This window comes from Erythrobacter longus (assembly GCF_000715015.1).
GTDB lineage: Bacteria > Pseudomonadota > Alphaproteobacteria > Sphingomonadales > Sphingomonadaceae > Erythrobacter > Erythrobacter longus.
The window spans coordinates 171,331-229,001 of sequence record NZ_JMIW01000004.1 but is presented as its reverse complement, the minus strand read 5'-3'; the positions used below and the strand labels follow the sequence as shown (position 1 = coordinate 229,001).

General features: G+C 57.0%; 46 protein-coding genes (2 of these 46 only partly in view). 22 read left to right on the top strand and 24 right to left on the bottom strand.

The window, feature by feature from the left end:
* Positions 1-2,690, top strand: partial view of an autotransporter outer membrane beta-barrel domain-containing protein gene (locus tag EH31_RS16975; protein WP_051699187.1) — the 3' portion only. It extends 772 nt beyond the left edge of the window; 2,690 of the gene's 3,462 nt are visible here — the last part of the coding sequence; its start codon lies off the left edge, out of view; the stop codon is at positions 2,688-2,690.
* Positions 2,691-2,956: 266 nt separating this feature from the next.
* Complete coding sequence (locus EH31_RS16970; protein ID WP_338390481.1) at positions 2,957-4,039, top strand: nuclease-related domain-containing protein; 1,083 nt, start codon at positions 2,957-2,959, stop codon at positions 4,037-4,039.
* A gap of 16 nt (positions 4,040-4,055) precedes the next feature.
* On the opposite strand, the gene rpoN is transcribed toward EH31_RS16970, so the two are convergent.
* Positions 4,056-5,567, bottom strand: a complete 1,512-nt coding sequence (gene rpoN / locus EH31_RS11060) for an RNA polymerase factor sigma-54 (protein WP_034960417.1) — start codon at positions 5,565-5,567, stop codon at positions 4,056-4,058.
* Between the two features lie 11 nt (positions 5,568-5,578).
* Positions 5,579-6,307, bottom strand: coding sequence for an LPS export ABC transporter ATP-binding protein (lptB, locus tag EH31_RS11055; protein ID WP_241765906.1), 729 nt, complete (start codon positions 6,305-6,307; stop codon positions 5,579-5,581).
* 343 nt (positions 6,308-6,650) lie between these two features.
* Between lptB and EH31_RS11050 the strand changes: the two genes are divergently transcribed.
* A complete protein-coding gene (locus EH31_RS11050) occupies positions 6,651-7,055 on the top strand; it encodes a hypothetical protein (protein WP_034960413.1) in 405 nt (134 codons plus the stop codon).
* Between the two features lie 24 nt (positions 7,056-7,079).
* Here EH31_RS11050 and ppa read toward each other — a convergent pair whose 3' ends face one another.
* Positions 7,080-7,607, bottom strand: coding sequence for an inorganic diphosphatase (gene ppa, locus EH31_RS11045; protein ID WP_034960412.1), 528 nt, complete (start codon positions 7,605-7,607; stop codon positions 7,080-7,082).
* Between the two features lie 139 nt (positions 7,608-7,746).
* Here ppa and hisS point away from each other — a divergent pair, with 139 nt between their 5' ends.
* The 8 genes from hisS (at position 7,747) to EH31_RS11005 (ending at position 17,463) form a co-directional block, all read left to right on the top strand.
* The gene (gene hisS, locus EH31_RS11040) at positions 7,747-8,982 is read left to right on the top strand and encodes a histidine--tRNA ligase (RefSeq protein WP_034960411.1); all 1,236 of its coding nucleotides are present in this window, start codon (positions 7,747-7,749) and stop codon (positions 8,980-8,982) included.
* 117 nt (positions 8,983-9,099) lie between these two features.
* On the top strand, positions 9,100-10,167 hold the full coding sequence (prfA, locus tag EH31_RS11035) for a peptide chain release factor 1 (RefSeq protein WP_034960409.1): 1,068 nt from the start codon (positions 9,100-9,102) through the stop codon (positions 10,165-10,167).
* On the top strand, positions 10,164-11,003 hold the full coding sequence (gene prmC / locus EH31_RS11030; RefSeq protein ID WP_034960408.1) for a peptide chain release factor N(5)-glutamine methyltransferase: 840 nt from the start codon (positions 10,164-10,166) through the stop codon (positions 11,001-11,003). Before prfA ends, prmC begins: the two co-directional genes overlap by 4 nt.
* Positions 11,004-11,280: 277 nt before the next feature.
* Positions 11,281-11,943 (top strand): DUF4167 domain-containing protein, encoded by a 663-nt coding sequence (locus EH31_RS11025; protein WP_034960407.1) that lies wholly within the window; start codon positions 11,281-11,283, stop codon positions 11,941-11,943.
* 53 nt (positions 11,944-11,996) lie between these two features.
* On the top strand, positions 11,997-13,658 hold the full coding sequence (gene lnt / locus EH31_RS11020) for an apolipoprotein N-acyltransferase (RefSeq protein ID WP_081853367.1): 1,662 nt from the start codon (positions 11,997-11,999) through the stop codon (positions 13,656-13,658).
* A 106-nt stretch (positions 13,659-13,764) separates the two neighbouring features.
* Positions 13,765-15,015: a methionine adenosyltransferase gene (metK, locus tag EH31_RS11015; protein WP_034960406.1), complete on the top strand. Its 1,251-nt coding sequence runs from the start codon at positions 13,765-13,767 to the stop codon at positions 15,013-15,015.
* 14 nt (positions 15,016-15,029) lie between these two features.
* Positions 15,030-16,271 (top strand): DUF418 domain-containing protein, encoded by a 1,242-nt coding sequence (locus tag EH31_RS11010; protein WP_051699185.1) that lies wholly within the window; start codon positions 15,030-15,032, stop codon positions 16,269-16,271.
* A gap of 97 nt (positions 16,272-16,368) precedes the next feature.
* Entirely contained in the window at positions 16,369-17,463 is a 1,095-nt protein-coding gene (locus tag EH31_RS11005) for a hypothetical protein (protein WP_034960404.1), read from the top strand.
* Between the two features lie 22 nt (positions 17,464-17,485).
* Here EH31_RS11005 and EH31_RS11000 read toward each other — a convergent pair whose 3' ends face one another.
* From EH31_RS11000 to EH31_RS10970, 8 genes are all read right to left on the bottom strand, one after another.
* Positions 17,486-17,878 carry a hypothetical protein gene (locus EH31_RS11000; protein WP_034960403.1) on the bottom strand — a complete coding sequence of 131 codons (393 nt, stop codon included), beginning with the start codon at positions 17,876-17,878 and terminating at the stop codon, positions 17,486-17,488.
* A 32-nt stretch (positions 17,879-17,910) separates the two neighbouring features.
* The gene (locus EH31_RS17560) at positions 17,911-18,099 is read right to left on the bottom strand and encodes a hypothetical protein (protein WP_152553547.1); all 189 of its coding nucleotides are present in this window, start codon (positions 18,097-18,099) and stop codon (positions 17,911-17,913) included.
* A 28-nt stretch (positions 18,100-18,127) separates the two neighbouring features.
* Positions 18,128-18,673 carry a GbsR/MarR family transcriptional regulator gene (locus tag EH31_RS10995; RefSeq protein WP_241765903.1) on the bottom strand — a complete coding sequence of 182 codons (546 nt, stop codon included), beginning with the start codon at positions 18,671-18,673 and terminating at the stop codon, positions 18,128-18,130.
* Between the two features lie 75 nt (positions 18,674-18,748).
* Positions 18,749-19,921 (bottom strand): CaiB/BaiF CoA transferase family protein, encoded by a 1,173-nt coding sequence (locus EH31_RS10990; RefSeq protein ID WP_034960402.1) that lies wholly within the window; start codon positions 19,919-19,921, stop codon positions 18,749-18,751.
* Positions 19,918-20,385 (bottom strand): hypothetical protein, encoded by a 468-nt coding sequence (locus EH31_RS10985; RefSeq protein ID WP_034960401.1) that lies wholly within the window; start codon positions 20,383-20,385, stop codon positions 19,918-19,920. Before EH31_RS10985 ends, EH31_RS10990 begins: the two co-directional genes overlap by 4 nt.
* Positions 20,386-20,399: 14 nt before the next feature.
* Positions 20,400-21,065, bottom strand: coding sequence for a CoA transferase subunit B (locus EH31_RS10980; RefSeq protein WP_034960400.1), 666 nt, complete (start codon positions 21,063-21,065; stop codon positions 20,400-20,402).
* A gap of 17 nt (positions 21,066-21,082) precedes the next feature.
* Entirely contained in the window at positions 21,083-22,255 is a 1,173-nt protein-coding gene (locus tag EH31_RS10975) for a hypothetical protein (RefSeq protein WP_034960398.1), read from the bottom strand.
* On the bottom strand, positions 22,256-22,978 hold the full coding sequence (locus tag EH31_RS10970) for a CoA transferase subunit A (protein ID WP_034960397.1): 723 nt from the start codon (positions 22,976-22,978) through the stop codon (positions 22,256-22,258).
* Positions 22,979-23,579: 601 nt separating this feature from the next.
* Here EH31_RS10970 and EH31_RS10965 point away from each other — a divergent pair.
* On the top strand, positions 23,580-25,889 hold the full coding sequence (locus tag EH31_RS10965) for a CDC48 family AAA ATPase (protein ID WP_034960396.1): 2,310 nt from the start codon (positions 23,580-23,582) through the stop codon (positions 25,887-25,889).
* A gap of 82 nt (positions 25,890-25,971) precedes the next feature.
* Here EH31_RS10965 and polA read toward each other — a convergent pair whose 3' ends face one another.
* A complete protein-coding gene (gene polA / locus EH31_RS10960) occupies positions 25,972-28,836 on the bottom strand; it encodes a DNA polymerase I (RefSeq protein WP_034960395.1) in 2,865 nt (954 codons plus the stop codon).
* Positions 28,837-29,112: 276 nt separating this feature from the next.
* Between polA and EH31_RS10955 the strand changes: the two genes are divergently transcribed.
* Positions 29,113-29,391, top strand: a complete 279-nt coding sequence (locus tag EH31_RS10955) for a hypothetical protein (RefSeq protein ID WP_034960394.1) — start codon at positions 29,113-29,115, stop codon at positions 29,389-29,391.
* A 105-nt stretch (positions 29,392-29,496) separates the two neighbouring features.
* Here the strand turns inward: EH31_RS10955 and EH31_RS10950 are convergent, their stop codons facing one another.
* The gene (locus EH31_RS10950) at positions 29,497-30,546 is read right to left on the bottom strand and encodes a serine hydrolase (protein WP_034960393.1); all 1,050 of its coding nucleotides are present in this window, start codon (positions 30,544-30,546) and stop codon (positions 29,497-29,499) included.
* A 283-nt stretch (positions 30,547-30,829) separates the two neighbouring features.
* Here EH31_RS10950 and EH31_RS10945 point away from each other — a divergent pair, with 283 nt between their 5' ends.
* On the top strand, positions 30,830-33,106 hold the full coding sequence (locus tag EH31_RS10945; RefSeq protein ID WP_034960391.1) for a DUF305 domain-containing protein: 2,277 nt from the start codon (positions 30,830-30,832) through the stop codon (positions 33,104-33,106).
* Positions 33,107-33,185: 79 nt separating this feature from the next.
* On the opposite strand, the gene EH31_RS10940 is transcribed toward EH31_RS10945, so the two are convergent.
* The 4 genes from EH31_RS10940 to groES all read right to left on the bottom strand — a co-directional run bounded on the left by EH31_RS10940 (position 33,186) and on the right by groES (position 38,622).
* On the bottom strand, positions 33,186-35,024 hold the full coding sequence (locus EH31_RS10940; RefSeq protein WP_034960390.1) for a DUF885 domain-containing protein: 1,839 nt from the start codon (positions 35,022-35,024) through the stop codon (positions 33,186-33,188).
* Positions 35,025-35,093: 69 nt separating this feature from the next.
* Positions 35,094-36,164 carry a BLUF domain-containing protein gene (locus EH31_RS16965; protein WP_051699184.1) on the bottom strand — a complete coding sequence of 357 codons (1,071 nt, stop codon included), beginning with the start codon at positions 36,162-36,164 and terminating at the stop codon, positions 35,094-35,096.
* A 447-nt stretch (positions 36,165-36,611) separates the two neighbouring features.
* Positions 36,612-38,264, bottom strand: coding sequence for a chaperonin GroEL (gene groL, locus EH31_RS10925; protein WP_034960387.1), 1,653 nt, complete (start codon positions 38,262-38,264; stop codon positions 36,612-36,614).
* A gap of 70 nt (positions 38,265-38,334) precedes the next feature.
* Complete coding sequence (gene groES, locus EH31_RS10920; protein ID WP_034960384.1) at positions 38,335-38,622, bottom strand: co-chaperone GroES; 288 nt, start codon at positions 38,620-38,622, stop codon at positions 38,335-38,337.
* Positions 38,623-38,862: 240 nt separating this feature from the next.
* Here groES and EH31_RS10915 point away from each other — a divergent pair, with 240 nt between their 5' ends.
* Positions 38,863-39,705 (top strand): mechanosensitive ion channel family protein, encoded by an 843-nt coding sequence (locus tag EH31_RS10915; protein ID WP_034960383.1) that lies wholly within the window; start codon positions 38,863-38,865, stop codon positions 39,703-39,705.
* Here the strand turns inward: EH31_RS10915 and EH31_RS10910 are convergent.
* The gene (locus EH31_RS10910; protein WP_034960381.1) at positions 39,680-41,068 is read right to left on the bottom strand and encodes an MATE family efflux transporter; all 1,389 of its coding nucleotides are present in this window, start codon (positions 41,066-41,068) and stop codon (positions 39,680-39,682) included. The genes EH31_RS10915 and EH31_RS10910 overlap by 26 nt on opposite strands.
* A gap of 297 nt (positions 41,069-41,365) precedes the next feature.
* Here EH31_RS10910 and EH31_RS10905 point away from each other — a divergent pair, with 297 nt between their 5' ends.
* Positions 41,366-42,682: a hypothetical protein gene (locus EH31_RS10905; protein ID WP_034960379.1), complete on the top strand. Its 1,317-nt coding sequence runs from the start codon at positions 41,366-41,368 to the stop codon at positions 42,680-42,682.
* Between the two features lie 130 nt (positions 42,683-42,812).
* Here EH31_RS10905 and rplL read toward each other — a convergent pair whose 3' ends face one another.
* The 5 genes from rplL to EH31_RS18075 form a co-directional block, all read right to left on the bottom strand.
* Positions 42,813-43,187, bottom strand: a complete 375-nt coding sequence (rplL, locus tag EH31_RS10900; RefSeq protein WP_034960378.1) for a 50S ribosomal protein L7/L12 — start codon at positions 43,185-43,187, stop codon at positions 42,813-42,815.
* 71 nt (positions 43,188-43,258) lie between these two features.
* Complete coding sequence (gene rplJ / locus EH31_RS10895; protein WP_034960377.1) at positions 43,259-43,774, bottom strand: 50S ribosomal protein L10; 516 nt, start codon at positions 43,772-43,774, stop codon at positions 43,259-43,261.
* 301 nt (positions 43,775-44,075) lie between these two features.
* Entirely contained in the window at positions 44,076-44,303 is a 228-nt protein-coding gene (locus tag EH31_RS10890; RefSeq protein WP_034960375.1) for a helix-turn-helix domain-containing protein, read from the bottom strand.
* Positions 44,303-44,842 carry a DUF2975 domain-containing protein gene (locus EH31_RS10885; protein ID WP_034960373.1) on the bottom strand — a complete coding sequence of 180 codons (540 nt, stop codon included), beginning with the start codon at positions 44,840-44,842 and terminating at the stop codon, positions 44,303-44,305. The genes EH31_RS10890 and EH31_RS10885 overlap by 1 nt, the downstream gene beginning before the upstream one ends.
* A gap of 23 nt (positions 44,843-44,865) precedes the next feature.
* Positions 44,866-44,997 carry a hypothetical protein gene (locus EH31_RS18075; protein WP_277813515.1) on the bottom strand — a complete coding sequence of 44 codons (132 nt, stop codon included), beginning with the start codon at positions 44,995-44,997 and terminating at the stop codon, positions 44,866-44,868.
* A 400-nt stretch (positions 44,998-45,397) separates the two neighbouring features.
* Between EH31_RS18075 and rpoB the strand changes: the two genes are divergently transcribed.
* The 6 genes from rpoB to EH31_RS10855 all read left to right on the top strand — a co-directional run bounded on the left by rpoB (position 45,398) and on the right by EH31_RS10855 (position 57,633).
* Positions 45,398-49,588, top strand: a complete 4,191-nt coding sequence (gene rpoB, locus EH31_RS10880; protein ID WP_034960372.1) for a DNA-directed RNA polymerase subunit beta — start codon at positions 45,398-45,400, stop codon at positions 49,586-49,588.
* Positions 49,589-49,656: 68 nt separating this feature from the next.
* Complete coding sequence (gene rpoC / locus EH31_RS10875; RefSeq protein WP_034960371.1) at positions 49,657-53,964, top strand: DNA-directed RNA polymerase subunit beta'; 4,308 nt, start codon at positions 49,657-49,659, stop codon at positions 53,962-53,964.
* Positions 53,965-54,100: 136 nt separating this feature from the next.
* Positions 54,101-54,829: a hypothetical protein gene (locus tag EH31_RS10870; protein ID WP_034960370.1), complete on the top strand. Its 729-nt coding sequence runs from the start codon at positions 54,101-54,103 to the stop codon at positions 54,827-54,829.
* A gap of 99 nt (positions 54,830-54,928) precedes the next feature.
* Complete coding sequence (locus EH31_RS10865; protein WP_051699202.1) at positions 54,929-55,381, top strand: hypothetical protein; 453 nt, start codon at positions 54,929-54,931, stop codon at positions 55,379-55,381.
* Between the two features lie 42 nt (positions 55,382-55,423).
* Positions 55,424-56,749 carry a glutamate--tRNA ligase gene (gene gltX, locus EH31_RS10860; RefSeq protein WP_034960369.1) on the top strand — a complete coding sequence of 442 codons (1,326 nt, stop codon included), beginning with the start codon at positions 55,424-55,426 and terminating at the stop codon, positions 56,747-56,749.
* Between the two features lie 122 nt (positions 56,750-56,871).
* Positions 56,872-57,633 (top strand): hypothetical protein, encoded by a 762-nt coding sequence (locus tag EH31_RS10855; protein ID WP_051699183.1) that lies wholly within the window; start codon positions 56,872-56,874, stop codon positions 57,631-57,633.
* Positions 57,634-57,669: 36 nt separating this feature from the next.
* Here EH31_RS10855 and EH31_RS10850 read toward each other — a convergent pair whose 3' ends face one another.
* Positions 57,670-57,671, bottom strand: partial view of a hypothetical protein gene (locus EH31_RS10850; RefSeq protein WP_034960368.1) — a 2-nt sliver only. Its footprint extends 322 nt past the window's final position; just 2 of its 324 coding nucleotides fall inside the window; the start codon falls outside the window, past its right edge — the gene reads right to left on this strand; only part of the stop codon is in view: it crosses the right edge, with 2 bases visible at positions 57,670-57,671.

Sequence of the window (57,671 nt, the reverse complement as noted above, 5' to 3'; positions counted from 1 at the left end):
CCGATAATACAGGCGGGGTAGTCAACAACCTCGGCACGATCAGCTCAGACAGCCGCGCGCTTAACATTGATGGTACCGGCCTTGTGGTAAACAACTCCGGCTCTATTGTCGGCACCGGCAATCAGCGCAACGGCACAGTATATGCTGACAGCACCGCTCAGAACTTCATTCTGAATAACGAAGCCACTGGTGTCTTCGACGCTGGCATCGGCAATGAAGGCGCTGGATTCTCGGTTGAGCTTTCATCGGCGGCAACCGGCGGCAACGCGTTCGACATCGTCAACGCTGGCACCATCCAAGGGCGCGGAAACGCTTCTGCTGGAGCAACGACAGCTGGCGACGGACTTCGCTTTGAGCGCACCCGTGTGGACGGCGTTCTTGAAGGCTCAACCGATGGTCTGTTCGTTGGCAATATCACCAACTCCGGCACTATCGGCTCGGAAAGCGCAAACGGCACGGCAGGCGGTATCCGCTTCGTCAATGGCGTAAGCTTCCAAGGCGTGCTTGAGAACTCCGGCACGATTACCGGCGTTCAAAATGGCCTTTACTTCGGCAACCCGACACCGGCTGGCGGAGGCGATTTCTCACAAGCGATCGTCAACAACTCCGGAGTGATTTCATCGGGCAGCCGCGCGCTGAACATCGATGGCGTCGGCCTCACGGTGAATAACCTTGCAGGTGGTCAAATCCTTGGTCTTGATAACCAACGCAACGGCACAGTTTATGCAGACGGTACCGCTGATGGTTTCACTTTCACCAATGCTGGCACAGTTGACGCTGGCATGGGCAATGAAGGTTCTGGTTTTGGCGCAGAGATTGGCGGCGCTGCCGATGGAGCCAACAGCTTCACTCTGACCAACACCGGTACCATCCAGGGCCGCGGTCAGGCGGCAGCTGGAACCAATGGCGCAGGCGACGGTGTTCGGATCGGTAACGTTGGCAATACCGGCGTCACAGACGCAGTGATCACCAACTCTGGCACGATCAATTCCGAAAGCACGCAAATGACCACAGCGGGCTTGCGCGTTGTAAACGGGATCGATTTCCAAGGTGAGATCAATAACTCCGGCACGATCTCTGGCGGCAACCACGGTATCTACCTTGGTGCTGGCGACCACACCGGGGCGACCTTCACCAACTCTGGCACATTGTCCGGCGGCGTGAATGCATTCTTCGCTGGAAACGCTTTGTCGGCGGTGAACTTCACCAATGATGGCGGTACGCTTGTCGGCAACTTCGTGGGCACAGCGCAGGAAGACACTCTGACGATCACCGGCACGGGCAACTCCATTCAGGGCAACATCCTGAACACTGTAGCCGTGACGACTTCGGCAGATAGCTCGACTGCGATTGTTGGCGCGCGTACTCTCAACGGCAGCCTCACCAACAACGGCACGCTCAATTTCAGCCTTGGCGCTGATAGCCTTGCGGTTGAGGGTGACATCGTGCTCGCAGAGGGAAGCGTTGTGAACATCGCCACCACTGGCGTGACCCAAGCGGACATCGGCAACTCGATCAACATTCTCACCGAAACCGGAACCTTCACCAACGGCGGCGCCACTATCAATGTGATCGAAGACGACTTCCTCATCGATTACGAAGTGGTTCTGGGTTCAGTTGCGGTCGCTGTTGCGGCAACCGACCTTGGCAACGTATCTGGCGATAGCAGCATCAACAGCTTTGGCTCAGCGATCACTTCGGCTGCGGCGGGTAACCGTTTGCCAGCGGATATATTCACTGCGCTCAACGGGCTTTCGTCAGCAACTGAGTTCGAAGCGACCGCTCTAGACCTCCTGCCTGCGATCAACCCAGCTGTCACTCGCGAGATCTTCGAAACCCAGCGTTTCGCAAGCGCACAGGTCCAAGACCGTTTGAGCGGTGAGGGTATCGGCCTTTGGGGCGAAGTCTTCTACCGCGATGCGGATGCCGACGCTGAAAGCCTCAGCACACGGGGCTATGACGCAGAGGCAACCGGGTTCACACTTGGTCTTGATGGGCGCCTTAGCGAGAACACCGTTGTTGGTGTCTTTGCGAACTACTCAGACATCGATATTGACGCAGAAGGTACGACGGCTTCAGGAAGCGAAGCAGATGCTTTCCAATTCGGTGCCTATGCCGGGTTCGATTTGGGCAAGGCCTTTGTCAATGCGGAAGTCGGTTACTCGACCAGCTCGGTTGATGAGACACGTGCCGCTCTTGGCTCGATCATCACTTCGGAAAGCGATGTGGACGGCGTCTTTGCAAGCCTCAATGCTGGCTACGACCTTGGTACTGACGGCATTGCTATCACGCCAACCGTTGGCCTTCGTTACGCCGACCTTTCCCGTGACACCTTCACTGAAGATGGTGGCCTTGGCCTCACACTTGACCAAGAGGGCGCCGAGTTCCTCGAGGGCCGCGTGGGTGTTCGGGTGGCATCGAAAGCAGAAACCGGTTTCGTCCCATTCGTGAGCGTCGATTATGCCTACGACTTCAGCAGCGACCCACTCGCCATCGCTGGAACGTTCAACGGCGGAGCGGACAGTTTCACCGTGGTGGCGGACGAAGCATCGGCATCACGTTTTGACCTTGCCGTTGGCGCTGATTTCATCAGCGAAGGCAACGTCTCGGTTGGTGCCCAATACCGCGGACGCTTTGCTTCTGGTTACCAGTCGCACTCGGGCGGTCTTCGGGTCCGGTTCGCGTTCTAAATTGCATCAACTTGGGCTGCCTTAGGCCAAGGGAAGCCAGCCGGGAGTTCGCTCCCGGCTGGCTTTTCCTCTTTGAGGTCTGCATCGCATATGTGGAGTGCCCTAGGTCACTCTTTGAGATGGCGATAGAAGCGGCGAAGAAAGCGCTACCATTGTGAGGCCGATATACCTTTGGCGGATAGCTGTAGAAAAGTTCTCCGCCGCAAAATACGTTCATATGCAGCTGTCAATGATAATCGAAAAGCAGGAATACTGCCCCTTAACTCTTGAGGTCTATCCTGGACGTCACGAGAGGAGAATTCGTCTTGATCTTGAAGCAGTCCGACGAACGTTCTGGCGACTTTATCGAGCTAACACGACTGGCGAGCAGGTGTAACGAAGTTCAAAAGCGTCGCCTCGACAAAGAATATGCAAAACTAAGCTCGGGCAGGAAAGGCGAGCGGGACGCGGCATTTTTCATGAATCGCGAATACGGTGAATCGAACCGCATCGGCCTCGTTCATGATCTCCGCATCGGAGTAGGCGATGAATTTGCGCAAATCGATCATCTTGTCATCCACCGTTTACAGGGCCGTGTATGGCTCTGCGAAACGAAGAATTATGGTGGCCGACTGCAATGCAATGCGCACGGAGAGTGGACGGTCTGGTATGGCAAGAAACCGCAGCCTGTCCCTTCACCAATAAGCCAAGCGCGCCTTCAATCGATTGTTTTTCGGCGTTGGCTCGAACTCAACGGATATGGCTATCTCGAAGTCTTGCCGCTCGTGCTCCTCGCGCCAACTGCAAGCATTGATCGCAGAAATATGCCGCAAGACGTGACGGTCGTGAAATCCGACCAGTTTGGCGAATGGTGGCAACGTCAATCCAACGGGTTGGGCGCGCTAACGGCTATGAAAATGGTTGCGGGGACCTTTTGGGAGAGACGGGACGAAGATTGGCTGCGCGACTTGGGCGATAAACTTTGCCGTGCGCATACACCGATTGTTTTTGACTGGGAGAAGCGGCTGGGGTTTGAGCAGACGACGCCGGAGACGCAAGAACAGCAGGGCAGCTCTAATGTGCGCGCGCTGCGCGAGCCGAAAGAGGCAACGAGCCAGTTTGAGCCCGATCTCTCAACTATCCCAACTCCGCTCGGCAAGATCACATTTATTGCACTAGGTGATAAGGAGGTGGCCATCCGCAACCCACCGGTAGAGCCCTTCATTGACGCAGTGCGTGGAACAGTGAAGGGCCGGGGCCGTTGGCAACCGCGCTATCGAAACTGGATCGTGAAGATCGAGGATTTCGCCGAAATACGAGATCAAATCCAGGAGCGTTTGGACAGCGCAAAGAGTGAACGTTCCGCATAATCTGATAGATATGCCCTCAAAGCCCAGCCAGCTTCTTTGCCCGCCGCCGTTCAGCGCTGGAGCCAATCCCGATGGCTTCACGGTATTTGGCGACCGTGCGCCGTGCGAGGCCGAAGCCCTCTTCGTTAAGAAGATCTGCGAGCTTTTGATCCGACAATACCTTTTTGGGGTCCTCGGCATCGGTAAGCGCCTTGATGCGCGCCTTGATGCTTTCCGATGATGCGCCTTCGCCATCAGAGGACGCCACCCCGGACGTGAAGAAATATTTGAGCTCAAACGTGCCCCGGTTGCAATGCAGGTATTTGTTGCTCGTCACCCGGCTGACCGTGCTTTCGTGCATGTCGATTTGTTCGGCCACTTCGCGCAAGGTGAGCGGGCGAAGTTCGGAAACGCCGCGCCTGAAAAAACCATCTTGCTGCTTCACGATCTCAGCCGCTGTCTTGAGGATCGTCTTTTGCCGCTGGTCCAATGCGCGGATCAGCCAATGTGCATCCGCCAGCTTTTCTTTGAGCCAACCTTGAGTTTCCGCGTCGGCGGTTTTGCTCTCACCTCCCAGCTCTACATAATAGTCGCGGTTAACGATCAGACGCGGCAAAGTGTCCTCGTTAAGGGTGATATCCCATCCCCCGTCGTCTTTTGATGACAAGAGAACATCAGGCACCACCGCCTCGCTCGTTGATGAAGCGAAGACAAGGCCAGGCTTGGGGTCGTATTGCCTCAGTTCGCGCAGCATATCGGCAAAATCTTCATCATCGACTTTGCACAAACGCTTTAATCGCGGCACCTCGCCTTTGCCCAACAACTCCAGATTGGCGAGCATCGTTGCCATCGCCGGGTCATAGCGGTCCGCCTCCTTGGCTTGCAGCGCCAGACACTCGCCCAAATCGCGCGCGCCGACACCTGTGGGATCGCACATCTGGATCACTTCGAGAGCATCCTCGGTGCAATCCATGTCAACGCCCAGATCATAGGCGATATCGCGCAACGAAGCAGAAAGGTAGCCTGCGTCATCGAGCAGCCCAGCGATATGGCGCGCGACGAATTCTTCGCGCGGGTTGCACGCAAGCCCACCGATCTGCGCGTCCAAATGCTCTGCAAGGGTAAGCTCTGCGGCCTTGGTCGCTTCAAGCCCGGGAAGATCGTCCATCCCCCCACCTGCACCGCCAGCCGCACCCCACTCCGCATCAGGAGAACCGCCTGCGCCAATGTCAGCCTCACCCGTATCCCGGTCGCGGTCGATTGCGCTTACGTCGATATCCAGCGGCGCTTCGCTTTCGCCCTGACCTTGATCCATCAACTGGTCGCTCGTTAATTCCTCGCGCGGGATATCGCCGGGCTCGCCGGGAGGGGTGTCATTGTCCGTGGAAAGCGAGCCTGCCTCAAGCAGAGGATTGCTTTCCAAAGCATCGCCGATGAAGGTTTCAATTTCGAGGTTAGAGGCTGCCAGCAGCTTGATCGCCTGCTGCAGCTGAGGCGTCATTACCAGCTGTTGCGATTGGCGTAAGTCGAGGCGGGGGCCTAAAGCCATACGCTGGGTCGTTAGAGCGTAAAGCTCTCTCCCAGGTAAAGCCGCTTAACATTTTCATCCGCGACGAGTGCCTGCGGGGTGCCAGCAAACAGCACCTGGCCGCCATAGATGATGCAGGCCCGGTCCACGATGTCGAGGGTCTCGCGCACGTTGTGATCGGTAATCAGAACGCCGATGCCGCGCCGTTTGAGGTCTTTAACAAGATCGCGAATATCGCTGATCGAAAGGGGGTCGATGCCAGCGAATGGTTCATCCAGAAGCATGATCGAAGGTTTAGCGGCGAGCGCGCGCGCGATCTCGCAGCGCCGACGCTCACCACCTGAAAGCGCCATCGCAGGGCTCGTCCGAAGCCGGGTGAGGCCAAATTCTTCGAGCAGCCGCTCCAATTCCTGCGCGCGGGTGGATGCGTCAGGTTCAACCATTTCAAGGACACAGTTGATGTTCTGTTCAACCGTCATCCCGCGAAAAATGCTGGTTTCCTGGGGTAGATATCCAAGGCCAAGGATTGCCCGCCGGTACATCGGCAGGTTCGTCACATCCTCACCATCCATCAAGATCCGGCCCGAATCAGGCTTCACCAAACCCATGATCGAATAAAAGCAGGTTGTCTTGCCCGCGCCATTGGGGCCAAGCAGGCCAAGCACTTCGCCTTTGGCAACGGTTAGCGAAATATCGGTCAGGACCGCGCGCTTGTCATAGCTCTTCGCGATGGAAATGACCTCAAGACCGCCATCGGGCATAGGCGCGGTGGCGTCTGCCTTTCCTGCATCAGGCCCCTCACCAGGCCCTTCACCGGGAGCGCTCGCAGCGTCATTAATGGTCGTGGTGTCGCTCATATGATTCCCATGTAGCACCCTTGTTTTATGAAGGAAGGGTCAGAGGGCACGTTTTGGCAAGATTTTTGCTTAACCGGCCGTGGCTGAACTCGGCTGCAAGAGTAACCTTACGTAATCTCGGGAGTTTTTGACCAAGCTTCCCGGCTACGCAGAGCGAATATTTCAATTTGGTTACCAAGCTTGCAACATCGCTCTGTGTTTGAGATAATCGCGTGCGAGAGAGTAGAGTTTGTTGGGGAACGCAATCATGAACGAGCTGATGAACAGCCACGGAGCCGGTAGCCACTCAGGTACCGAAAGCACCACAGACACATCGGGCGAAATGCTGCGCGATTGGCGTAAAGGCATGAGCGACCATGTGGCCTATGCGCTTCTGGTCTACACCGGCCTGCAAATCTTCATGACGGTTAAGGCTTTGGGCGAAGGCACATCATCACTCTTGCCTTATATTGCTCTCGTCGTTCTGGTTGCGGCCATTATCCCAGCTTGTCGTTGGTTCGAACGCCGATGGACCGGAATGTCCGACGAAGAGGCGACCGACCCATCTTTTGCCGGTGCCTTTCGCCGTGACACAGTAATGCTATGGCTTCTTGCCATTGGTTTGCCGCTTGTCCTGACCGGGCTTTGCAAAGCGATCTTTGCACTCAGCTAAACTGCTTTGCTAAATTGGTGGGCCTTACGCTTTGGCCCGCTCAATTGCTTCCAGAACAATCTGGCGCGCTTCTGCAGCATCGCCCCACTTGCCGATCCGCACCCATTTTTCAGCCTCAAGATCTTTGTAGTGGGTGAAGAAGTGCTCGATCTGTTGCAGGATGATCGACGGCAAATCCTTGGTTTCACCCACATCTGAATAATACGGGAACGTTGTGTTGACCGGCACGCAGATCAGCTTCTCGTCGCCGCCGTGCTCATCTTCGAGGTTCAGCACACCAATCGGGCGCGCTTTTACAACGCAGCCTGGAATAAACGGTGAGCGGGCAATCACGAGCGCATCAAGCGGGTCGCCATCGGGCGACAAGGTGTGCGGCACAAAGCCGTAGTTGGCAGGGTAACGCATAGGCGTGTGCAGGATACGGTCGATGAAAAGCGCGCCGCTTTCCTTGTCGAACTCATATTTGACCGGTTCGCCGCCAGTAGGCACTTCGATGATGACATTGAGGCTTTCGGGCGGATTGTCGCCGGTCGGGATCTTGTCGATACGCATTTGAGGTTCCTGACTTTCCTGTCTGGTCTAAAATTCGAAACCCTCTCCCAAAAGGTTTGCGCTGCGCCCCTAGCGGCCTTCTTGGGATTGCGAAAGCCCTTCCTTAGTCGTAATCGCAGCCCAAAGAAATCAGGACACCATGAGCAAGAACACGCCAAAAGCCATTCGCGGCACGCAGGACATTTTCGGACCCGACGCAGAAAGCTTCGCCTTTGTGGTCGAGACGTTTGAACGTGTGCGCAAATTATACCGGTTTCGCCGTGCAGAAATGCCGGTGTTCGAGAAGACCGAAGTTTTCAGCCGCGCGATCGGTGAGACGACCGATGTCGTCTCGAAAGAGATGTATTCGTTTGAGGACCGCAGCGAGACATCGCTGACCTTGCGTCCCGAATTTACCGCCGGGATCGCGCGCGCATACCTCACCAATGGCTGGCAACAACACGCGCCATTGAAGCTTGCGACCCACGGGCCCCTGTTCCGCTATGAGCGCCCGCAAAAGGGCCGTTATCGCCAGTTCCACCAGATCGACGCGGAGATTCTGGGCGCAGGTGAACCTCAAGCCGATGTCGAGCTTCTCGCCATGGCCGATCAGCTTCTGAAGGAGCTGGGGATCGAGGGCGTGACACTGCATCTCAACACGCTTGGTGATGCGGAAAGCCGCGATGCGTGGCGCGCCGGGTTGATCGAGTATTTTAGCGCGGTTGAGGGCGAGCTTTCCGAGGATAGTCAGGAACGCCTCCACAAAAACCCCTTACGCATCCTCGACAGCAAAGACCCGCGCGATCAAGCCTTCGTGGCTGATGCGCCCAAGATTGACGCGTATCTGTCCGACGAGGCGCTGGCGTTCTTCGAGAGCGTCACCCGCGGCCTTGATGCAGCGGGCGTCAAATGGAAGCGGGCGGAAAGCCTTGTGCGTGGCCTCGATTATTACCGTCACACTGCCTTTGAATTCATCCCGGATGAGGGCTCGGCAGCGGCTGATGCCTTGGGCTCGCAATCGACCGTCCTTGGCGGCGGGCGTTACGACGGCTTGATGGAAAGCCTTGGTGGTCCTTCGACCCCTGCGGTTGGCTGGGCAGCTGGAATTGAGCGGCTGGCGATGTTGGTGGGGGAGAGATCCCCCGAACCGCTAGAGGCGATGGTTTTGTTGGAGGACGATGCTGGCCTAACCAAGGCGACTCAGCTCTTGAGCGATTTGCGCAAAGCCGGATTTGTCAGCGATATGATTGCATCAGGCTCCAAGAAGAAGCGTTACGACAAGGCGGTCAAACAGGATCCTCGAGCGATCCTGCGCGTCAATGAGAGCGGCTATTATGGCTATGCCGGAGATGCAATCGATCCTGCTTTGAGCGAATTTCTCAAGGACAAGGTCTAGCCACTTTCGTCACCCTGAACTTGTTTCAGGGTCTATCTCACCTTCAAGCAGCGGCGGTGAGCACCTAGACATGGATGCTGAAACAAGTTCAGCATGACGAGTTAGAGAACACAGACAATGACTATCCCCGCCCAACGCCTTGACCAAATCGCCAACCGCTTTGCCGAGCTTGAAGCTCGAATGGCGTCTGGCACCCTTGAAGGCGATGAATTCGTTCAGGCCTCGCGCGATTACGCAGAGCTTGAACCGGTCGCCAAAATCGCTGCTGAAGTTACTGCCATGCGCGAGGAGATGGTGGGCCTTGAAGAGATGCTCGCCGATCCGGAAATGAAGGCGATGGCTGAGGAAGAGCTTGCCTCCATCCGTGAGGCATTGCCGGACAAAGAGCGTGCGCTCGCGATCGCGCTGCTCCCCCGCGACCGGGCTGACAGCAAGCCCGCCATGCTCGAAATTCGCGCCGGTACAGGCGGGGATGAGGCGGCGCTCTTCGCAGGAGACCTTTTCCGCATGTACGAAAAGTTTGCGAGCGAGCAGGGTTGGCGCGTCGAGCCCGTCAGCATGAGCGCATCCGAAGTTGGCGGCTTTAAGGAAATTGTCGCCAACATCACCGGGCAAGGCGTGTTCGCCAAATTGAAGTTTGAAAGCGGGGTCCACAGGGTGCAGCGCGTGCCTGTCACCGAAAGCGGCGGGCGCATTCACACCTCGGCGGCGACTGTCGCGGTGCTGCCCGAACCCGATGAAGTGGATGTGCAGATTGATCCCGGCGATCTCAAAATCGACACTTACCGGGCAAGCGGTGCAGGTGGCCAGCACGTCAACACCACTGATTCAGCGATCCGCATCACCCACGAGCCGACCGGCCTTGTTGTGACCTGTCAGGATGGGCGCAGCCAGCACAAGAACAAAGAAAAAGCGATGCAGGTGCTGCGCGCGCGCCTTTATGAAAAGACACGCGATGAAGCGCAGGGAGCCGAAGCCGAAGCGCGCAAGGCAATGGTTGGATCGGGCGACCGCTCGGAGCGCATCCGCACCTATAACTTCCCCCAAGGCCGCGTTACCGATCACCGCATCGGTTTGACGCTGCACAAACTCGAAGAGGTGCTTGCCGGAACCGGATTGGACGAGCTTGTCAGCGCCCTTATCGCAGAGGACGAGGCCAAGCGTTTGGCGACGCTTGCCGAATGAGGACTGCCGATGCCATTCGGGCAGCCAGCACGCAGCTCGAGGCCACCAGTGATACAGCGCGTCTAGATGCAGAATTGCTGATGGCCCATGCGCTGGGTGTGACGCGTTCGGACATGCTTTTGCGGCATATGCAGGACGCAGCGCCAGTCGCATTCGATTCCCTGATTGCACGGCGAGCGGCGCATGAACCGGTCGCCTACATTACCGGCAAACAGGAATTTTACGGGCGTGAATTCAGCGTCGAACCCGGCGCTCTTATCCCTCGTCCCGACAGCGAAGTCCTGATCGATACAGCCTTGGAGCTGTGCCCCGACCCTAAGCGGGTTCTCGATTTGGGGACAGGTTCGGGCGCGCTTTTGTTCACGATTTTGTTGGAGCGCCCAAAGGCCCAAGGTGTGGGCATTGATGCCTCGCAACAAGCGATTGAAATAGCTCTCGACAATGGGACAGGTTTCGATGCTGCCGAGCATCTGATGGATGATTGGGAATGGAAACTGCATTGCAGGGATTGGACAACGCCGGGCTGGGCCAAAGACCTGGGCCAATTCGACCTGATCGTGTGCAACCCGCCCTATGTGGAAACCTCAGCATCGCTTGAGCCCGACGTTCGAGATTTCGAGCCTGCCAGCGCCCTGTTTGCTGGGTCTGAGGGATTGGACGACTACCGGATATTGATCCCGCAATTGCGCGCATTGATGACAGATGATGCGGTGGCGATCTTTGAGATCGGTTACACACAAGCCCAGGCCGTGACGCAGATCGCGCAAGACCAAGGCTTTAGCGTGGAGCTGCACCATGATCTGGCGGGGCGACCTCGCTGCCTTGTGTTGACTTGATCAAAGAAGCGCCGGGGTTGACGAAAACATCATCAGGGCTTGGCAAAAGCAATAAGGCTCGCTAGCTATCGAGTCGGAACACCGTTTTGCGATATGCGCGAAACGCTGGACCAGCTCCTAATTCCATGTTGAACGGCCTTTTGCGGGGGCAAACCCACAGGTCAGGAAACGTAGAGTGCGAGCGCGCTGCATGTGCGGCGCAAAGACGAAAGGTCTATGGGCAAAAAGGCGCCACTCTATTGAAGGACGCTGAGGCTCGTTAACAGGAAGATTTTCCTTGAATAACAATCGCAATAACAATCGCCGTCGCGGTCGCGGTAACCGCAACACCCAAGCCGGCGGCAATAACCAGAACCGTATTGACAGCCGCGCGCGGGGCAATGCTCCCCAGTTGCTCGACAAGTACAAAAAGCTTGCTCAAGACGCGCAGCACAATGGCGACAGGGTTCAGGCCGAATACTATCTCCAGTTCGCAGACCACTACTTCCGGGTGATCGCCGATAACAAGGCGCGTCAGGACGAAGCACGGGCCAAGCGTGGCGATACGCGCAGCGATGATCGCGCAAGCAATAACGATGATGGCGACGAGGACGATGGCGATGGCCGTCGTCGGAACAATCGCCGTCCCCGCGGACGCCGCGATGCACAAGAAGGCGATAATCAGGACGAGGCCGCTCAGGCCAACGATGGCGATGAGCGTTCCGATGGCGAACCATCAGGCTCAGACGAAGAAAGCGCCAAGCCAAAGCGCCGGGCTCGTAAACCCCGTGATGAAAAGCGTGAGGAAAGCTCGGATGAGAAACCGCGCCGCCGTGCGCGCAAGCCGAGGGCAAGCGAAGACGCCAGCGACAGCTCAGAAATTGACGCGGCGGTTCTCCCGCCTGCCATCAGTGCGGGCGCAGGATCAGGTGATGCCGATGATCTTGAGGTCGCTGGTTGACCCTGAGGCCCTTCAGCTAACGGCGAAAAACAGCGGTAAGAGCGCAGGGCACTATGGCGGATCAAGCGCTGAACACATCTCAGAGTAGGCTTGGTTCCTATTGGAGCCGAGTGACGCAATTTGCGCAGCGCTGGCCTGGGCTTACCTCTGGCTTACTGGGGTTGATTGTTGCTCTTGGATATCCACCGGTTCATGGCTGGTGGGTGGCCTTGCCAGCGCTTGCGCTGTGGATTGCCCACTTGCGCACAAGTCCGAATTGGAAAAGCGCTTTGTGGCGCGGCTGGACCTTTGGCTGGGCGCATTTGACGCTTGCCAACAATTGGATCGCGACCGCCTTTACCTATCAATCAGATATGCCCGAGATACTGGGCTGGGTCGCAGTGCCGCTCTTGTGCGTTTATCTTGCGGTCTATCCCGCGCTGGCTGCGCTGGCGGCGCATTTGCTTGGGAGGCGAGGTGATGTGAGGACCTTTGGTTCAGTGCTTGCCGCTGCTTGGATTGTAACCGAATGGCTTAGGAGCTGGGTGTTCACGGGATACCCTTGGCCGCCTTTGGGGCTGATGCTCCTCGGAGGGTGGGAGACCCCTGGGCTTGCACGGTTGCTTCCTTGGATCGGTACTTACGCTTTATCAGGGTTGGTTATCTGGATAGCGCTTCTGTTGTTGTGGTCCGCAACTGCTCCGATGCCGTCGCGTGGACACCGAGCCTTTCTTGCTTTTGGCGTTGTTTTTGGTGGTGTGGTTTTGCCTATGACCACGTTTCGGCCAAGTGCAGAAGAAACCGACATCAACTACACCCTGGTGCAGCCTCTCATCCCGCAAGATGAGCTCAACGACGGCTCCAAATTCGAGGAACAGTTCCAGCGCATTGCTCGCCTCACCGCCAAAAATGCGGACCAATCGCGGCTCGTGCTTTGGCCTGAAAGCGCGGTGCCCGACTACCTCGAAGACGGCTATCCGCAGCGCTACTACACCCGCATGACAGCGGGCGCTGATCCTGATTTCGCAAGGCGCCGCATCGGCGTGGTGATCGGGCCGCAATCGACACTGCTTGCCGGTGTAGTCAATCTCAATATCGGAGAGGGCTCCGACGGCATTCCCCGCGCTCTTTCGGCCCGCAATTCCGTCATAGCAATGAATGGCGAAGGCGATATCACCAACCACTATGCCAAGGCGCATCTGGTGCCTTATGGTGAATATTTGCCAATGGAACAGGTCCTTGGCGCGATTGGCCTGTCGCGGCTTACGTCTGGCACTATCCCTTACATCCCCGGCCCCGGTCCCCAGACACTGGACCTTGGTGAGCACGGCAAAGCGGGCATCCAGATTTGCTATGAGATCGTGTTCTCGGGCCAGGTGGTCGACCGGGACAACCGGCCCGATTACCTGTTCAACCCGTCCAACGACGGCTGGTTTGGCAGCTGGGGCCCGCCCCAACATTTGGCGCAGGCGCGGATGCGAGCAATCGAAGAGGGGCTCCCGGTCCTTCGCTCCACCACCACCGGTATCAGCGCGGTAATCGATGCGAACGGCAATGTGGTTCAGCACGTCCCCTCTGGCGAGGCAGGCGCGCTCCACGGTTTAATTCCGGAAGCCGCTTCCCCGACCCTTTTTTCAAAGCTCGGCAATGCACTCCCTCTGATGTGGGCGGGATTGCTCGCTCTTTTGGGGCTGGGCCTACCAAGATTGCTTGCACTGCGAGAACCACGCAGCTAGGTCTTCACAAGGCAGACATAAAGGTTTCCTTATATCTGCTTGACGGGCGCGAATTCTCGCGTCGATTACTGGCTTGAAACAGCGGCTCGGGAGGCCCCTCAATACCATGCGAAGCGACTATCTTTTCACGTCTGAAAGCGTGTCTGAAGGCCATCCCGACAAAGTTTCTGACCAGATTTCAGATGCCATCGTGGATTTGATGCTGGCCAAAGATCCCGAAGCGCGCGTCGCTTGCGAGACGATGACCACGACCCAACGCGTGATCTTGTCCGGCGAAATCCGTTGTGCTCCCATGTATGACGAGAAAAATGACGATTGGGCGGTCAATGGCGGCTGGGCACCAGGCGCGAAGGAAGAGATTGAAAAAGCCGTCCGCCGCACGGTGCGCGATATTGGGTACGAGCAAGACGGCTTCCATTGGAAGACCTTGGCTTTTGAAAACCACCTCCACGGCCAATCGGCCCACATCGCGCAAGGCGTTGATGCAGGGGCGGAAGGGTCAAATAAGGACGAAGGCGCAGGCGATCAGGGCATCATGTTCGGTTTTGCTTGTGACGAAACGCCTGATTTCATGCCTGCAACGCTTGATTACAGCCACAAAATCCTCGAGCAACTGGCCAAGGACCGCCACTCTGGTGCCGCGCCTTTTCTGGAACCTGACGCAAAAAGCCAGGTGACGCTGCGCTATGAAAATGGCCGTCCTGTTGCCTGCACCGCCGTTGTGGTCAGCACTCAGCATGCAGAAGGCTATGACGAGGGCGCGAAAGAGGCAGAGCTTAAAGACTACGTCAAACGCGTGGTTGCCAATGTCATGCCCGATGGCTTCCTTTCTGATGAAACACAGTGGCACATTAACCCCACGGGCAGCTTTGTCATTGGCGGGCCAGATGGCGATGCGGGCCTTACTGGCCGCAAGATTATCGTCGACACATATGGCGGCGCGGCCCCGCATGGTGGCGGCGCGTTCAGCGGCAAAGACCCCACCAAAGTTGATCGCAGTGCAGCGTACATTACACGTTATCTTGCTAAGAACGTGGTAGCCGCCGGGCTTGCCACGCGCTGCACGATCCAGATCGCTTATGCGATTGGTGTGTCTGAACCATTGTCGCTTTACGTCGACACCCACGGCACGGCGGCTGATGGCGTGTCTGATGCAACGCTCGAGAAAGCGATCCTCTCAATCGGGAAGCTTGGCGGCCTGACCCCGCGCGCTATCCGCACGCATTTGGGGCTGAACAAGCCGATTTACCGGATCAGCGCTGCCTATGGTCATTTTGGCCGCAAGGCTGAAGGCGACCGCTTCCCATGGGAGCGTGATGATTTGGTCCAAGACTTGAAGGCAGCGCTAGGCCAATAGGCTAGGCGTCTCTGATGGAGACGTTCGCCCAGCCCAAATCGCAACAAAGGCCACCGCCTAATCAGCGCATAATAGAGTTCGACGCTTTGCGCGGCGTTGCGGTGATCGGCGTGGTGTGGATGAGCGTCTATGCCTTCGCACTTCCGGCGCAAGGGTACCATAACCCCTCAGTCTGGGGACCCGGACTTGGCGAGGCATCACGCCTTGATCGCATCATCTGGGCGGTCAACTTTGTCTTTATCGAAGACAAATTCCGCACTCTTTTCGCAATGCTTTTTGGGGCAGGGTGTCTCATCCTGTTGGAGCGTGACGGCGAGCGGAAGAAGGGGCATCCCGTGCGCGCGCACTACGCCCGAATGGCTGTCCTTTTCGCGATTGGCGCGGTCCATTCAATCCTGTTTGCGAGTAATGATGTGCTGCGGGTCTTTGCGCTGGCGGGCTGCGCTTTGCCTTTACTCACAGTGCTAAGCGCAAGGTCGCTGTTCGCTATTTGCGTGGGCTTTATTGCTGTGCACGTCGGAGGCGGGGTTGTCGCTTTGGGGGCCAGCGTGCTCGACTATTACCAGGGGCGACCGGGAAGCGATGCGTCGCTTTTGGCAGAACGCTTGTTCGGCTCAAACCCTGCATCGGTGCAATATATGTTGGATCAGGGCCGCGAGGGTTGGGAAGAGCGTATCGCGCGAAGCCTTACGGGTTTGCGCTCTCAGCTTTCGGTGATCGGCAGCGCGATACCCATCAATCTGGCTGCAATGGCGCTTGGCATGGGGCTTTGGAAAAGCGAGCTGCTTCAAGGTAAATGGCGGCTTTTTCTCTTGCAACGCTGCGCTGCGATATGCGCTCTGGCTGCTGTTCCCGCGCTCCTTGGCCTTGCATGGTGGGTGTCTGACAATGGTTTTCCGGCAAGCATTGCCGGGATGGTGGGCCTTGTCCTCTCTGCGCCCTTCGACACGGCGCTGGGGCTCGCATACGCGGCCCTAGCGATGGCGTTTTTCCGAAAGGAAGGCGCCTTGCGCGAACGTTTGGCAGCCGTGGGCCGGTTGTCGCTCACCAATTACCTGCTGACATCCGTCATTCTCGCCGCGATCTTTGCCAGTTGGGGCATGGGATTATTCGGAGAGGTCTCGCGCGCGCAAGGCTTTGCCATCAGCTTTGTACCCATTGCCGCGATGCTGATCTGGTCGACTTTGTGGGCACGCTTTGCAGGGCAAGGTCCGTTTGAACGTCTCTGGCGCAGCATGACCAAGCTGTTGAGTTAGCGCGGCCACACTAGGGCTTGCACCAAATCTTGCTCCATTATTTCCTTGAACTGTGTGCGCGCGCTGGCAAACTCCTGATCAAAGGGGGAGAATTGACATGCGTTCAAGTGTTTTTGCGATTGTTGCCTATGCAGGCCTATTGGTCGCACCATTGGCATCAGCAAATGCGCAGGCACCCATCGAGCTTGAGATCGGAGCGCCTTGGGAACATCCACACAGCGGCATCGTAGTGCCCGATACAATCGGGGGCCTACCGCGCGGAAGTGCGACCGAGTTTGCGCAAGATTTCCTCAATATCGGGTTTTCTTTTCCCAGCTCGGATGGGTCAGAAGAAATCTCGCTATATATTTATCGCCATACCAATGGCGCTGTTCCGGTCTGGTTTCGCCAGGCACAAACCGGAATAGAAATACGCGACATTTACGCCAAGCCCGAACTGGCTTTTGGCGTGGAGCAATATGGTTGGCCGGGAGCGGAAGAGTGGCAGGGTTTGCGCGCTATTTATGCCACGCCAAATAGCCGAACTGCGCTGAGCACTGCGGTTGTGCTGTTTTCGATCGATGGATGGCTGGTGAAGATGCGCGTGTCGTCTTCGACCAAAAGCCCGGAAGAATTGGGTCAGATGATCGACGCGGCCTTTGCGGAATTGACCCCGCCAGAGGCTAAGGTTGCTCAGGCCCCTGCGGTCCCTGTCGAAGATTGCGAGAAAAAGCTCAGGTTCAAGAAGGCACAAGACGCAGAACCGGACGCGGGTTCTGCAATTTTGGGGGCCTTGCTGGGGGGACTGGTCTCTCGCGGTGAGCCGGGCGAAAGTGAAGAGGGTGAGGCAATCGCTCCCGAACCAGCGAGCGTTTGGTGCCGGGATTCATCTTTAGGCCCCGTCCAAGTTGCTTACCGTGCGGATGGTGCGGCCGATGCCTATCTTTTGGCGATCAGCGACAGTGGCAAGGGAATTTGGGTGGGGCCCGATACGGCTGGACAAATCCTCCAGAGCGAGCGCCCAAATTCTAAACCGAATTATTCCATCACCCTCATCACAGACAACCGCAGGATCAATTATGTGCCGCAGAACCGGCTTCCATCCTTGCGCCGTGTGTTGGAAGTTGTGAATGCAAACCGCACCGTCAGCCGTGTGTCGACATGGGGCGATGATACGTCGATCAATATCCAATCGGGCGTCCTCGAAAACTGAGGACGCCCTGTTTGGAGCTCGATCAGGCTTCGGGCTCAGCAGCCTTTGCTGCCCATTGTTCCTCGCGGAACCAATGGCCCACTTTGCGCCCGAATTTGGCAATCGCATTCATATTGAAGAAGTGCATGACGCCAAGGGCGACGACCACAATCCCAACTTTGCTGGAGAGAAACTGGATTGCGTCAATCGCGCTTTCGGGCGGGGTCCCGAACCGCAGGGTCAATAAGATCCACCCAAGGTTCACGAGGTAAAAGCCGACGACCAGCAAATGGTTGGTGGATGCGGCAAGCATGCGGTCGTGGCCAAAACACTCGGTCAGGAAAACAAAGCCGTTCTTGGACAAGGTCCGCGCCACCCAGACGCTGAGGCCAATGCTGGCGCCGAGATAGATGATATAGGAAACAAGGGCGTACATAATTTTGCTCCTTTTGAAAGTGTAGGGCCGGTTTAGAAAATCAGATCGTGGACCGGGTTATCGCGTTTTGACGCGACTCTAGCCGTTACAGTGTTCTGCGAGGCGGAGGCGGATTGCGCTTTGCCGCTGGGGCAACGCAGCGCCGCTGAAAAACCGCTCAAAGAGCGTTCTTCACAAATTTCTGTAATTTGAGAAACGATTGGATGTGCGGCATGTGTCATGGTGCTATCCTTTCATACTACTGCGGGATTAGTCGCTCGATTTACCGGGGAGAAAGCGCGCAATGCCGCGCCCCAGTTTCATCAAGCGGACAAGGGTGGGTTTGGGAAGGTCGCGCACATCGGCGTACCATCCCGTCAGCGTGCCGATAAATTCGTGCATCCGCCCGATCCGCTCGCGCACATGGGCAGGCACGTCGTTGCGCCCCTCAAGGCTTTCGGCAAGTTCGCCCATCAGTTGGATCGTGGGGTCCATTTCGCGCCGCTTACGCTCGGCCGCGATCTTCATCAGCATATCCCACAGATCGGTTTCGGCCACAAAGTGATCGCGCCGGTCCGCTTCGACGTGGACACGGCGTACGATGGCGTAGGATTGCAGCTCTTTCAGCCCGTTGGACACGTTGGACCGGGCAAGACCAAGAGCTTCGCAAATCTCTTCTGCGTGAAGAGGACGATCGCTCAGATACAGCAAGGCGTGGACCTGCGCGACAGAGCGATTGACGCCCCATTCGGTGCCCATTTCACCCCAGTGCAGGATGAAGGACCTGGCTTCCGGAATATCGAGCAACTTGCTCACGACTCGCCTCGCTTTCGTTATTTCTGTAATTACAGAAATTCAGGAATAAGGCAAGAGGCTCCGGCGTCTTCCTCGCTAATCCTTGGAGGAGGGGGTGTCTTCGCCCAGCATCGGTGAAGGCCGGTCGAGCGCCAATTCTGCGTCTGAAAATGTGAATGGACTGCGCACGCCCGGCATCCCGCCAAGGTCCACCCGCATACCGCGTGCCAGCACTTGGGGATCGGCGAATACCTCATCAAGTTTGTTGATCGGGCCCGCTGGAACGCCGTGGGCATTGCAGGCTTCAATCAGGCCTTCCTTGGTCCAAGTGGATGTTGCCTTAGCGATCTCTGCGTCGAGTAGCCCTGCGTTCTCAACCCGTCCGCCATTACTGGCAAATCGCGGATCAGCGGCCAAGTCTGGCCGATTAAGCACTTTGGCCAATTTCGTAAACAACCGGTCATTGGCAGGGGCCAGGATCACGTGCCCATCTCTTACCGGGAACACTCCGTAAGGCGCGACTTGCGCATGAGCATTTCCCATGCGCGGCGGATTCTCGCCAGTGGTCAGATGATAGGTCGCTTGGTTTGCCAGCAAAGCGACCGAACAATCGAGCAAACTCATGTCCACCTGCTGTCCCTTGCCGGTTCGTCCGCGCTGGATCAGCGCTGCCTGGATAGCGTTGGCTGCATAAATGCCCGTTGTCAGATCGCTGATCGAAACGCCCATTTTGACAGGCACGCTGCCGGGTTCACCAGTTACCGACATAAACCCGCTCATCCCTTGGATAACAAAATCGTATCCTGCTTCATGCGCGCGTGGGCCGGTCTGCCCAAACCCGGTGATCGAGCAATAGACAAGGGCCGGATTGGCCTCTCTCAAAGACGCATAATCGAGGCTGAATTTTGCAAGGCCGCCTGTCTTGAAGTTCTCGATCAACACATCGGCTTCGCGCGCCAGGGTGCGCACGCGTTCAAGGTCAGTCGCATCGCCAAAATCGGCAACCACGCTGCGCTTGCCCCTGTTGCAGGCATGGTAATAAGCAGCTTCTTTGTGGACTGTGCCGTCGGCCCCGAAGCGCTCGACCCAGGGCGGGCCCCACTGCCGTGTGCCGTCGCCTTCGGGGCTTTCGATCTTGATGACATCTGCGCCAAGGTCGGCCAAAATCTGACCAGCCCAAGGCCCAGCCAACACCCGCGCAAGCTCGAGCACTTTGAGCCCGGCAAGCGGAGCGTTTGGGTTTCGCGGGGTGTGCAGCCAAAGGGTCATATGGCTGACTCAGTCCGGTCGCTCAGCGCTCGCCATGCAAACGCCAATCCAACAGCATGGACAATGCCATAGACAAGCACGATCGCAGACGACCAATAGTCGAACGCGCCTTCTGGGTATGGAACATAGAGGAATGCCGGGATCAACACAGCGCCCCGCAAGAGGTAGATCGCGGTGATGGCGATAAGTCCGACCCTTAGAAGTGGCAGCCGCGCGATATAGCCTGCGCCAGACAAAGCAAACGCGCTCCAGATAAAGAGAACTGCAGCAATGCCAGAAGTCACCATCGCTGGAAAAATGGCGCCACGAGTTGCAGCGACGGCATATTCTTCTGGTGCACCAAAAAAGCGATACCAGTCAGGGCCACCGACTATCACCCCGATGTGAAGAAGCCCTGCCAGACCTGACAGAACTGCTCCGGCGAGCAGCCAGACCGTCCCCCGATTGCGTGCGACTTTAGTCATCCGGTTCGCGCCGACTAAGCCGCTTCCAACGCCACTTCGTAAGCCGCTGTCGTGGAGGCTGCGATGTCCTCTTCGGTCACGCCGGGGGCAAGCTCGATAAGTTGGAAGGCTGAATCTTTTGATGGGCGATGGAACACACCTAGATTGGTGATGATCATATCGACCACGTTTGCGCCAGTAAGGGGCAAAGTGCATTCCGGGATCAGCTTGGGGCTGCCGTCTTTTGCGGTGTGATCCATCACCACGATGATCTTTTTGACGCCGGCTACAAGATCCATCGCACCGCCCATCCCCTTGATCATTTTGCCCGGGATCATCCAGTTTGCGATATCGCCATTTTCCGCCACTTCCATTGCGCCCAGAACCGTCAGGTCAATGTGCCCGCCCCGGATCATCGAGAAACTGGTCGCGCTATCAAAGTAAGCGGAATGCGGCAGTTCGCTGATGGTTTGCTTACCGGCGTTGATCAGATCAGGGTCCTCCTCGCCTTCATATGGGAAAGGCCCGATCCCCAACATTCCGTTCTCGCTTTGCAGTGTCACCATCATGCCGTCTGGAATGTGGTTGGCGACCAGCGTTGGAATGCCAATGCCAAGGTTGACGTAGTATCCGTCCTGGAGTTCCCTTGCGGCGCGCGCTGCCATTTGGTCGCGGCTCCAGCCTTTTGCCTCATCACTCATTTTATTGCCTCGTTTGGTTAAAGCAGGGGTTGCGCGATGAGGAACCATCCATCGCCAATCAGGGGTTCAAGCGACCCTGCATCTGCCGGATTTTTGAGATAGTCATAAAGCTCGTCGAAATCGGACCGTGTATCGCCTGCAATGGCAATCAGACAGCTGATTTGAGAAAGCTCTTCGCGAAGGGTTTGCTTGCGATCATCGGGGCCGCGAACAAGCAGGACGCGGTCCTCATTATTGAGGTCAAGACCGCTGTACCTCAATGCGCGGTTGATCGCGTCGAGCTTATCGATCCCATTGCCGGAAATCCACGCAATCGAAACACCGCTTAAGCGCAATTGTGCGAGCCCGCGGGCAAGGCCAGAGGGTGGGCGCGAGGCGGAGGTGGAATCGAACAAAGCGCCTTTGGGATCAAGGTCGATAAGGACGGTAGGCGACACCCCGCCGCATTGTGCCTTTACCGGTTCAAGCGTCACCCGATTGCTTAACATAGCAGCCTCTGGCTCATCACCAGAACCGATTTGGCGTTGGTTGGCGTATGATAAAAACTGATTGATGCCCGCCTGTGCGCCCACCGGAGAGCTCGAAGCAAATGCAGGCGTATCGGCTGGCGCATTCGATGGAGCGCTAACCGGGCTGCTCACAGGCGCGTCCAAGGGTTCCCGCGCGGAAGGAACCGGCGTTGGCAACGAGCGAATGACCCTGTTTGTGGGCCTCTCGATGGGCGCCGGGTTTGCTGGCACTTCAGCTGCGAGGGAAGCCGTCATAGGCGCAGGCATTGTGATCGGCTCAGGCGCAGATGGGCTAGCTGATACGGGCCTGGGTGATACAGGACTGGATGATATAGGGTCGGGTGATGTCGCAGCGTTCACCTTTGCGCCATTCGCAAAAGCGGCGTTGAAATCCGCACTGGCCGAGCTGGCTGGTGGCAAGGCTGTTGCAGGCTCTTGCTTGACGGGCACAAGGTCAGAGTTCGCAACCTCGCTTTGCTGACCTGTTGTTGCAACTTCGACAATTGGGTCAGGCTGGGGCACATCACCTTTGCGCGCGAAAATCGTGCGTTCGCCAAGCAATCCGCCAGCGGCCAGCGGAAAGGCGGCAGCAACGCACCCTTGCAACGCGATAGAGCAGCCCAGAACAAAGGCTGTTGTTCCGACGCTGTTTAACCGTATGTTTCGCACATCCTTGGTCATCTATGCGTCCTCGCGTGAGCGAACCGTGCGGAATTCGATTTTCTTATCGTATGGCGCGCCAAGAACAATGCGATTGACGAACACACCAGGCAGGTGGATTTCGTCGGCTTCCAATGCACCTGCCGGGACGATTTCCTCGACCTCTGCGATGCAAACCTTGCCGCAAGTTGCCGCGGGTTGATTGAAGTTGCGCGCAGTCTTGCGGAAAATGAGATTGCCCGTCTCATCAGCCTTCCACGCCTTTACAATGGCAAGGTCGGCAAAGATGCCGCGTTCCAGAATATAGGTCGACATGACGCCGTCCTGATCGGGGAAGTCCTTGTGCTCTTTGCCCTCGGCGACCTGCGTGCCGACGCCCGTTTTTGTGTAGAAGCCAGGAATACCAGCTCCCCCGGCGCGCATTCGCTCGGCTAACGTTCCTTGAGGGCAAAACTCAACCTCAAGTTCGCCCGACAGAAACTGCCGCTCAAACTCCTTGTTTTCTCCAACATAAGAGGAAATCATCTTCTTCACCTGGCGCGTGCGAAGGAGCTTGCCGATGCCTTCATTGTCGATGCCTGCATTGTTACTGGCAAAGGTAAGGCCGGTAACGCCGCTTTCCTTGATGGCGTCCAAGAGGCGTTCTGGAATGCCGCAAAGGCCAAATCCGCCAGCTGCAACCAGCAAGTCATTGGCAATGACGCCCTCAAGCGCAGCGACAGCGTTCGGGTAAATTTTTGACATAAGAAAAGCCGGTCCGTTCGATTTCCATGTGAAGCCCGCTCAATTCCAGAAAGGCCGCCCGGTTTGGGAAGCTTTTGGCGTATTCAGGCCATATGAGGTCACAAACCCCTGATTAGTCCCAAGCAACAACGATGTCACGGGTTAGAGGTACAGCTTGCAAGAATGAGATTTACCGGGCGGCAAAACGGAAATATGCCTAAATAATAAGCAGCTGCCTAATGCGCAGGCTCTAAGGTTTGCACAGAATCACATGAAACACGAAAGTTCCCGCTCAATACGTGCATTTTTTGCACGTAAGAATGCGGCTTTCGCACTTGCACAATAATGGCCCGCGGGGCAAAACCCACCCGTGCCTTTCAGGCATCCTCTCCCAAACTTTCAAGCCCGGCCTTTGTGCCGGGCTTTTTTTGTGCCCTTTCCATTTTTGTGCCCTTTCCATGTTGCCCCAATGGACCGGCGCCGAATGCATGACCGCGCAAGGATTTGCTTCAAGGTGCGCGCAAAGTGTCGTTTGCAATCCCAACCACTGCATCCTAGCTACTTGTGATCACCTTATTGGACCAAAGAGCAGGTCCTTCTTTTCAGCCAAAGGACATCGCCCATGGCAGACGCCGATACAGCCGACACCTCCACCCGCACGCTTCGGCTTCAGGTGGCCCCGGCACGGCAGGAAGAATCGGGGCAAGGCGTTGCGAGAATGCCCCGCACAGCCTTTCAAAAGCTCGGTATCACCGAAGGCGATGTGGTCGAAGTTGTTGGCAAGCGTTCAACAGCCGCAATTGCACTGCCGGCCTATCAGGAGGACGAGACACTCGATGTCATTCGTCTGGACGGACTTCAGCGGGGGAACGCAGAGGCTGGATCAGGTGAGCACGTCGATATCCGCGTCGCGCAATCGCGCGCTGCCACCCGCGTGGTCTTTGCCCCTGCACAGCGCGACATGCGGTTGCAAGGTCCCACACAGGCATTGAAACGCAACTTCTTCAAAAAGCCTCTGGTCGCAGGGGATCTGGTGGCGACAACCGGCCAACAGCCAGTTCAAAACATGCCATCAGACGTACGCCAATTGCTGCGCGCGCCTGCCTATGCGCTTACGCAAATTCGTCTTTCGGTGCATTCCACCAGCCCCAAGGGCATCGTCCATATCGACGAAAATACCGAAGTAGAGCTGCGCACTGAATTTGAAGAGCCGCGCGATGCGCGTGCTGCGGTCAATTATGATGATGTCGGGGGGATGGAAGACACCATTCAGGCCCTTCGCGAAATGGTTGAGCTGCCGCTTCGTTATCCAGAATTGTTCACCCGGCTGGGCGTCGATCCGCCCAAAGGGGTGCTTCTGCATGGTCCTCCCGGAACCGGTAAAACGCGCCTTGCGCAAGCGGTTGCCAGTGAAAGTGATGCTGAATTTTTCACTATCAACGGCCCCGAAATCATGGGTTCGGGCTATGGCGAAAGCGAAAAGCGCCTGCGCGAAGTGTTTGAAGAGGCGGCAAGGGCGGCCCCGGCAATCGTCTTTATCGACGAAATCGATTCGATTGCGCCAAAGCGTACTCAAGTGCCGGGCGAGGCAGAAAAGCGTCTGGTTGCGCAAATGCTGACGCTTATGGATGGGCTCGAAGCGCGCGCCAATCTTGTGGTGATTGCGGCGACCAACAGGCCCGATGCCATTGATGAGGCGCTTCGCCGTCCGGGCCGGTTCGACCGTGAGATAGTTGTCGGGGTTCCAGATCAGACCGGCAGGCGCGAAATTCTGGCGATCCACACGCGGGGAATGCCGCTTGAAGAGGGCGTGGACCTGAATGAGCTTGCCCGGATGACCCACGGCTTTGTGGGCGCCGATATTGCCGCGCTCACCCGCGAGGCGGCAATTGATGCTGTACGCCGGATCATGCCCAAGCTGGATCTGGACGCCCGCGAAATCCCGCCCGAAGTGCTCGAAGAATTGTGCGTCACCCGCAACGATTTTCAAAGCGCGCTTAAACGCGTCCAACCCTCGGCGATGCGCGAAGTCATGGTTCAAATGCCCAATGTTGGCTGGGACGATATTGGCGGGGTTACCGATGCAGTCGACAAGCTTAAAGAGGGCATCGAACTGCCTTTGAAGAACGCGGAAGGTTTCCGCCGTCTGGGGATTCGCCCGGCGAAGGGTTTCCTCCTCTATGGGCCTCCAGGCACTGGCAAAACCTTGCTTGCCAAGGCGGTGGCTAAGGAGGCAGAGGCGAACTTCATCTCCCTCAAAAGCTCTGACCTGCTCAGCAAATGGTACGGGGAAAGTGAGCAGCAGATTGCCAAGCTGTTCGCCCGCGCAAGGGCTGTTGCCCCTTGCGTGGTCTTCATCGACGAGATCGACAGCCTCGTTCCAGCGCGCGGCAGCGGGCAGGGCGAACCCCAGGTTACCGGCCGCGTGGTGAACACCATTCTTGCTGAGATGGATGGTCTTGAAGAGCTTCAATCCGTCATCGTGATCGGTGCAACAAACCGCCCGACCTTGATGGACCCTGCATTGCTTCGACCGGGCCGTTTTGACGAGCTTGTCTATGTCGGCACCCCCGATCTGGAGGGTCGCCGCCATATTCTTGGCATTCACACTGAGAATATGCCTTTGTCGACCAATGTCGATTTGGACGAGGTCGCAACAAAAACCGACCGGTTCACCGGAGCTGATCTCGAAGATGTCGTGCGCCGCGCTGGCCTTAGCGCATTGCGGCGTATGGGCGGTGATGTGTCAGCGGTTGAAATGCAGGACTTCGACGACGCGCTTGAAGACAGCCGGGCGACGGTCACACCCCGGATGGAAGCGGAATATCGCGCCATGCGAGGTGAGCTTAAAAAACGCGCGGTGGAGGCCAACCCCATCGGGTTCTTTGCGCCAGAGCATCTCGAGGCGACACGAGCCGAAAAGCACGAATAGGCCAAAGGGGTTTGCGCCCCGCCTTATCGTGCCCGCCTTATCGTGCCCCGCCTTATCGTGCCCCGCCTTATCGTGCTGTGCCTTAGTGTGCCGCGTCCCAGCTTGCGCCCGTGCCGATGTCGATCGCCAGCGGCACGTCGAGTGTCACCGATGGCAACGCTGCTTCTGCCATGACGCGTTCGATGATGGGAGAGGCGGCGGCGACGTCCCTTTCGGGCAGCTCGAACACCAATTCATCGTGCACCTGTAACAACATGCGCACATCCTTGAGCCCTGCATCACGCAGAGCCGGAAGCATCCGGGCCATGGCGCGTTTGATGATATCGGCGCTTGTCCCTTGGATCGGTGCGTTGATCGCGGCGCGCTCTGAGCCCTGCCGCTCGGCCTGATTCTTCGATTTGATGCGCGGGAACCAGGTCTTGCGGCCAAACAGCGTTTCAGAATAGCCGCGTTCGCCAACGCTTGTGAGCGTCTCGGAGATATAACGCTGGATGCCGGGGAAGCGCTGGAAATAGGTGTCGATCATTGCCTGTGCTTCGTCTGGCTCGACTTCCAACCGGCCGGCCAAGCCCCAACGCGAAATGCCGTAAAGAATGGCGAAGTTGATCGTCTTGGCGCGGGCGCGGGTGTCGCGTGTGACTTCTCCAAACATCTCGGTTGCGGTGCGCGAGTGGATGTCCTCGCCGTTCGCAAAAGCCTCTTTGAGCGTGCCGACATCCGCCATATGCGCGGCCAGCCGGAGCTCGATTTGGCTATAGTCAGCCGCCAGCAAAACATTGCCATCCTCTGGCACAAAAGCCTCTCGGATTTGCCGGCCAATGGGGGTGCGGATGGGGATGTTTTGCAAGTTTGGATCGGTTGAAGACAATCGCCCCGTTTGGGCGCCTACAAGGCTGTAGCTGGTATGCACACGGCCCGTATACGGGTTGATCTGGGCTTGCAGAGCATCGGTGTAGGTCGATTTCAATTTCGACAAATGCCGCCATTCCAGCACCTTTTTGGTGATCGCGGCCGCTTCTGGGTCGCTGCTGAGTTTCTCAAGCGTCGCGTGATCGGTGGAGTACGCGCCGCTCTTGCCTTTGCGCCCGCCTTTGAAACCCATTTTCTCGAACAGAATCTCGCCCAGCTGTTTGGGGGAGCCGACGGAAAACTCTTCGCCCGCGACCTCGTGAATTTCTTTTTCAAGCCGCGCCGTTTCGCCCGCAAATTCTTCGGAAAGTTTGGCAAGCCGGGCGCGGTCTACCTTGATGCCTTCACGCTCCATTGCGGCAACCACCGGGATAAGCGGGCGGTCAACGCGTTCATAGATACTGGTGCCGCCTTCTTCGGAAAGGCGCGGTTTCAGCATCCGGTAAAGCCGCAAGGTGACGTCTGCATCCTCGGCGGCGTATTCGGTCGCACGGCCCAAAGGCACTTCGCCAAAGGGGATCGCTTTCTTGCCCGTCCCGCAGATTTCCTTGAATGACAAGGGCGTGTGGCCAAGGTGACGCTCGGACAATTCGTCCATGCCGTGGCCCCCAATACCTTTGGCACTCATACCTTCTCCGCGCCCGGCATCAAGATCAAAGCTCATCACCATCGTGTCTTCGATCGGCGACACGCTAATCCCGGAACGCTCCAACACGTTGAGATCGTATTTGCCGTTCTGGAAGACTTTGAGAACGGCGTCGTCTTCAAGCATGGGCTTAAGTGCAGCGATTGCATCGGCCATCGCCACCTGATCAGGTTTTTCAGCCAGCAAATCGGTGCCCCCGTGGGCAAGCGGGATGTAGCACGCATCATTGGGGCCAAGTGCCAAACTCACCCCGACAAGGTCCGCCTGCATGGCATCGAGGGAAGAGGTTTCGGTATCCACAGCGACCAGCCGGGCCGCTGTTGCCCGCCTGGTCCATTCTTGCAGGCGCTCCAGGGTTTGGACCGTCTCATAGGCGCTGCGATCCACTTGTGGCATTTCGGAAAGCGGCTGACGATTGCCTTCGACGGAGCCCTTGTCGCCGTTTTTGTCGGCCTTGGCAGGATTGAGGTTATTTGCGCGTTCAGGCGAGCCCGTCCCAGCGCCAAGCCGCTTAAGAAGCGAGGTAAAGCCGTGGGTCTGCAAGAACTCGACGAGTGGGCCCTCGGGGATTTTGCCCAGAGCCATGTCTTCGATCGCCACGGGAAGATCGCAGTCTTCCTTGAGCGTCACCAGAACGCGCGACAATTCGGCAGCCTCGCGCCCTTCAAGCAGGCGCTCTTTGAGCTTGGACTTCTTCATATCGGGCGCAGAATCGAGCGCTGCGGTAAGCGAACCGTGTTCGGCAATAAGCTTGGTCGCGGTCTTGGGGCCGACGCCGTAAATGCCTGGAATATTGTCCACGCTGTCCCCCATAAGAGCCAGCACATCGCCGACCAGATCGGGCGTGACACCAAACTTTTCGTGCACCTCATCGAGATAAATGCGCTGCGACTTCATCGTGTCAAGCATGTCGATGCGCCCTGACCCATTGGCACCATTTTCTTCGCCCACAAGCTGCATCAAGTCTTTGTCCGACGATACAATTGTCACGTCCCAACCTTTTCGTTGCGCTTCGCGGGCGTAAGAGGCGATGAGGTCATCGGCCTCCAATCCCTGCTCCTCAATGCAAGGCAGGCTAAAGGCGCGGGTTGCATCGCGAATCAGCGGGAACTGCGGGCGCAAATCTTCTGGCGGTGGGGGACGGTTGGCTTTGTATTCGGGATAAATGTCGTTGCGGAAACTCTTCGAATCTTTGTCGAGGATCACCGCCAAATGCGTCGGCCCATCGGCTGCATCAAGGTCATCCGCCAGCTTCCACAGCATCGTCGTATAGCCATAAACCGCGCCAACGGGCGTGCCTTGCGGGTTGGTAAGCGGTGGCAACCGGTGATAGGCGCGGAATATATAGGCTGAGCCATCAACGAGGTAGAGGTGTTGCTTCTTATCGGACATGGCCACCTGCTAGCACTGCAAGAGCACTGGTGTAAGCCGCCTTTGAGCCAGCAAGCCCCCTTGCCCACCAAAAGTGGGAGGCGCCGCGAGCATCGCCTAGGCGGGCAGCCCAAATGTGGCGAGAATAGGGCAAAAAAAGGGCATGTTGCCACATTTTACTTGTGCGGCCACATTTCTGCCACTATTTAGAAGCTCAAGTCAGGCCGTTCTGCCCGACTTTGGCGCGTTCCCCCAGGTGGGGGTGCGTGTTCTAAACGCTGAACAAGGAATTTTATTATGCGTAAGATCATTCTTGCCGCTGTTGTTGCAACTTCTGCTCTTGGCCTTGCTGCTTGCGGCGAAACCGCAGACGCAGTGACCGAAACCGGTGATGCAATGGCTGCTGACGCTGCTTCAATCGCTGACGATGCAACTGCAACTGCCGAAGAAGGCGCTGCTGTTGCTGGTGAAGCTGCTGACGCGACTGCAGAAGCTGCTGAAGGCGCTGCTGATGCGACTGTGGAAGCTGCTGAAGGCGCTGCTGCTAAGGCAGAAGCTATGGTGGACGGCGAGTAATTCGCTTTTCGCTAGCTTAACGCTAGAAACAGAAAAGGCGGCGTCCAATCCGGGCGCCGCCTTTTTCTTTGCCCAGATTAAACGGGGCCACAACCAGACGGGGTTCTAACCTCCGCCCATCCGCGGCGCATTGACCCAATTGCGGTCCTGACGCGCGCGAACGCTGAACCCGTCGTAGAGTGCGCGGGCAATAGACGCGATCCGTGCTTCGCGGGCTCCGCGTGAACCCTGACCCGTCACATAAATCGCAACGGCAATAGCGCGCCCATCGGGGCTCTCGATAATTCCGATATCGCTGGAGGTATTATTGAGCGAGCCAGTCTTATGGCTGACCCGCGCTTCGCCTGGCATATCTGCAACGATGCGGCGTTTGCCTGTGACAGTGCGGCTCATCGCGCCCAGAAGGACCCGGCGGCTTTCATCCGACAAATATTCGCCGCGATAAAGACCCGCGAGTAAGCGTACCATGGCCTTGGGCGAGGCCGCATCGCGCGGATCAATCCAGTTTGCAGGATCATATTCCCCATCATCACGCACCAAAGTCGCAATGTCGCGGTCGAGCGAAAAATCGCTAATCCCCTGACGGCGCATCCAGTCATTGACCGCTTGCGGGCCACCAACCGCTGCCAAGAGGGCATCGGTCGCAGGGTTGCTGGACCGGGTGATCATGATTTCAATCAGATCAATCGCTGCCATGGAATTGCCCTTGCGCACGGGCGCAGCCGCTGACGAAAATTTCGCCGAACGAACAGGGATAAGGAGCGGAAATTCAGTGGTCAGCGAATATTGGCCCTGTTCCACCATTTCGAGATACTTGGCAGCGACCGCGATTTTGCTGGTCGAGGCCATAGGGAACAATTGATTGCCCAGAACCGTGATCTGTTCGCCTGTGGCCAAATCCCATGCGGCAACGCCGATCCGGCCATCGCTTCCATCGGCAAGCTCAGCAATGCGTTGTTCGAAGGATGATGCATAGATCGCCTCGAAGGTTGAGGGCTCGCGTGCCTGCGTCCCGAATGCGTTGTCAAAGCTGGATTGCAGCTCGTTACCTTGAGCCGAAACGGGCGCGATTGCGGGTGCCAAAGTCGCAGCGAGGAAAGCTGATGCGACAAGCCCTGCGCGGGCTACGGAAGAAATAAGGTTTCTGAATGCCATAAGGCGAAGATACTCCGGGCTATGTTAGCAGCGGCTTAAGCGTGCACTCTATGATCCTACGATTCGCCGCGACAAGCACTCATTTTATCGCATGCGGCGAAATGTGCCGGGCGCGGGACCGATTCCTGGCCAAAGTGCCAAGGTCTGCATTAATAATAATGCAAGGAACCCTTCGATTGTTCCCTTGTTGCGTTTGTATGGATCGTTTGCGGTGCGACCTTGACTGGCGCAGGCAATCGGGCAGGTATGCTGTCAAACCACGCATCATAAGGACAATACAACCATGCAACGTAACCTCGTTTTGGGCTCTCGCGGCCTGCTTACGGGCCTTCTTCTTACCGGTTCGAGCCTTGCGATGGCGCAGACTGCTCCCATTCTTTTGCCAGGTGCACCCGGTCAGGCGAGCAAAACGCTAACCGCAAGCGAAGCAAGCGAGATTGCAAAATCCAGCTACACCGATGCAGACGTTGCTTTCATGCAAGGCATGATTGCGCACCACCAACAGGCGGTTGAAATGTCCGCTCTGGTCGAAGCGCGCACCAATAATGAAGACGTCGTCACTATCGCTGGCCGCATTTTGTCGAGCCAGGCCGACGAGATTGAATTCATGAATGAATGGCTGACCGCGCGCGGTCAGAAAACCGTGATGGTCGGCATGGATCACTCTACCATGGACCATTCAGGGATGGACCACTCCAACCACATGATGGGCCATGCGATGGATCACTCGCAAATGGCGGGCATGGCAAGCGCAGAGGACATGGCCAAGCTCGCAACGCTTGAGGGTACGGAATTCGACCGCTTGTTCCTCACGCTTATGATTGCCCACCACGAAGGCGCGATCAAAATGGTTGACGATCTGCTCGACCAACCGGGCAGCGCGTCTGACCCTGTGCTTTTCCAGTTCATCAGCGATATCGAGAGCGACCAGCAGTCCGAAATCGATCAAATGGATGTGATGCTGGCTGGTCTTTCATCCGATCCGCGCGTCAATCTGGCCGTTGGTTTCGACGATGCGGGCGAGGCAATCATGAACCTTCGCAAGGTGGTGTCGCTGCCAAAACCTGCTGGCTTCTTTAATCCGGAAAACCCGGCTGACCTTCGCCCCCCTCTCCCAACGGATGAGGAAGAGGCAGAAGATGCTGCAGCTGAAGAGGCGGAAACGCCAGAGGAAGACGGCGAAAGCCTGACACAATTTGCAGAGCGTTCGCCGCTGCTCGATTTTGCCAACACGGACATGGCGTTCTTCGACGACATTATGGTTGCCGGTAACTATCACGGCTTTAATATCTATAAGCTTGGCGATGACGGGGTTCCCAACCTCATGTCATCAGTCGTCTGCCCGGGCGGCCAAGGCGACGTTTCGGTTTACGAAAACCTTCTCATTATGAGCGTCGAGCAAACCCGTGGCCGCGTGGATTGCGGGCTTCAGGGTGTTGAGGGTGACGTGTCGGAAGAGCGTTTCCGCGGCCTTCGCATTTTCGACATCTCGGACCTTACCGCTGTGCGCCAGGTCGGACAGGTGCAAACCTGCCGCGGCAGCCACACGCACTCCATCGTGAGCGCTGATGACGAAAAGCTTGTCGTCTACAACTCGGGCACGTCGCGCGTGCGCAAGCAGGAAGAGCTCTCGCGCTGCATCGACAATGAAGCGGACAGCCGCACCGCATTGTTCAGCATCGACGTGATCGAAATCCCGCTCGCCAATCCGGCAGCGGCTCGCATCACCAGTAGCCCACGCGTTTTTGCTGACAACGAAACCGGTGAAATTGCTGGTCTTTGGAAAGGCGGTACCTCTGAAGAGGGCGCTCAAGACACCCGCCAAACCAATCAGTGCCACGACATCACCGTGTTCCCTGCGCTCAAAATCGCAGCGGGCGCGTGTTCGGGCAACGGGATCATTATGGATATCTCCGATCCCTATAACCCCGTTCGCACCGACAGCGTGTTCGACAAAGGCTTTGCCTATTGGCACTCCGCCACTTTCAACAATGACGGTACCAAAGTGATCTTCACCGACGAATGGGGCGGGGGCGGTCGTCCGCGTTGTAAGGCATCGGACCCGATGACCTGGGGCGCCAATGCGATTTACGACATCGTTGACGGCAAGCTGGAATTCCGTAGCCACTACAAGATGCCCGGACCACAAAGCGATACGGAAAACTGCGTCGCTCACAATGGTTCGATCATTCCGGTGCCCGGCCGCGATCTTTTCGTGCAAAGCTGGTATCAGGGCGGCATCAGCGTGATGGACTTCACCGACAGCGCTAATCCGCAAGAGATCGCATTCTTCGACCGCGGCCCGATCAGCGAAGAGCAATTGGTCGTTGGCGGTTTCTGGTCCAGCTATTGGTACAACGGCCGCATCTACGGCACCGAGATCACTCGCGGTGTCGATGTGTTCGCGCTTGAGCCATCAGAGCACCTGACCGCCGAGGAGATTGCAGCAGCAGAAGCCGCCTCTTACGCCAACACCCGTTTCAACCCGCAGACCCAGACGCAGGTCACATGGGATGAGGACGTGATCGAGGCAGCAGCGGCAAGCCGCAAGGGCGGCTAAGGCCTCATCAATCCAGACGCAAAAAGGGCGCGAGGTGGTCAACCACCTCGCGCCCTTTTCTATTTGATCTGCTAGCAGCTTACGCTTCTTTGACGCTCGCGATCCATTGGTCGATCCGTTTTTCAAGGATCGACAGCGGCACCGAGCCCCCGCCAAGCACGGTGTCGTGGAAGCCGCGAATGTCGAAGTCTTCGCCCAGCTCTTTTTCCGCTTTCGCACGCAGTTCCTGAATGCGGATCATGCCGATCTTGTATGATGTCGCCTGGCCCGGAAGCACGTAATAGCGCTGCACTTCGCTGCGCACGGCGGCCTCGGGGTTGGGCGAGTTCGCAAGTGCATATTGCACCGCTTCTTCCTCGCTCCAGCCCTTGGCGTGGATGCCGGTGTCAACCACCAGACGGATTGCGCGCCAAATTTCGCTGCCAAGGCGGCCAAAGTCGGAATAAGGGTCCTGGTAACCGCCCATCTCCTTTGCCAGCAGTTCGGTATACAGCGCCCAGCCTTCTCCATAGGCAGAGATAAATCCGCCCTGGGACTGGAATTTGGGCACGCCTTCCAATTCCTGTGCGATGGACAATTGCATGTGGTGGCCCGGATTGCCTTCGTGATAGGCGATCGCTTCCAGTTCAGGGATTGGCATCGCGGTCATGTCGGACAGGTGGGCGTAGTAAATCCCGGGGCGTGAACCATCGGGTGTGCCGTTCTGATAATGCTGCGCTGCGCCATCCTGTTCACGGAAAGCCTCGACCCGGCGCACCTCAAGCGGCGCCTTTGGCAAGGTGCCGAAAAACTCGGGCAGGCGCGCGGTTAGCGCATCAATGTGAGCCTTGGCCTGCGCAATATAGGCCTGCGCCCCGGCTTCATTGTCGGGGTAATAGAATTGCGGGTCGGTTCGCGTAAATTCGAAGAATTCCTGCAAGCTGCCCTCAAACCCGACCTGGCTCATAATGGCGCGCATCTCGGTTTGGATACGGGCGACTTCATCCAGGCCGATTTGGTGGATTTCATCAGCGGTAAGGTCGGTGGTGGTCATCTCTTTCAATGATGCCGCATAGAATGCCTCACCGTTCGGCAGGGCGGTCACCCCTTGCGTTTCCTCGCTTGTGTTCGGGCGATCTTCTTCGAACCAGGCAATCGTGCGTGCATAGGCAGGCGCGAATTCTTCGATGAGCGCTGTGCGCGCTTTTTCGCGGAGCTCTTCGGCGCGTTCATCGGTAATCGCGCCGCTCCCAACAAGGCTCGCAAGGTGGCGCTCGACGCCTGCCCACATGGCGGAAGGCTCACCCTCCTCGAAAGGCGCGCCGGAGGTGAGGTTGTTCGCCTCAAGGATTACCGCATCATAAGCAAAGCGTGGAGCGCGGGTGCCTGCCTCGGCGTTTGCCTGCGTACGGGCTAGGAGTTGGTCCATAGCTGTCCCGATCGCGCCAATACGCGTGATAAACGCCTGCATCTCGCTTTCATCTTCGACAGTGTGCTGCGTCAGCAGGAAGGTCGGAAGGCTGCTTTGCGCAGAGCCCATTTGGTGGAGGATGTAGGCTTGCTCGCGAAACTCGTAAGCGCGCTCCGCCTGCTCAAGCCGGTACTTCCACATATCGTAGGACAGCTTGGCCGCCTCTGACAGATCGTCATAGTCAAAGCTTGCTTCCATTTGCGCCGTTGCGCCGCGCATCCATTCAAGTTGGGCAAGCTGTGCGTCTTCGCTGAAATCGTCGATCTTGTCGTAATCGGTTTTCCGGCCCAATCCCGTTTGCGTGATCGGCGAGAAGGCGAGCTGTTCTTCGAACTTTTCGTCAAACCAGGCGTTCAGGCATTCCGTTTGAGCCTGCGTGCCGCATTCCACAGTTTCCACTGGTGTCAGCGCATCGCACCCGGCAAGCGCGACAGAAGCAAGCAGCAGAGCTGCGAATTTCGTTTTCATTGGGAGTTCCCTCATTTTCGTTTCGCCTGCTCATGGCGCAGAGCGACAAAGAATGAAAGGGTCCTCGGCCTACTTACCTGAGCGGACTTCCCTCGCATGAGCGACAAGCTCTGCAACGCGCAGATGCGTGCCAGCCATCGTTTGGCGAGAGTGATCCGCGCCCACATGTTCAGCGGTGGCAGCAGCTTCTGCAAAGAGCCTGCCGCCCACTGAAATGACCAGATTGTGATCTGGCAAAACGAGGCGGCTTTGCTTCACGGTTTCGCGCAGTGCCGCGATGCGGCCCAGACGGGAAAGAGAATCCGACAAGCTTACATCGAGCGCATCAGGGCGTTGATGTTCAAGTTGGTTGGCAAGCGCTTGATCGCTTCCCGGGAATGACATTTCAACCGACCAACCTGCATCGGTAAACTGATCGGCAAGCAGGCTTTGACCCAGCATATGCGTCTCACCCGGAGCCGACGCGAGGACGATTGAATATGTCTTGGTCCGCAGCGTCTCTGCGTCTTGCGTATAACGAACCGCATGGCCGGCCATCTGCAAAATGCCAAGGCCCAAGGTGAGGTCAAATTCGCTGCACTCGTCATTGAGCCAAGCGTCCCCCAACGCGCGGGCAGATGGCTCTATCAGTTGTCTCACGATTTCATCGCCGTGCCAGCCTGATTCCGCAAGCCGTGCGAAGAGGTCGCCAAGACCCACTTCATTTGCCTCGAACGCATCTCTTACCACGCTCTGAATATGTTGGCTGAGCGGATGTTTGCGCCGTAGTCTGTCCCAAAAGCTACGGGGCGTCTCACCGCGTTTGCGGTAAAGCAGGAGGTCCCAGTCAGAAAACAGCCGGGCTTCGACAAAATGCTCCGTCAGCAATTCTATATCTTCATGGCGCTCATCCTGCTGGATCGATTGCCACACTTTGCCAAGCCCATCAGGCGGGCCTTCCAGCGTTTGGAGATACCGCCCATCTTCATAAAGGAGCATACCGGTTACGCCGGCGCTTTGATTGCGCTGGCGTGCTTTGGCCACCAGGTCATTTAGCTCAGCCTCGGACGGCGGCGCGGCCGCTTTGCTTTGGTAAGTCAGGCAGCCAATCAGATTGGTTGCGCCAGAATTTGATCCCGTCTCATCATCACGCGCGTACATCGCTCCCTGCTCCCTTCACGGGCCGGCGCTGGTGGACACTGGAAAGCATTCGGAAGGCCGCAAAAGCGGGCCTGATCATCCGTCAACGTTCCGCGCCTATTCCCATCCGCAGATCCCAATTTTGCGGCAGGCTAAAAGCCTCCTTCAGGTGGCGGACACCCAAAGATCAAACCAGCTGAATACAAAAGCTGTGTTTGACCCTGAACAGGGTGCCGACACATTCAAGCCCGTGAGCTACGCGAGTCCCGAGGCCGAGAATGCATGTATTTTTCATTATACACTGCCATGCGTCAAGCCCATTTAACACAAATGTCCGCTAAGTGTCTCAAAAGGCGGCATTGATAACTTGGTGCACCATAAGCAAAAAGCCCCGCCGGATTTCTCCGACGGGGCTTTTCCTGAAAGCTTGGGAAAAGCGTTTGGCCCTTTGACGGGCTCAGGACATGCTTAGAAGCCCATGCCGCCGCCCATGCCGCCCATGCCGCCCATATCGGGCATTGCAGGACCTGAACCCTTATCTTCCGGAGCGTCGGTGATCGCCGCTTCGGTGGTGATGAGAAGGCCAGCAACAGATGCTGCATCTTGAAGGGCGGTACGAACAACCTTGGTTGGGTCGATTACGCCAGCTTCAACGAGGTTCTCATAGGTGTCGGTCGCAGCGTTGAAACCTTGGGTTTCGTCGCCTTCACGAAGGAGGTTGCCAGAAACAACCGCGCCATCGTGACCGGCGTTTTGAGCAATCTGGCGAACCGGCGCCATGATCGCGCGGCGAACGATGTCAATGCCTCGGGTCTGGTCGTCATTGTCGCCTTTGAGGCCTTCGAGAGCCTTGGTTGCGTAAAGAAGCGCAGTACCGCCGCCAGGGACGATGCCTTCTTCAACCGCAGCGCGAGTCGCGTGAAGCGCGTCATCAACGCGGTCCTTGCGCTCTTTCACTTCGACTTCCGAAGCGCCGCCAACCTTGATCACAGCAACGCCGCCAGCGAGTTTCGCCAGACGCTCTTGCAGCTTCTCACGGTCGTAGTCCGACGTCGTGGCTTCCATTTGAGCCTTGATCTCACCCACGCGGGCTTTGATGTCGTCTTGAGAGCCTGCGCCGTCGACAATGGTGGTGTTGTCCTTGTCGATGGTGACGCGCTTGGCTTCGCCGAGCATGCCCAGCGTCACGTTCTCAAGCTTGATGCCGAGGTCTTCGCTGATCATTTCACCCTTGGTGAGGATCGCGATGTCCTGCAGCATGGCCTTGCGACGATCGCCAAAGCCTGGAGCTTTCACCGCTGCCACTTTGAGGCCGCCGCGCAGCTTGTTCACGACGAGGGTCGCAAGCGCTTCGCCTTCGATGTCTTCAGCAATGATAAGAAGCGGACGGCCCGACTGCATCGCGGCTTCGAGAACCGGGAGCATGGCTTGCAGGCTGGAGAGCTTCTTCTCGTGGATCAGGATGTAGGGGTTGTCGAGTTCAACCAGCATCTTGTCCGGGTTGGTAATGAAGTAAGGCGAGAGGTAGCCGCGATCGAACTGCATCCCTTCAACAACATCGAGTTCAAATTCGAGGCCTTTGGCTTCTTCGACGGTGATGACGCCTTCTTTGCCGACCTTTTCCATGGCTTCAGCGATTTTTTCGCCGACTTCTTTGTCGCCATTGGCCGAGATGATGCCAACCTGAGCGATTTCAGAAGAACCAGCGACTTCTTTTGAACGGCTCTGAAGGTTTGCAACGACTGCTGCGGTTGCGGTGTCGATACCGCGCTTCAGATCCATCGGGTTCATGCCAGCAGCTACAGCGGTCATGCCTTCGCGGGCAATCGCCTGGCCAAGCACGGTTGCGGTGGTGGTGCCGTCGCCTGCTAGATCGTTCGTTCTTGAAGCGACCTCTTTGAGCATTTGTGCGCCCATGTTTTCGAACTTGTCTTTCAGTTCGATTTCCTTGGCGACGGTTACGCCGTCCTTGGTGATGCGAGGGGCGCCAAAGCTTTTGTCGATGACGACGTTACGGCCCTTTGGACCGAGCGTGACTTTAACAGCGTTAGCAAGCGTATCTACGCCGCGAAGAATGCCTTCGCGTGCTTCGCGGCCGAACTTTACGTCCTTAGCAGCCATGATTGTTTCTCCTGAGAAAATTCGTTGAATTGAGTAAGCGGATTAGAGCTTCAAACTAAGGTCGATGGCCTCAGCTGATGATGCCCATGATGTCGCTTTCCTTCATAATGAGGAGGTCTTCACCGTCGACTTTGACTTCGGTGCCGCCCCATTTGCCGAACAGAACGCGGTCGCCGGCTTTCACGTCGAGAGCAACGCGGTTGCCTGCATCGTCGCGTGTGCCTTCACCAACGGCGACGATTTCGCCTTCGGATGGCTTTTCTTGAGCGCTGTCTGGGATAATAATGCCGCCTGCGGTCTTTGTGTCTGCTTCGATGCGACGGACCAGAACGCGGTCGTGAAGTGGACGAAATGCCATTTTGATGACCTTTCTTGGACTAGGGTTGATAATAGACTTTGGCACTCTCGACTAAGAGTGCCAGCGGGGCTCAAATGGTTGTGGGCGAGGTGAGAGTCAACAGGTGGTTGCCAAAAAAAATTCAGGTATTTTTCGGAACCGGGGCTGCGCTTGAATTGTATCGGTGCATGGGCCAATGAGTTCTTGATTCTGCGCACGTCACCCCAAAAGCGCGCCTCCGCTTCATAACAGAGACCCCCCATGCGATTTAACCCCGAGATCACAACACTCACCTATGCTGAGCAGGGCCTTATTTGGCTGCGCATGAATATCATGGACATAGCCGGGGGCATCGCGCTGTTGGTGGTCGGCTTGTTTATCGGCAGCCTTGTGTCACGCTGGGTTCTGAAAGGTTTGACGCGCTCATCCAGCATGGACATCTCCATCGCGCGTATTATCGCCAAAGCGGCGAAGTACGCAATCTGGGCGGTGGTGCTGCTGACTGTGCTCTCACAATTCGGGGTGCAAACGACGAGCATCATTGCAGCGCTCGGCGGCCTGGCGCTTGCTATCGGCCTCGCGCTTCAAGGTACACTTTCCAATGTCGCCTCGGGCGTGATGATTATGACCCAGCGCCCCTTTCGTGTGGGCGAAGTAATCAATGTCGGTACGATCACTGCCACAGTGCAGGAAATTGGCCTTTTCACCACCGAGCTTAAACAGCCCGATGGCCTGTTCGTGATGATGCCCAATAACGAGCTTTGGAATCAGCCCATCATCAACTTCAGCCGTCACCCGACACGCAGGTTCGAGCTGATTGTCGGGATTGGTTATAACGACAACATGAAGGACGCGCGCGACACCTTGTTGCAATTGGCGGCCGGTGATGAGCGGGTGTTGAGCGATCCTGAGCCTATCACTTTTGTCGCTTCGCTTGACGAAAGCTCGGTCGGGATCGGACTTCGCGTGTGGTGCGATACGGCGGATTATCTTGGGCTTTCCTGGGACCTCACCGAAGCGGCCAAGGCGAAATTTGACGAGAAGGGCATTTCCATCCCGTTCCCTCAACGTGTGGTGACTACGATGGGCGCTGCGGCTGCTTGACCAGCCCCAAACTCTCCCGCGCCATCCAGCGCCAGGTGAGCAGGACGGCGGCAAAGGCAAGGCCGGTCGCAAGACCGATCCACACGCCCGTTCCCTGTAGCGGGGTGAAGAACCCGAGGCCTATTGAAAGGCCGATACCGGGCACCCAGTAGCTGAAAATCGCGATCCACATGGGCGCGCGCGTGTCTTGCAGCCCGCGCAGAGCTCCGGCGGAGACTGCCTGAATGCCATCGACCAATTGGAAGGCGGCAGCAAGCACGAGATATTGGAGCGCGAACCCGACGAGCGCTGCGTTCTTGGCCGCATAGGGATCAACGTAGATCGAGAGCAGTGTGTAAGGCGCGATCACCATGGCGCTGGCCGTGCAAGCCATAAAGGCGGTCGAGATTGCGAGCGCAACCCACCCGGCGCGTTTGATGCCAATGGGATCGCGCGCGCCATAATAATAACCGACACGAATAGTCACAGCCTGGCCAATGCCAAACGGCACTTGGAAAGCAAGGGCGGCCAATTGCAAGGCGACCGTATGCCCGGCAAGCTCGCTTGCGCCAAACCGGCCCATCAGGAATGCCGCCGCACCAAAGATGCCGGCCTCCGCTGTCACGGTCAGGCCAATGGGAACGCCGATCCGAACAATCTGCCAGAAGCGGTCCCAGTCCGGCGACCAGAGCCTGCCAAAGATGTGATAGCGGTGTAGCTTCGGGTCGAGCCTGATCGCCACAACATATGCGCCAAGGATAACAAAGGCGGTGATGATGGTCGCCACTGCCGCGCCTTTGAGCCCCAACTCAGGCGCGCCAAAATTCCCGAAAATGAGCGCGTAATTGGCAAAGGCATTCACGAAAATGCCCACTCCGGTGATCGCGGTGGCAAAAAGCGGGCGCCCAAGGGCTGAGACAAAATTCCGCAGCACGCCGGCAAGCAGCATCGGGATGAGTGAGAATATAATGATGTAATTGTATTCGCGTGCCAATGCGATGATCTGCGGTTGTTGACCGGTCCAACGCATGATGGGTTCGAGCAAAAGGCAAAGCCCCATGCCCAAAACGCCGGTGATCACCGCGAGCCACAAGGCCATGCGCACCGACCGTCTGACAGGCCTCACTGTGGGACCACCTGCGCCGATGGCCTCTGCGATAAGAGGGGCAACCGCGCCGGTAAGGGCGGTCATCGCCCACAAGACCAACCCAAACAGCGAAACCGCCAAGGCAGAGGCTGCCAAAGGCTCATCACCAAGCCGTGCAATGAAGATCACATCGACTGCATAGGTGAGCATTTGCAAGAGATTGGCAGCCGCAAGCGGAGCTGCGAGCGATAGGGTCGCCCGAAACTCTTGACCCCATGAAGGGGTGATCTTGCCCATTGGGTTTTGTGTTGTCTCTTGCATCTTGCCGGTACTGCTCGCGCAGATGCGAGCCGGCCCGAATACGTGTCCTGATGGCTTAGGGCAAGCATGGAAGGGGCATATTTATTGGAGCGCGAAAACCATGCCGCATTGATCCAATATCGGGGCCCGTTACTAAAGCGTGACGAGGTATGGTTAGACAAACCTCTTTATCTCAAATGTAAAAACCGCCATAATGGATGTAATTAAGCGAAGGGGGCTGCTCAATTGAGCAGGGATAACGGCATAGCTGACATAGCTGTTAAAGGGGCTGGCATGCAGGTCGCGCAAAGCGATTGGCTACCCCATGCCCGCTTTATGCCTGACCCTTTGACCGCACCAGAGAAGGCGGCAATCGCAGCCAGCCTGTATGGTCCTCCGGCTAACAAGTCGCTTAACAAAATCCGGCTCGCATTTGGCTCAGCAGCCGTGGCGGTCGCGGTCGCTGTGCCTAACCTTTCACTCGACGCGATGGTCGGCGCGATCGGAGAATCCTCTTTTGGAATTGGGACGGTCACGCCTGAAGCCGAAGGGGGCACCGACAAATTTGCGCCTGATCGATTTGCACCAGATCGATTTGCACCGGGCGGGACGGCGCGACCGGCCAAGGCTTTTGCGCCTCGTCGCCCGATAACTGCCCTGCTTTATGCCGAACCTCTTGATGAGCAAGATACCTCTCTGACATTCGGCAGTTCCCCGCAGCTCAGCAATTTTGACCGCGAATTGCCGGTGGCTGTCCTTAGCTCCGGATCGCAAGAATTCGACCTTGCCTTCGCAAGCGTTGCAATGCCTTCGACCCTTACCGCACTTGTGCCGCCGGGTCGGCCGGATGGACCCTCGCCGGTTACGCGGGCTCGAAGCTCTGCCATTGCGACCCGCACTGTCGCGATAGAGCAGATCACGGGTCTGAACGCTGTGGTTCGTGCAACTCCTGAAAATGTAGGGCCTGAAAATGTAGGGCCTAAAAATGTAGGGCCTGAAAATGTAGGGAGGTCGGGTCAATCTCTTGCCCTTAATTCATCATCTGCGCGCACCGATGCGATTGCCTCTCGTTCGGTTGAGGCCGCTTTTGCGGGGGCAATTGATGCCTCCGCCGCGGTGCGAGGATCGCTCCCGGTCGCGCCTGAACGCAGCCCTACGTCGCTGCCAGTAGGCGTCGATGAAGTACGCCGCGCCATCCCTGTAGGGGCGCCGCCTGTTGAGGTAAGCGGGGCAGCAGCCGCGCAGGCCATGCTGGTCCCCAAGACCAGGCTTGATGCGCGGGTAAACGGCGTTCTTACCGGCAGCGTCGATTTCCAACAGCGCGACGGCACGATTGCAATCCGCCTTCGCTCGGTTGCCAATATGATGCGCGAACAATTCAGCAAGACGGAATTTGCAAGCATTACGCAAGGGGCGGCAATCGATAGCTTCGTGACCTTGGCGCAGCTGCAAGCCGCTGGCATTCCAGTGAGTTATAACCCTGCTTATGACGAGGTGGAGTTCGGGATCGATTACCAGGACGCGCCCGATGCGAAAAAGGTGCAGGTCGATCAGATTTCGGTCCCGACCTTGGGCTCTGAACTGACAGCGATCGAGCAAATCCCGCGTTAACTCTTGCTTTTTTGATCCGCACGATCAGTTGCTTTCAACTTGCATCCAGACACAAAAAGGGCGGCGCCATTGCTGACACCGCCCCCTGATTGCGAGCGCTTCAAGACACTCACAAAACTTTGTCCAAGATTTACTTGAGTTCGACGGTACCGCCGGCTGCTTCGATCTTGCCTTTGATTTCTTCGGCTTCTGCCTTGTTGACGCCTTCTTTAAGCGGCTTCGGTGCGCTCTCGACAAGACCCTTGGCTTCGGTGAGGCCCAGGCCGGTGATGGCGCGGACTTCTTTGATGACCTGGATTTTCTTGCCACCGTCGCCGGTGAGAATGACGTCGAATTCGTCTTTTTCTTCAGCAGCAGCTTCGCCGCCGCCAGCAGCAGGTGCAGCAACTGCAACAGCAGCAGCAGCAGAAACGCCCCACTCTTCTTCGAGTGCGGTTGCAAGTTCAGCCGCTTCAAGGACGGTCAGTTTCGAAAGTTCTTCAACAAGCTTGGCGATATCGGCCATGATGTTAACTCCAATAATGTGCGGGGCTTTTCAAAACGCCCCATGATGTTTCGTTATTTGCGAGATACGTCTTAAGCGGCGTCTTTGGCGGCATATGCGCCAATGACACGGGCCAGCTTGTTGGCTGGTGCCGTTGCAACCTGGGCGATCTTCGTCGCAGGTGCGTTGACAAGGCCAACAATCGTGCCACGCAGCTCGTCGAGGCTTGGCATCGAGGCAAGCGCCTTGATCCCGGCTTCGTCGAGCACCTGACTGCCCATCGAGCCACCGACGATTTCCAGCTTGTCGTTCGACTTTGCGAACTCAACAGCAGCCTTGGCTGCCGCCACAGGGTCTTGCGACCATGCAAGCGCGGTTGGACCGGTGAGGTATTCCTCAAGGCCAACGTAATCGGTGTCTTTCAGGGCGAGCTTTGCAAGACGGTTCTTCGCAACCTTATAAGTTGCACCAACTTCGCGCATCTTGCCCCGAAGATCGGTGGACTGGTCCACCGTCAGGCCGAGGTTGCGGGTGACAACCACCACGCCGACCTCTTTGAAGACTTGCGAGAGCTGCGCAACCGCATCGGCTTTTTGCGAACGATCCATGCATTTGCTCCTTCACTATGGCCGCGAGGGCTTAAGGCCCGCGCGACCGGCTCAAATCAATCCATGCCGTTCATCGACACAGATCAAGTCCATCAATGGGGAAGGAGGGTGAGCCCTAAGGCTCGCTTGCAGCTAAGCTGCGAAATCTCTTTTCCCCGTCTAGGCTGGAAATTAAGAGAGGCAAATTCCTCTCACCAACTGTCTCGGACGGATGACCTCCGGTAAAGAGGTCGAGGCGCGCCATTACTATGCGCACCCCGAGAGTCAAGCAATTTGCGTAAAGCGATTGGGCGATTGATGCCTACTTGTCCTGGTACTCCAAAAGGTCGCCGGGTTGGCAATTCAGTTCCCGGCATATTGCGGCGAGCGTCGTAAAACGGATGGCTTTGGCCTTGCCGGTTTTCAGGATCGAGAGATTGGCAAGGGTGAGGCCCACCCGCTCGGCCAGTTCGGTCAGCGTCATGCGCCGGTCGTGTAGTATGTCATCTAGCTTGACCATGATTACGGCTCCTTCGTCATCGGCTGGCATTAGACCGTGCCTTCCAGATCTTCACGCATCGCAGCGCCGTGTTTGAACACACGGGCAAGGATGAAGAGAATGATAACCATGAGGATACCTTCCACGTCTGGCCCCATTTCAATGGTCATTGACATATCCTCCCGCGCATTAATCCAAGGGGCCAGGAACGTGCCAAGCAAAGTCGCTGGCATGACGAGGAACTGCATCACTAAGAGTAGCCAAGCCATGGTATTGAGGCGACTGGCATTCTCCAGATCAAAGGGATTGCCTTCGCCGACGGTATCGATAATCTCTTTGAGCTTCCGGAAGAATAGGAAGCCGGACCCGAGAAAAATGGCGATCAGGAGAAAAAATATTGGCAATCCGATGATTGGCTCGGCGTTACCAAGACTCGACTCATAACCCGTTGAAGTGATCCAACCTGGATCGAATATTGCGAGCAGCGCCAATCCAGCGATCACAGCGGCACCGATTACACACGCGAACTGCATGATGATCGTGAGCAATTTGCCTGCCAGAAGCAAGATGTCATTGGGTTTGTCGTTCATAACCGAGTTCCTTTCATCCCAACTCATGCAAGCTCTGCCATCGCGATTGCACCGCTCGCATGAGCAGGCGGAACGGTTACGATTGTCCCAATGGAGGTGAAGGCAAGGATCGCGGCTGCGATTGCGGCAAATGTGTTTGTAAGCTGCGGTTTCATATCGTTCTCCATTAAAGTGCATATTGAAAATCAATAAGGAACATCTGACTGATTCGAAGTTTATTGTAAATCAATAATATTGAAAAACGATAATATCGCTGGGTGTGGGGCTGCGATTGCCCCCTTTACAAATCCAACATTGTGCCTAAATACGCCCTCACACACCGCTTTCGAGCCGGACTGATTCATGCGCGACGAATTGGGCCAAGAATAGAAATCGGTGCTTTGCCATATTCGCGAGTGATCAAGCTGCATCCATTTTGGACCCGGTGAAGGGTTCATGTTGGGGTGCGGCTTATTTGCGTCTCATATGGCATGACAGTCTCGCGTGACGACTGAACCCAATTTGCGCCTCGGTATTTTCCGGTGGCGCGCTCAAGCAAAGAGGCACAATTCCTCCATGGCAACCAAAGCGAAAGCAACCCGCAGCCGCGAGGCAAAGGGTACCGCAAAGCGGCGCATCCGTAAGATTTTTGGCGATATTCACGAAGTCGTCGAAATGCCCAACCTGATCGAAGTTCAGCGGGAGAGCTATGAGTTCTTCCTGCGCTCGAACAAGGAAACGGGCTATGTTTCGGGTCTCGAAAAGACCCTTCGCAGCGTCTTCCCGATCCGCGATTTTGCAGGCACCGCAGAGCTCGACTTTGTTCACTACGAACTCGAAGAGCCCAAGTACGACACCACCGAGTGTCGTCAGCGCGGGATCACTTACGCAGCGCCGATGAAGGTAACGCTTCGCTTGATCGTGTTCGAAGTCGATCAGGAAACCGAAACCCGCTCCGTTCTCGATATTAAAGAGCAGGACGTTTACATGGGCGATATGCCGCTCATGACTGATAACGGCACCTTTATCGTCAACGGTACAGAGCGCGTGATCGTGTCGCAAATGCACCGCTCGCCGGGCGTACTGTTCGATCACGACCGTGGTAAGACACACTCATCGGGCAAGCTCCTGTTTGCAGCGCGCGTTATTCCATACCGTGGTTCATGGCTCGACTTTGAGTTTGACGCCAAGGACATCGTCAACGTGCGTATCGACCGTAAGCGTAAGCTTCCGGTGACTGCGCTGCTTTATGCGCTTGGCCTCGATAGTGAAGGCATCCTTCACCACTTCTATGACACGATGAAGTGGGCGCGGGACAAAGACGGCTGGAAAATCCCTTACACGCCAGAGGCATGGCGCGGCGCGAAGCCGACCTTCCCGCTGATCGATGCAAAGACTGGCGAAGAGGTTTTTGCAGCAGGGCAGAAAATTTCCCCACGCGCAGCCAATAAGGCACAGAAAGATGGTTTGACCCATTTGCTGCTTCCCACAGAGGAAGCCGTTGGCCGATATGCCGCGTACGATATGATCAACGAGCAAACCGGCTCAATCTATATCGAGGCAGGCGACGAAGTCACGCTTGAGCACATTGAGGCGCTTGACGAAGCTGGCTTTGACACGCTTGAGCTGCTTGACATCGATGAAATCAACACCGGCCCATGGATCCGCAACACGTTGAAAGTCGACAAGGCTGAAAACCGTGATGAGGGTCTGGAAGCGATCTACAAGGTCATGCGTCCGGGCGAACCACCCACCAAGGAAACCGCAGAAGCTCTGTTCGAAGGCCTGTTCTTCGATGGTGAGCGTTATGACCTTTCCGCGGTTGGCCGTGTGAAGCTGAATATGCGTCTTGAGCTTGATGCTGAAGACACCGTCACGACGCTGCGCAAGGAAGACATCCTTGCCGTTGTAAAAGAGCTTGTCGATCTGAAAGACGGCAAGGGCGAAGTTGACGACATCGACAACCTCGGCAACCGGCGTGTTCGCTCGGTTGGTGAGCTTCTTGAAAACCAGTACCGCGTTGGCCTGCTTCGGATGGAGCGTGCGGTCAAAGAGCGTATGTCTTCGGTCGATGTGTCGACTGTGATGCCAAACGACCTCATCAACGCAAAGCCTGCTGTGGCAGCAGTGCGTGAGTTCTTTGGTTCATCGCAATTGTCGCAGTTTATGGACCAGACCAACCCGCTGTCCGAAGTCACCCACAAACGCCGCGTGTCGGCGCTTGGGCCGGGCGGCTTGACGCGTGAGCGTGCCGGCTTTGAAGTCCGCGACGTTCACCCAACCCACTATGGCCGTATCTGCCCGATTGAAACGCCGGAAGGCCCGAACATCGGTCTGATCAACTCGCTGGCATCCTTCAGCCGGGTCAACAAATACGGCTTTATCGAAACGCCCTATCGTCAGGTCAAAGACAATAAAGTCAGCGGCGATGTGATCTATCTTTCCGCGATGGAAGAGCAAAAGCACACCGTGGCACAGGCCTCGGCCGAACTAAACGATGACGGCACTTTTGTTGAAGAGCTGATTTCTGCTCGCCAATCGGGTGACAACCTGATGGCGCCAAGCGACCAGATCACTTTGATGGACGTCTCGCCGAAACAGCTCGTCTCGGTTGCGGCCTCGCTTATTCCATTCCTGGAAAACGATGACGCGAACCGCGCATTGATGGGTTCAAACATGCAGCGTCAGGCTGTGCCGCTTGTGAAAGCGGAAGCCCCGTGGGTCGGCACCGGCATGGAAGAAACCGTTGCGCGCGATTCAGGCGCGGCGATTGCTGCGAGGCGCGGCGGGATCGTTGACCAGGTCGATGCGACACGTATCGTGATCCGGGCAATCGGCGATGTTGAACCCGGTCAATCGGGCGTCGACATCTACACGCTGCAGAAATTCCAACGCTCCAACCAGAATACCTGCATCAACCAGCGTCCGCTGGTGAAAGTGGGTGAGACGATTGAGCCGGGCGATATCATCGCTGACGGTCCATCGACGGATCTGGGCGAACTGGCGCTGGGCAAGAACAGCCTCGTCGCCTTTATGCCTTGGAATGGCTACAATTATGAAGACTCGATCCTCATTTCTGAGCGTATCGTGAAAGACGACGTCTTCACCTCGATCCACATTGATGAATTCGAAGTGATGGCCCGTGACACCAAGCTTGGCCCGGAGGACATCACCCGCGATATTCCAAACGTGGGCGAAGAAGCTCTGCGCAACTTGGATGAGGCAGGCATTGTTTACATCGGCGCAGAAGTGCACCCCGGTGACATTCTCGTAGGCAAGATCACGCCAAAGGGTGAAAGCCCGATGACGCCGGAGGAAAAACTCCTTCGTGCGATCTTTGGCGAGAAAGCATCTGACGTGCGTGACACCTCGCTGCGTCTGCCGCCAGGTGTTGCCGGGACCGTTGTTGAGGTTCGCGTCTTCAACCGTCACGGTATCGAAATTGACGACCGTACCCGTGCGATCCAGAACGAAGAGATTGAACGTCTTCGCAAGGATGCCGCCGACGAACGCGCAATCTTGAACCGTGCGACGTACAACCGTCTCAAAGACATGCTGCTGGGTCAGACCGCTTCTGCCGCGCCGAAAGGCGTCAAGAAGGGTCAGGAAATCACCGAGCAGGTTCTGGCCGACATTGAACGCCACGAATGGTTCCAGTTCGCGGTTGCCGACGATGCGCGCCAAACCCAGATTGAGGCGATCAAGTCGCAATATGACGAAGCGGTTGGCCTGATCGATGCCAAGTTCGACGACCGTAAAGAGAAGCTGGAGCGCGGCGACGAGCTGGCACCTGGCGTTCTCAAAATGGTCAAGGTCTTCGTCGCGGTGAAGCGCAAGCTTCAGCCGGGCGACAAGATGGCCGGTCGTCACGGTAACAAGGGTGTGATTTCGCGCATCCTTCCTGCCGAAGACATGCCGTTCCTCGAAGATGGTACGCCGGTTGACCTTGTGCTCAACCCGCTGGGCGTGCCTTCGCGTATGAACGTCGGTCAAATCTTCGAAACGCACCTTGGTTTTGCAGCACGCGGCCTTGGCATGGATATCGCCCAAAGACTCGAAGAGTGGAAAGCGGCCAATCCGAATGCAGCCGAAGACTACGCCGATGTGAAACCACCAGAGGCTGTCGTGGATCGTCTGAAAGACGTTTACGGCGAGCAGTATTTCGAGGATCTTGAAAGCCGTTCGACCGCAAACATCGTTGAGCTGGCGACCAACCTCTCTGCTGGTGTTCCCATGGGTACGCCGGTCTTTGATGGTGCGCGCGAGCCCGACGTGACCGATTATCTGGTCAAGGCCGGTGTCGATAGCTCGGGCCAATCGACGCTCTATGATGGCCGCACCGGTGAAGCGTTTGACCGTAAGGTGACCGTGGGCATTATCTACATGCTCAAACTGCACCACCTGGTCGACGACAAGATCCACGCACGGTCCATCGGTCCGTACTCGCTCGTCACGCAGCAGCCGCTGGGTGGTAAGGCGCAGTTTGGTGGTCAGCGCTTTGGTGAGATGGAGGTCTGGGCACTGCAAGCATACGGCGCTGCTTACACCTTGCAGGAAATGCTCACCGTCAAGTCGGACGATGTTGTCGGACGGACGAAAGTCTACGAGGCGATCGTCAAAGGCGACGACACCTTCGAGGCCGGCATTCCGGAGAGCTTCAACGTTCTCGTCAAGGAAATGCGCTCGCTGGGTATGAATGTCGAACTCACTTCGCTGGGAGACGGCGAAGAAGACGACGACGATTTCGGCGCGATTGCAGCGGAATAGAGGGAGCGGGCCATCCGGCCCCTCCCACCTTCCGTCCAAAAGTTTTCATCCCACAAGGGAACACAGTCATGAATGAACTGACAAAATTCACCAACCAGCTGGCCAAGCCGGAAACCTTTGACCAAATCCAGATCGGCATCGCCTCGCCAGAGCGCATCCGTTCGTGGTCTTTTGGCGAAATCAAGAAGCCGGAAACGATCAACTATCGTACGTTCAAGCCTGAGCGCGACGGCCTTTTCTGTGCGCGTATCTTTGGTCCGGTAAAAGACTACGAATGCCTTTGCGGCAAGTACAAGCGCATGAAGTACAAAGGCGTCGTTTGTGAGAAATGCGGCGTTGAAGTCACCGTTACCAAGGTCCGCCGCGAGCGTATGGGCCACATCGAGCTTGCGGCTCCTGTGGCGCACATCTGGTATCTCAAATCGCTGCCATCACGCATCGGCTTGCTGCTCGACATTCAGCTGAAGCAGCTTGAGCGTATTCTCTACTTCGAAAGCTATGTTGTGGTTGAGCCGGGTCTGACCCCGCTCGAGAAATTCCAGCTGCTCACCGAAGACGAACTGCTCGAAGCGCAGGACGAATATGGCGAAGACGCCTTCTCCGCCGACATCGGCGCAGAAGCGGTCAAGGTCATGCTGATGGAGCTGGACCTCGAGCAAGAGCGCGAAGACCTGCTTGAGGAACTCGCGACCACCAAGTCGACGCTCAAGCCCAAGAAGATCATCAAACGCCTTAAGGTGGTTGAGAGCTTCATTGAATCAGGCAACCGTCCTGAGTGGATGATCCTTGAAGTGATCCCTGTGATCCCGCCAGAGCTGCGCCCGCTGGTGCCGCTGGATGGTGGCCGTTTTGCAACGTCTGACCTCAACGATCTCTATCGCCGTGTGATCAACCGGAACAACCGTCTGAAGCGCCTGATTGAGCTTCGCGCACCGGACATCATCGTTCGTAACGAGAAGCGTATGCTTCAAGAAGCGGTTGACGCGCTGTTCGACAACGGCCGCCGCGGCCGTGTCATTACAGGCGCGAACAAGCGTCCTCTGAAGTCGCTGTCCGACATGCTGAAAGGTAAGCAGGGCCGCTTCCGTCAGAACCTTCTTGGTAAGCGCGTCGACTATTCAGGCCGTTCGGTCATTGTGACTGGTCCTGAGCTTAAACTGCACCAATGTGGTCTTCCTAAGAAGATGGCTCTCGAGCTGTTCAAGCCGTTCATCTACGCACGCCTTGATGCAAAGGGTCTTTCCATGACCCTCAAGCAAGCCAAGAAGTGGGTCGAGAAAGAGCGCAAGGAAGTCTGGGACATCCTTGACGAAGTGATCCGTGAGCACCCCGTTCTTCTGAACCGTGCGCCGACGCTTCACCGTCTTGGCATTCAGGCGTTCGAGCCCGTGCTGATTGAAGGTAAAGCGATCCAGCTTCACCCGCTGGTGTGTTCGGCCTTTAACGCTGACTTTGACGGCGACCAAATGGCTGTCCACGTACCGCTCAGCCTCGAAGCGCAGCTCGAAGCGCGCGTTTTGATGATGTCAACGAACAACATCCTTTCGCCTGCCAACGGCAAGCCGATCATCGTTCCGTCACAGGATATGGTGCTGGGTATCTACTATCTCTCGATGGAGCGTCAGGAAAAGACCCCTGAATACCTTGAGAATGAAGATGGCACCAAAGTCGAAAAGCTGCCGCGTTTTGCCGATATGGCCGAAGTGCACCATGCGCTTGAGACAAAGGCTGTGTCTTTGCACTCCAAGATTCTGGCACGCGTTCCGCAGGCGGATGAAGATGGCAACATCGTCATGACGCGCTTTGAAACGACGCCTGGCCGTATGTTGATCGGTGAATGTCTGCCAAAGAACCACAAGGTTCCTTACGACATCATCAACCGCCTTCTTACCAAGAAGGACATCGGTGACGTGATCGACGAAGTGTATCGTCACACTGGTCAGAAGGATACGGTCCTGTTCGCTGATGCCATCATGGTGCTGGGCTTCCGCCACGCATTTAAGGCGGGCATCAGCTTCGGCAAGGATGACATGATCATTCCAGACGCCAAGGAAGGCATGGTCGAAGAAACCAAGTCGCTGGTTGCTGACTATGAACAGCAGTATCAGGACGGTCTCATCACGCAGCAAGAGAAATACAACAAGGTCATCGACGCTTGGTCCAAGTGCGGCGATCTGGTTGCTGATGCGATGATGGCCGAAATTAAGGCGCAGCCTATCGACAAAGATGGCCGCGAGGCTGACATCAACTCGATCTACATGATGAGCCACTCTGGTGCGCGTGGTTCGCCAGCGCAGATGAAGCAGCTTGCCGGTATGCGCGGTCTTATGGCCAAGCCTTCGGGCGAGATCATCGAGAACCCGATCATCTCGAACTTTAAAGAAGGTCTTTCGGTTCTTGAGTACTTCAACTCAACCCACGGCGCCCGTAAGGGTCTGGCTGATACTGCGCTTAAGACGGCAAACTCGGGTTACCTGACCCGCCGTCTGGTCGACGTATCGCAAGACTGCACCATCGTTGAGAAAGACTGTAAGACCGAAAACGCGCTTGAAATGCGTGCCATCGTTCAAGGTGGTTCGGTCATCGCATCGCTCGGTGAGCGTATCCTTGGCCGTACCGTTGCCGAAGATATCGTCAACGCTGCAACTGGCGAAGTGATCGTCAAGGCTGGCACCATGGTCGATGAGCCGATGGTGAAGGATATCGAGGCGGCTGAAGTTCAGTCCGCTCGCATCCGTTCGCCGCTGCTTTGCGAAAGCGAGCAGGGCGTTTGCGGAACCTGTTATGGCCGTGACCTTGCACGCGGTACGCCTGTGAACATCGGTGAAGCTGTCGGCGTTATCGCTGCGCAGTCCATCGGTGAGCCGGGCACACAGCTGACCATGCGTACTTTCCACATTGGTGGTGCAGCGCAGCTCAACGAAACTTCGCACCTTGAAGCGATTTCGGACGGTAAGGTCGAACTTCGCGATATGCCGACGATCACCGATAAGAAGGGCAACATCCTGTCGCTCGCTCGTAACGGTGAAATCGCGGTTATCGATGCCGAGGGCCGTGAGCGTGAGATGCACAAAGTGCCTTATGGTACGGTCATCAAGTTCAAACACGGCGCGAAGGTCAAAGAAGGCGACCGCCTTGCTGAGTGGGACCCGTTCACTCTGCCGATCATCACCGAACAGTCGGGTGTGGTTAAGTATCAGGATCTGGTCGAGGGTACGACGCTCGAAGAGCAGACCGATGATGCAACCGGTATCGCGCAGCGCGTGGTCACCGAAAACCGCGCCACTGGCCGCAAGAAGAAGGAAGAGCTGCGTCCACGTATGATCCTTCAGGGCGAAGGTCAGACGGTGGAGGACGAGACCGATGCACAGCGCTATATGCTGGCACCGGGCACGACCCTCTCGGTCGAAGACGGTCAAACGGTTGAAGCTGGTGACATTCTTGCGCGTGCATCGCGTGAGGCTGCGAAAACCCGCGATATCACCGGTGGTCTGCCACGTGTGGCTGAACTGTTCGAGGCGCGTCTGCCAAAGGACATGTCGGTTATCGCCAAGATCTCTGGTAAGATCGAATTCGTTCGCGAATACAAGGCGAAGCGTAAGATCGCGATCATTCCAGAGGAAGGTGATCCAGTTGAGTACCTGATCCCCAAGACCAAGGTGATCGACGTGCAGGAAGGCGACTTTGTGAAGAAGGGTGATACCCTGATTTCCGGCGCGCCGAACCCGCACGACATCCTTGAAGTCATGGGTGTTGAGGCATTGAGCGAGTATCTCGTGAACGAGATTCAGGAAGTGTACCGACTCCAAGGCGTGAAGATCAACGACAAGCACATCGAGGTGATCGTTCGCCAAATGCTGCAAAAGGTTGAGATCACCGATGGCGGCGACACAACGCTTCTGCCGGGTGAGCAGGTCGACTACGCTGAAATGCTCGAAGTGAATGCCAAACTGACCAAGAGCAAGAAGCCTGCCCAGGGCACGCCGATCCTGCTTGGTATCACCAAGGCAAGTCTGCAGACCCGCAGCTTTATCTCCGCCGCATCGTTCCAGGAGACGACCCGCGTCCTTACCCAGGCTTCGGTTGAAGGTAAGAAAGACACGCTGATAGGCCTTAAGGAAAACGTGATCGTTGGCCGCTTGATCCCTGCAGGGACCGGCGCTGGCATGAACCGCATGCGTGTGACCGCCTCGAGCCGTGACGCGGCGTTGAAAGCGGCTTGGAAAAAGCAGCAAGACAAGCTTGCCGCTGCTGGTGTCAAAGAGGAAGAGCCTGCTGCTGATCCAGTGTCTTCGGAAGACGCGATGAAGGCAGCGATGGCTGCGGCAGCGCCGACCCCAGCCCCGGAAACGGACGCAGGGGACGCTGGCGAATAAGCCAAGCCAATAAACGCAAATAAGCAAATAAGAGGCCCCGCAGGAGCGATCCGGCGGGGCCTTTTTTGTGCCCGTTCAGATTGTGGTCTGGTTTGCGGGCATAGCGTGCCTGCTTATTTGTTGGAGGAGGGACTTTATGAAACGTTTGATTCTATTGGCTTGTGCGACCGCTATTGCCGCGCCGGCTGTGCCATTGACCGCGCAAGACACCGTCGTAGTGACCGGCGCGCGGCAAGACCGTTCTTCGCTCAACGCCTATCTCGCACCAAGCCGAAATGGCAGCGGCCCCTCCGCAATCGGGGTAACACGGCGCGCCGATTATTTCGTGACACCGCTGTTCGTGAGCTCAGATTCGCGCAATTTCGAAGAGCGCCGCGAAGAGCTCTTCACAATGCTGGGCGAAACGCTGAAGCGCGCTGAGGCTGAGGGAATTGATATAGTTGCAGGCCAGTATGGTCTGGAGCCTGTGACCATGGCGAACATGCGTCAGCTTCCCCTTGCAGGGGGCAACCGGCCAGACACCAACCGGGTACAGATTTATGCCCGCATCCCTTTGCGCGGCGACGATCCATCGGTGCGCGCGACATCTGAGCGGATCAATGAATTCGTTAAGGCGATCCCTGCGACGGGCCGGTCCTTTATCGACGTGGGCACAACCGGCCTCGCGATTGATGATCCTGAACAATATCGCCGGGCTGTCGTTGGTGAAATCGCCAAGGAAGCCAACGCCTATGCAAAGCTGTTTGGCAATGATTACGGCGTCTCGATCACCGGCCTTCACGGCGATCTGTATTTCCAGCAATCGAGCGAAACCGAGGTGTTCCTCTATATCGAGCACACATTCGACATTGCACCGAAACAATAGGGGATGCGACGGCACGAGTCCCCTTTTTCGCTCTTGCGAAGCATTTGCAATTAGGTCATGGTGTCTCTCAACAGTCGCATCGACTCGCGAAGGAGCACCATGACCCCTAAGAACCAGAGCCATACCTCGCGCCGCATCGAGACCAAGGCCACCATTGCAGACCTGACCGAGCCTCGCCTGATCGAGGCCGTCAACCCAATCGCGGCCCGGTTTCTCTATTCACTTCGCCTGATCGCGATCCATCACAAAGCGTCGCGTGATCCAGTGCCGGAGCTCGCCTCTCGGCTCAGCAGCTTTCAGGTGGCGGCAAAGGCGCTTGCCCTTGGTCAGACCGTGTCAATTGTCTGGCCCGAGTACATTCATGTCTCGCGGTTCTGTTGTTGCCAGATGACCCATGATGAGGTGACCATCGCCGCTATGATTGAAAGCGCATGCGAGCGCGACCGATCAGCTTTTGAGCGCTTGGGCGAAGGCTTTATCCGCCCTGATCGGATGGAGCGTTTATGGGACGGGATCCTGGCTTTGGTTGAGGCGGAACTTACTGCCTGTTGAACCTGCTTGCAGGAGTGCGCGTGGGGCTTTACCGGGGGCTCCATGGTTACAACGCGTTTCGCCCCTTCGCCCACGGGCCGGCTCCACGTCGGCAATATCCGCACTGCGCTCCACAACTGGATGCTTGCCCAAGAGGAAGGCGGGGAATTCATCCTGCGCATCGACGACACCGATGCTGAGCGCAGCAAAGAGGAATATGTCGATGCCATCCGCGCGGACCTCAAATGGCTGAGCCTCAACTGGACCAGAGAAGAACGCCAATCGACGCGCCTTGATGCCTACGAATCAGCGTTTCAAAGCTTGCGCGATGCTGGCCGGATTTATCCCGCTTATGAGACGAGCCAAGAGCTGGAGCTGAAGCGCAAGGTTCAGCTTGGGCGCGGTCTGCCGCCGATTTACGACCGGGGCGCGCTGGCAATGACCGACGAACAACGCGCGGCAAAGGAAGCAGAAGGCATCCAGCCGCACTGGCGCTTTAAGCTGGACCACGACGAGGCAATAGAATGGGTTGACGGCGTGCGCGGCAACACCAAGTTTGATGCAAAACTGTTGTCTGACCCGGTAATCCGCCGGGCTGATGGCTCGTGGCTCTATATGCTCCCATCGACCATCGACGATGTTGATATGGGGGTCACACAGGTCCTTCGCGGAGAGGACCACGTGTCCAACACCGCCGTCCAAATCCAGATGTTCACGGCCATGGGTGCGACCCCGCCCAAATTTGCGCATGAAGCGCTTTTGGTGGGTAAAGAGGGCAAGCTGTCCAAACGGCTGGGCTCGCTTGGCTGCGATGCGTTCCGTGAGAAAGATATCGAGCCGACCGCGATCATCGCCCTGCTTGCGCGTCTTGGCACGTCGCTTCCGGTAGAGCCGATTGCGGACCGCGCGACACTGCTTGAGACATTCGACCTTGGCACTTTTGGGCGCGCGCCTGCGAAGTTTGACGACGCTGATCTTGAGCGGATCAACACCGCCATCGTGCACGCCATGCCTTATGATGCGGTGAAAGACCGACTGCCAGAAGGCATGGACGAAGCAGGTTGGCACGCGGTGCAGCCCAACATTTCAACCGTTGGCGAGGTCACCGAATGGTGGCGCCTTGTCACTGGCCCAATTGAGAGCTGCGAGTTCTCGGATGAGGACAAAGCCTACCTTGCGCAGGCGGCTGAGACGCTGACCTGGGGTGATGACCCATGGGGCGCGCTGACATCCGCCTTGAAGGAGGCAACTGGCCGCAAGGGCAAGCCATTGTTCCTGCCCCTGCGCCAGGCGCTGACGGGTATGAACCACGGCCCCGACATGGGCGAGCTATTGCCGCTTATCGGCGAGGCCGAAGCAAAGGTACGGCTGGAGAAGGCGGCTAAGTAGTTCACCGCAAGAGACAAAACTGTCGAGTTTTGCCAAGTGCGAGTTGGACAAAACCAACTGACATTATATGAGAATTTCAAGTTCGACCAAAAGTTCGAACACACAGGGGACGGGATCGCAATATGAATACTTTGATTTTTTCTTCGCTGGCGTTTGCCATGGCGTCCGCGCCCACGCAGCAGGACACGGTTGAGCAAACCATTCAAGACGAGGCGATGCCGGTTGAGGTCGCAGCACCTCCCGCGCCTGCTCCGCTTCAAGTGAAGGCAAGAGCGACCGGCAATGCGAAACTGCCAGCCAACACCGAAGTGCTGCTCAAAACCAATCAGGAAATCACAACTAAGGGCAAGACCTGGTCCGAAGGCGATACCTTCGCCTTGAGCGTGGTTCATGATGTGCTGGTTGGCGACTATGTTGTCATTCCAGCGGGTGCGCGTGCGACTGGACGTATCACCTGGCTCACCAACAAAGGCATGTTTGGCAAATCCGGCAAGATGGACGTCGAGCTTGAGTATGTGACGGTCAATGGCCGCCGCATCGACCTTGAAGGCACCTATCGCCAGGAAGGCGAAGGCAACACTGTTGCAACGGTCGCTGGTGTGGTTGCTGTTCCGATCGCTGGCCTTTTCATCACCGGTCGCAGCGGTACGATCCCGCAAGGACGCGAGATGATGGCGACGACCGAGCGTGATATCGAACTGGCGATCCCAGCGAGCGAAATTACCGCTGGCGAGGCTCCTTTGGCGCCAATAGGCCGCGCAACCCAACCATGGGGCGATGCCGATGAAGCAGCAGAAGCCGAGGCTGTGAAAACGCTCGACGAAGCCGTCGACGAGGCCGCAGAAGCTGCTGAAGAAGCGGTAAGCGAAGACGCCGAGAGCTAATGCTCTGCGGGAATTGGAGTGGTCTGGTCTGGCCGGTT

Coding starts and splice junctions, on each gene's coding strand:
- rpoN (WP_034960417.1), bottom strand. CDS start 5,567: ATGGCTTTAGGCCCCCGCCTCGACTTACGCCAATCGCAACAGCTGGTA.
- EH31_RS10870 (WP_034960370.1), top strand. CDS start 54,101: ATGAAACGTTTGATTCTATTGGCTTGTGCGACCGCTATTGCCGCGCCG.
- EH31_RS10965 (WP_034960396.1), top strand. CDS start 23,580: ATGGCAGACGCCGATACAGCCGACACCTCCACCCGCACGCTTCGGCTT.
- EH31_RS10945 (WP_034960391.1), top strand. CDS start 30,830: ATGCAACGTAACCTCGTTTTGGGCTCTCGCGGCCTGCTTACGGGCCTT.
- prfA (WP_034960409.1), top strand. CDS start 9,100: ATGACTATCCCCGCCCAACGCCTTGACCAAATCGCCAACCGCTTTGCC.
- rplL (WP_034960378.1), bottom strand. CDS start 43,187: ATGGCCGATATCGCCAAGCTTGTTGAAGAACTTTCGAAACTGACCGTC.
- EH31_RS10885 (WP_034960373.1), bottom strand. CDS start 44,842: ATGAACGACAAACCCAATGACATCTTGCTTCTGGCAGGCAAATTGCTC.
- lptB (WP_241765906.1), bottom strand. CDS start 6,307: ATGCCCGATGGCGGTCTTGAGGTCATTTCCATCGCGAAGAGCTATGAC.
- EH31_RS10950 (WP_034960393.1), bottom strand. CDS start 30,546: ATGGCATTCAGAAACCTTATTTCTTCCGTAGCCCGCGCAGGGCTTGTC.
- groES (WP_034960384.1), bottom strand. CDS start 38,622: ATGGCATTTCGTCCACTTCACGACCGCGTTCTGGTCCGTCGCATCGAA.
- lnt (WP_081853367.1), top strand. CDS start 11,997: ATGGCGGATCAAGCGCTGAACACATCTCAGAGTAGGCTTGGTTCCTAT.
- hisS (WP_034960411.1), top strand. CDS start 7,747: ATGAGCAAGAACACGCCAAAAGCCATTCGCGGCACGCAGGACATTTTC.
- EH31_RS10975 (WP_034960398.1), bottom strand. CDS start 22,255: ATGACCAAGGATGTGCGAAACATACGGTTAAACAGCGTCGGAACAACA.
- gltX (WP_034960369.1), top strand. CDS start 55,424: ATGGTTACAACGCGTTTCGCCCCTTCGCCCACGGGCCGGCTCCACGTC.
- prmC (WP_034960408.1), top strand. CDS start 10,164: ATGAGGACTGCCGATGCCATTCGGGCAGCCAGCACGCAGCTCGAGGCC.
- EH31_RS10855 (WP_051699183.1), top strand. CDS start 56,872: ATGAATACTTTGATTTTTTCTTCGCTGGCGTTTGCCATGGCGTCCGCG.
- EH31_RS10955 (WP_034960394.1), top strand. CDS start 29,113: ATGCGTAAGATCATTCTTGCCGCTGTTGTTGCAACTTCTGCTCTTGGC.
- EH31_RS10980 (WP_034960400.1), bottom strand. CDS start 21,065: ATGAGTGATGAGGCAAAAGGCTGGAGCCGCGACCAAATGGCAGCGCGC.
- EH31_RS10915 (WP_034960383.1), top strand. CDS start 38,863: ATGCGATTTAACCCCGAGATCACAACACTCACCTATGCTGAGCAGGGC.
- EH31_RS10865 (WP_051699202.1), top strand. CDS start 54,929: ATGACCCCTAAGAACCAGAGCCATACCTCGCGCCGCATCGAGACCAAG.
- EH31_RS10905 (WP_034960379.1), top strand. CDS start 41,366: ATGCAGGTCGCGCAAAGCGATTGGCTACCCCATGCCCGCTTTATGCCT.
- rpoC (WP_034960371.1), top strand. CDS start 49,657: ATGAATGAACTGACAAAATTCACCAACCAGCTGGCCAAGCCGGAAACC.
- groL (WP_034960387.1), bottom strand. CDS start 38,264: ATGGCTGCTAAGGACGTAAAGTTCGGCCGCGAAGCACGCGAAGGCATT.
- EH31_RS11000 (WP_034960403.1), bottom strand. CDS start 17,878: ATGTACGCCCTTGTTTCCTATATCATCTATCTCGGCGCCAGCATTGGC.
- rpoB (WP_034960372.1), top strand. CDS start 45,398: ATGGCAACCAAAGCGAAAGCAACCCGCAGCCGCGAGGCAAAGGGTACC.
- EH31_RS16965 (WP_051699184.1), bottom strand. CDS start 36,164: ATGTACGCGCGTGATGATGAGACGGGATCAAATTCTGGCGCAACCAAT.
- ppa (WP_034960412.1), bottom strand. CDS start 7,607: ATGCGTATCGACAAGATCCCGACCGGCGACAATCCGCCCGAAAGCCTC.
- EH31_RS10940 (WP_034960390.1), bottom strand. CDS start 35,024: ATGAAAACGAAATTCGCAGCTCTGCTGCTTGCTTCTGTCGCGCTTGCC.
- EH31_RS18075 (WP_277813515.1), bottom strand. CDS start 44,997: ATGAAACCGCAGCTTACAAACACATTTGCCGCAATCGCAGCCGCGATC.
- EH31_RS17560 (WP_152553547.1), bottom strand. CDS start 18,099: ATGACACATGCCGCACATCCAATCGTTTCTCAAATTACAGAAATTTGT.
- EH31_RS11010 (WP_051699185.1), top strand. CDS start 15,030: ATGGAGACGTTCGCCCAGCCCAAATCGCAACAAAGGCCACCGCCTAAT.
- EH31_RS10910 (WP_034960381.1), bottom strand. CDS start 41,068: ATGGGCAAGATCACCCCTTCATGGGGTCAAGAGTTTCGGGCGACCCTA.
- EH31_RS11050 (WP_034960413.1), top strand. CDS start 6,651: ATGAACGAGCTGATGAACAGCCACGGAGCCGGTAGCCACTCAGGTACC.
- EH31_RS10985 (WP_034960401.1), bottom strand. CDS start 20,385: ATGACTAAAGTCGCACGCAATCGGGGGACGGTCTGGCTGCTCGCCGGA.
- rplJ (WP_034960377.1), bottom strand. CDS start 43,774: ATGGATCGTTCGCAAAAAGCCGATGCGGTTGCGCAGCTCTCGCAAGTC.
- metK (WP_034960406.1), top strand. CDS start 13,765: ATGCGAAGCGACTATCTTTTCACGTCTGAAAGCGTGTCTGAAGGCCAT.
- EH31_RS10890 (WP_034960375.1), bottom strand. CDS start 44,303: ATGCCAGCCGATGACGAAGGAGCCGTAATCATGGTCAAGCTAGATGAC.
- EH31_RS10990 (WP_034960402.1), bottom strand. CDS start 19,921: ATGACCCTTTGGCTGCACACCCCGCGAAACCCAAACGCTCCGCTTGCC.
- polA (WP_034960395.1), bottom strand. CDS start 28,836: ATGTCCGATAAGAAGCAACACCTCTACCTCGTTGATGGCTCAGCCTAT.
- EH31_RS10970 (WP_034960397.1), bottom strand. CDS start 22,978: ATGTCAAAAATTTACCCGAACGCTGTCGCTGCGCTTGAGGGCGTCATT.
- EH31_RS11005 (WP_034960404.1), top strand. CDS start 16,369: ATGCGTTCAAGTGTTTTTGCGATTGTTGCCTATGCAGGCCTATTGGTC.